This window comes from Pontibacter chitinilyticus (assembly GCF_039748935.1).
GTDB classification, from domain to species: domain Bacteria; phylum Bacteroidota; class Bacteroidia; order Cytophagales; family Hymenobacteraceae; genus Pontibacter; species Pontibacter chitinilyticus.
The window spans coordinates 1-57,671 of sequence record NZ_JBDIZJ010000001.1; the positions used below are offsets into that span (position 1 = coordinate 1).

General features: G+C 50.3%; 46 protein-coding genes (1 of these 46 running past the window's edge). 24 read left to right on the forward strand and 22 right to left on the reverse strand.

Translation table 11 applies throughout. The annotated features are described in order from the left end of the window. Window positions 1–260 precede the first annotated feature (260 nt). The 10 genes from ABDW72_RS00005 to ABDW72_RS00050 all read left to right on the forward strand — a co-directional run bounded on the left by ABDW72_RS00005 (window position 261) and on the right by ABDW72_RS00050 (window position 14,254). Window positions 261–2,264 (forward strand): BatA domain-containing protein, encoded by a 2,004-nt coding sequence (locus ABDW72_RS00005; protein WP_347156376.1) that lies wholly within the window; start codon window positions 261–263, stop codon window positions 2,262–2,264. Between the two features lies 1 nt (window position 2,265). Then, on the forward strand, window positions 2,266–3,537 hold the full coding sequence (locus tag ABDW72_RS00010; RefSeq protein WP_347156377.1) for a dihydroorotase: 1,272 nt from the start codon (window positions 2,266–2,268) through the stop codon (window positions 3,535–3,537). 53 nt (window positions 3,538–3,590) lie between these two features. Continuing rightward, window positions 3,591–4,100: a DUF4199 domain-containing protein gene (locus ABDW72_RS00015; RefSeq protein ID WP_347156378.1), complete on the forward strand. Its 510-nt coding sequence runs from the start codon at window positions 3,591–3,593 to the stop codon at window positions 4,098–4,100. Between the two features lie 28 nt (window positions 4,101–4,128). Beyond that, window positions 4,129–4,647, forward strand: coding sequence for a DUF4199 domain-containing protein (locus tag ABDW72_RS00020; protein ID WP_347156379.1), 519 nt, complete (start codon window positions 4,129–4,131; stop codon window positions 4,645–4,647). Window positions 4,648–4,652: 5 nt separating this feature from the next. Then, window positions 4,653–5,627 (forward strand): glycosyltransferase family 2 protein, encoded by a 975-nt coding sequence (locus ABDW72_RS00025; RefSeq protein WP_347156380.1) that lies wholly within the window; start codon window positions 4,653–4,655, stop codon window positions 5,625–5,627. Continuing rightward, entirely contained in the window at window positions 5,627–6,778 is a 1,152-nt protein-coding gene (locus ABDW72_RS00030) for a glycosyltransferase (RefSeq protein WP_347156381.1), read from the forward strand. Before ABDW72_RS00025 ends, ABDW72_RS00030 begins: the two co-directional genes overlap by 1 nt. Before the next feature lie 220 nt (window positions 6,779–6,998). Continuing rightward, a complete protein-coding gene (locus ABDW72_RS00035; protein ID WP_347156382.1) occupies window positions 6,999–7,727 on the forward strand; it encodes a hypothetical protein in 729 nt (242 codons plus the stop codon). A 106-nt stretch (window positions 7,728–7,833) separates the two neighbouring features. Further along, on the forward strand, window positions 7,834–10,614 hold the full coding sequence (locus ABDW72_RS00040) for a TonB-dependent receptor (RefSeq protein ID WP_347156383.1): 2,781 nt from the start codon (window positions 7,834–7,836) through the stop codon (window positions 10,612–10,614). Between the two features lie 5 nt (window positions 10,615–10,619). Continuing rightward, on the forward strand, window positions 10,620–11,792 hold the full coding sequence (locus tag ABDW72_RS00045) for a DUF4249 domain-containing protein (RefSeq protein ID WP_347156384.1): 1,173 nt from the start codon (window positions 10,620–10,622) through the stop codon (window positions 11,790–11,792). Window positions 11,793–11,821: 29 nt separating this feature from the next. Next, complete coding sequence (locus ABDW72_RS00050; RefSeq protein WP_347156385.1) at window positions 11,822–14,254, forward strand: hypothetical protein; 2,433 nt, start codon at window positions 11,822–11,824, stop codon at window positions 14,252–14,254. A 134-nt stretch (window positions 14,255–14,388) separates the two neighbouring features. On the opposite strand, the gene ABDW72_RS00055 is transcribed toward ABDW72_RS00050, so the two are convergent. Together ABDW72_RS00055 and purB are read right to left on the reverse strand one after the other, a co-directional pair. Further along, window positions 14,389–15,477, reverse strand: coding sequence for a fatty acid desaturase family protein (locus ABDW72_RS00055; RefSeq protein WP_347156386.1), 1,089 nt, complete (start codon window positions 15,475–15,477; stop codon window positions 14,389–14,391). A 185-nt stretch (window positions 15,478–15,662) separates the two neighbouring features. Continuing rightward, window positions 15,663–17,015 (reverse strand): adenylosuccinate lyase, encoded by a 1,353-nt coding sequence (purB, locus tag ABDW72_RS00060; protein WP_347156387.1) that lies wholly within the window; start codon window positions 17,013–17,015, stop codon window positions 15,663–15,665. Between the two features lie 371 nt (window positions 17,016–17,386). Here purB and ABDW72_RS00065 point away from each other — a divergent pair, with 371 nt between their 5' ends. Both ABDW72_RS00065 and ABDW72_RS00070 read left to right on the forward strand, forming a co-directional pair. Further along, entirely contained in the window at window positions 17,387–19,366 is a 1,980-nt protein-coding gene (locus tag ABDW72_RS00065) for a transglycosylase domain-containing protein (RefSeq protein ID WP_347156388.1), read from the forward strand. 87 nt (window positions 19,367–19,453) lie between these two features. After that, window positions 19,454–20,509 (forward strand): bile acid:sodium symporter family protein, encoded by a 1,056-nt coding sequence (locus ABDW72_RS00070; protein WP_347156389.1) that lies wholly within the window; start codon window positions 19,454–19,456, stop codon window positions 20,507–20,509. A gap of 7 nt (window positions 20,510–20,516) precedes the next feature. Here the strand turns inward: ABDW72_RS00070 and ABDW72_RS00075 are convergent, their stop codons facing one another. From ABDW72_RS00075 to ABDW72_RS00095, 5 genes are all read right to left on the reverse strand, one after another. Continuing rightward, window positions 20,517–20,858: a DUF3817 domain-containing protein gene (locus tag ABDW72_RS00075; RefSeq protein ID WP_347156390.1), complete on the reverse strand. Its 342-nt coding sequence runs from the start codon at window positions 20,856–20,858 to the stop codon at window positions 20,517–20,519. A 188-nt stretch (window positions 20,859–21,046) separates the two neighbouring features. Continuing rightward, window positions 21,047–22,162 (reverse strand): chorismate mutase, encoded by a 1,116-nt coding sequence (locus tag ABDW72_RS00080; RefSeq protein ID WP_347156391.1) that lies wholly within the window; start codon window positions 22,160–22,162, stop codon window positions 21,047–21,049. Next, complete coding sequence (locus ABDW72_RS00085; protein WP_347156392.1) at window positions 22,149–23,342, reverse strand: pyridoxal phosphate-dependent aminotransferase; 1,194 nt, start codon at window positions 23,340–23,342, stop codon at window positions 22,149–22,151. The genes ABDW72_RS00080 and ABDW72_RS00085 overlap by 14 nt, the downstream gene beginning before the upstream one ends. Window positions 23,343–23,354: 12 nt before the next feature. Then, window positions 23,355–24,236: a prephenate dehydratase gene (locus ABDW72_RS00090; protein ID WP_347156393.1), complete on the reverse strand. Its 882-nt coding sequence runs from the start codon at window positions 24,234–24,236 to the stop codon at window positions 23,355–23,357. Between the two features lie 285 nt (window positions 24,237–24,521). Then, the gene (locus ABDW72_RS00095) at window positions 24,522–25,043 is read right to left on the reverse strand and encodes a Riean_0653 family protein (protein WP_347156394.1); all 522 of its coding nucleotides are present in this window, start codon (window positions 25,041–25,043) and stop codon (window positions 24,522–24,524) included. Between the two features lie 244 nt (window positions 25,044–25,287). Between ABDW72_RS00095 and ABDW72_RS00100 the strand changes: the two genes are divergently transcribed. Next, complete coding sequence (locus ABDW72_RS00100; protein ID WP_347156395.1) at window positions 25,288–25,419, forward strand: hypothetical protein; 132 nt, start codon at window positions 25,288–25,290, stop codon at window positions 25,417–25,419. 51 nt (window positions 25,420–25,470) lie between these two features. On the opposite strand, the gene ABDW72_RS00105 is transcribed toward ABDW72_RS00100, so the two are convergent. From ABDW72_RS00105 to ABDW72_RS00115, 3 genes are all read right to left on the reverse strand, one after another. Beyond that, window positions 25,471–26,052 (reverse strand): Riean_0653 family protein, encoded by a 582-nt coding sequence (locus ABDW72_RS00105; RefSeq protein ID WP_347156396.1) that lies wholly within the window; start codon window positions 26,050–26,052, stop codon window positions 25,471–25,473. A 575-nt stretch (window positions 26,053–26,627) separates the two neighbouring features. After that, the gene (locus tag ABDW72_RS00110; protein WP_347156397.1) at window positions 26,628–27,740 is read right to left on the reverse strand and encodes a chorismate mutase; all 1,113 of its coding nucleotides are present in this window, start codon (window positions 27,738–27,740) and stop codon (window positions 26,628–26,630) included. 420 nt (window positions 27,741–28,160) lie between these two features. Next, entirely contained in the window at window positions 28,161–29,093 is a 933-nt protein-coding gene (locus ABDW72_RS00115; RefSeq protein WP_347156398.1) for a TerC family protein, read from the reverse strand. Between the two features lie 129 nt (window positions 29,094–29,222). Between ABDW72_RS00115 and ABDW72_RS00120 the strand changes: the two genes are divergently transcribed. After that, window positions 29,223–29,441, forward strand: coding sequence for a hypothetical protein (locus ABDW72_RS00120; RefSeq protein ID WP_347156399.1), 219 nt, complete (start codon window positions 29,223–29,225; stop codon window positions 29,439–29,441). 69 nt (window positions 29,442–29,510) lie between these two features. On the opposite strand, the gene ABDW72_RS00125 is transcribed toward ABDW72_RS00120, so the two are convergent. Together ABDW72_RS00125 and hemG are read right to left on the reverse strand one after the other, a co-directional pair. Next, window positions 29,511–30,245: a polyprenol monophosphomannose synthase gene (locus ABDW72_RS00125; RefSeq protein ID WP_347156400.1), complete on the reverse strand. Its 735-nt coding sequence runs from the start codon at window positions 30,243–30,245 to the stop codon at window positions 29,511–29,513. Window positions 30,246–30,262: 17 nt separating this feature from the next. After that, complete coding sequence (gene hemG / locus ABDW72_RS00130) at window positions 30,263–31,609, reverse strand: protoporphyrinogen oxidase (protein WP_347156401.1); 1,347 nt, start codon at window positions 31,607–31,609, stop codon at window positions 30,263–30,265. Window positions 31,610–32,141: 532 nt separating this feature from the next. Here hemG and ABDW72_RS00135 point away from each other — a divergent pair. The 3 genes from ABDW72_RS00135 (at window position 32,142) to ABDW72_RS00145 (ending at window position 36,447) form a co-directional block, all read left to right on the forward strand. Next, window positions 32,142–34,535: a TonB-dependent siderophore receptor gene (locus ABDW72_RS00135; protein ID WP_347156402.1), complete on the forward strand. Its 2,394-nt coding sequence runs from the start codon at window positions 32,142–32,144 to the stop codon at window positions 34,533–34,535. Between the two features lie 3 nt (window positions 34,536–34,538). Next, the gene (locus ABDW72_RS00140) at window positions 34,539–35,702 is read left to right on the forward strand and encodes a PepSY-associated TM helix domain-containing protein (protein ID WP_347156403.1); all 1,164 of its coding nucleotides are present in this window, start codon (window positions 34,539–34,541) and stop codon (window positions 35,700–35,702) included. 214 nt (window positions 35,703–35,916) lie between these two features. Continuing rightward, window positions 35,917–36,447: a D-glycero-alpha-D-manno-heptose-1,7-bisphosphate 7-phosphatase gene (locus tag ABDW72_RS00145; RefSeq protein ID WP_347156404.1), complete on the forward strand. Its 531-nt coding sequence runs from the start codon at window positions 35,917–35,919 to the stop codon at window positions 36,445–36,447. A gap of 31 nt (window positions 36,448–36,478) precedes the next feature. Here ABDW72_RS00145 and ABDW72_RS00150 read toward each other — a convergent pair whose 3' ends face one another. Beyond that, window positions 36,479–36,643 (reverse strand): hypothetical protein, encoded by a 165-nt coding sequence (locus ABDW72_RS00150; RefSeq protein ID WP_347156405.1) that lies wholly within the window; start codon window positions 36,641–36,643, stop codon window positions 36,479–36,481. Between the two features lie 76 nt (window positions 36,644–36,719). Next, window positions 36,720–38,129, reverse strand: coding sequence for a type III PLP-dependent enzyme domain-containing protein (locus ABDW72_RS00155; RefSeq protein ID WP_347156406.1), 1,410 nt, complete (start codon window positions 38,127–38,129; stop codon window positions 36,720–36,722). 77 nt (window positions 38,130–38,206) lie between these two features. Between ABDW72_RS00155 and rocF the strand changes: the two genes are divergently transcribed. From rocF to ABDW72_RS00175, 4 genes are all read left to right on the forward strand, one after another. Continuing rightward, entirely contained in the window at window positions 38,207–39,178 is a 972-nt protein-coding gene (gene rocF / locus ABDW72_RS00160) for an arginase (protein ID WP_347156407.1), read from the forward strand. Further along, window positions 39,178–40,968 carry an arginine--tRNA ligase gene (gene argS, locus ABDW72_RS00165; RefSeq protein ID WP_347156408.1) on the forward strand — a complete coding sequence of 597 codons (1,791 nt, stop codon included), beginning with the start codon at window positions 39,178–39,180 and terminating at the stop codon, window positions 40,966–40,968. Before rocF ends, argS begins: the two co-directional genes overlap by 1 nt. Before the next feature lie 107 nt (window positions 40,969–41,075). Beyond that, on the forward strand, window positions 41,076–41,696 hold the full coding sequence (locus ABDW72_RS00170; RefSeq protein WP_430438134.1) for a glutathione peroxidase: 621 nt from the start codon (window positions 41,076–41,078) through the stop codon (window positions 41,694–41,696). 24 nt (window positions 41,697–41,720) lie between these two features. Beyond that, window positions 41,721–42,653 (forward strand): 1,4-dihydroxy-2-naphthoate polyprenyltransferase, encoded by a 933-nt coding sequence (locus ABDW72_RS00175; protein ID WP_347156409.1) that lies wholly within the window; start codon window positions 41,721–41,723, stop codon window positions 42,651–42,653. Between the two features lie 155 nt (window positions 42,654–42,808). On the opposite strand, the gene ABDW72_RS00180 is transcribed toward ABDW72_RS00175, so the two are convergent. The 4 genes from ABDW72_RS00180 to ABDW72_RS00195 form a co-directional block, all read right to left on the reverse strand. Next, window positions 42,809–44,740, reverse strand: coding sequence for an AAA family ATPase (locus tag ABDW72_RS00180; protein ID WP_347156410.1), 1,932 nt, complete (start codon window positions 44,738–44,740; stop codon window positions 42,809–42,811). 127 nt (window positions 44,741–44,867) lie between these two features. Then, window positions 44,868–45,473, reverse strand: coding sequence for a bifunctional nicotinamidase/pyrazinamidase (gene pncA / locus ABDW72_RS00185; RefSeq protein WP_347156411.1), 606 nt, complete (start codon window positions 45,471–45,473; stop codon window positions 44,868–44,870). A 325-nt stretch (window positions 45,474–45,798) separates the two neighbouring features. Further along, the gene (locus ABDW72_RS00190) at window positions 45,799–48,231 is read right to left on the reverse strand and encodes a TonB-dependent receptor domain-containing protein (RefSeq protein WP_347156412.1); all 2,433 of its coding nucleotides are present in this window, start codon (window positions 48,229–48,231) and stop codon (window positions 45,799–45,801) included. Between the two features lie 365 nt (window positions 48,232–48,596). Further along, on the reverse strand, window positions 48,597–50,012 hold the full coding sequence (locus tag ABDW72_RS00195; RefSeq protein ID WP_347157064.1) for a DEAD/DEAH box helicase: 1,416 nt from the start codon (window positions 50,010–50,012) through the stop codon (window positions 48,597–48,599). Between the two features lie 714 nt (window positions 50,013–50,726). On the opposite strand from ABDW72_RS00195, the gene ABDW72_RS00200 reads away from it, so the two are divergent. From ABDW72_RS00200 to ABDW72_RS00210, 3 genes are all read left to right on the forward strand, one after another. Then, window positions 50,727–51,485: a YebC/PmpR family DNA-binding transcriptional regulator gene (locus tag ABDW72_RS00200; RefSeq protein WP_347156413.1), complete on the forward strand. Its 759-nt coding sequence runs from the start codon at window positions 50,727–50,729 to the stop codon at window positions 51,483–51,485. 158 nt (window positions 51,486–51,643) lie between these two features. Next, window positions 51,644–52,774 carry a CaiB/BaiF CoA transferase family protein gene (locus tag ABDW72_RS00205; RefSeq protein WP_347156414.1) on the forward strand — a complete coding sequence of 377 codons (1,131 nt, stop codon included), beginning with the start codon at window positions 51,644–51,646 and terminating at the stop codon, window positions 52,772–52,774. A gap of 139 nt (window positions 52,775–52,913) precedes the next feature. After that, window positions 52,914–53,597 carry a hypothetical protein gene (locus tag ABDW72_RS00210; protein WP_347156415.1) on the forward strand — a complete coding sequence of 228 codons (684 nt, stop codon included), beginning with the start codon at window positions 52,914–52,916 and terminating at the stop codon, window positions 53,595–53,597. A 73-nt stretch (window positions 53,598–53,670) separates the two neighbouring features. Here ABDW72_RS00210 and ABDW72_RS00215 read toward each other — a convergent pair whose 3' ends face one another. The 4 genes from ABDW72_RS00215 to ABDW72_RS00230 form a co-directional block, all read right to left on the reverse strand. Then, on the reverse strand, window positions 53,671–54,411 hold the full coding sequence (locus ABDW72_RS00215; RefSeq protein ID WP_347156416.1) for a phenylalanine 4-monooxygenase: 741 nt from the start codon (window positions 54,409–54,411) through the stop codon (window positions 53,671–53,673). Between the two features lie 425 nt (window positions 54,412–54,836). After that, complete coding sequence (locus tag ABDW72_RS00220) at window positions 54,837–56,714, reverse strand: ABC-F family ATP-binding cassette domain-containing protein (RefSeq protein ID WP_347156417.1); 1,878 nt, start codon at window positions 56,712–56,714, stop codon at window positions 54,837–54,839. A 98-nt stretch (window positions 56,715–56,812) separates the two neighbouring features. Further along, complete coding sequence (locus ABDW72_RS00225; protein ID WP_347156418.1) at window positions 56,813–57,202, reverse strand: SPW repeat protein; 390 nt, start codon at window positions 57,200–57,202, stop codon at window positions 56,813–56,815. A gap of 89 nt (window positions 57,203–57,291) precedes the next feature. After that, window positions 57,292–57,671, reverse strand: partial view of an RDD family protein gene (locus ABDW72_RS00230; protein WP_347156419.1) — the 3' portion only. Its footprint extends 127 nt past the window's final position; the window shows 380 of its 507 coding nt (coding positions 128–507); its start codon lies beyond the right edge, outside the window — the gene reads right to left on this strand; it ends in the stop codon at window positions 57,292–57,294.

Below are 57,671 nucleotides of genomic sequence, written 5' to 3' on the forward strand. Positions count from 1 at the left end.
CCCTTCCCTCCAAGAAGCGGTGCTCTGCTCTTTTTTACCCCTAGTCCAAAAAACAACATAGTACTAGCACACTGGCCTGATCTGCAAGTATAAGATCGAACAAAAACCATCGCACAAAAGCTGCTGTGCGTGGGAGAACAAGTTCAAAAAATCATCAATCTACCTCTGTATGGCAACTTGCAGGGCACTTTCATCGAAAGAGTTCAAGCACATCGTACGTGTTCATTGCTTTTTCTCTTTAAGTGCTATAACTTGAGCCTATGACGCTGCTCTACCCCGGTTTCCTGTTTGCCCTTGTTGCTGTTGCAATTCCTATCGTGCTTCACTTGGTTCAGCTACGGCGAGCAAAGCGGATTCTGTTTAGTAATGTCCGGTTTATTCAGGTTTCAAAAGATATTACCGCCAGCCAGCGCAATTTAAAGCAATTGCTGATCCTGTTGTGCCGTATACTCTTTATCGTTTTCCTGGTGCTCGCCTTTGCGCAGCCATTCATACCTGCTACCAACCGGAACGCTCCTTCCGATACAGCACACGTCAGCTTACTGGTGGATAACTCCTTTAGCATGCAGAATACGAGTGCCGAACAGGACGTATCGCTGCTCAATGTAGCAGAGGACCGGGCCAAGAGTGTAGCCGCCTTATTCCCGCCCAATACAGCTTTTTCACTGAGTACTCCTGATCAACTACACACAGGCGTACACCAGCGCGCGGATGCTGTTGGCGCCTTAGATGCTTTGCCTTTTACGGCTATACCTGGGTTTACCAGTAATCAAAATATGCGCAATAGCGGGAGTGTTTATCTGTTTTCAGATTTTCAAAAGAGCACCTTTCAGCCCGAGCTCCTTGCTACGCTGGACAGTACGATTCATGTAAACCTGGTGCCACTACGGGCTGCCCAAATCAGCAATGTAGCGATAGATTCTGTATACCTGGAGGATGAGTTTGTGCGACAGGATGCAGAAAATATTTTGCATGTAAAGGTATTCAACAGTGGCGAAGAACCGGCAAACGAACTGCCTCTGAAGCTTTTTATAGATGGTGTGCAGAAGGCGGCTTTAAGTATATATGTGCCGGCAAAGCAAGCCGCAGAAGCTGTAATCAGTTTCCGGGTGAATGGCCGTCAAACGAAACAAGCTTTTGTCAACATAGAAGATTATCCGGTGGAATTTGATAACACCTACTTCTTCACGCTTCGACCCTCGGCAAACATCACGATTGTAGAACTGGCAGATGCGCAGGGCCAGTCGCTTGCTGACCTGTACAAAAGCGAAGCTGCTTTTACTTTCCGGCAGTACAACAGCAACCAAATTGATTACGGCCGTCTTGGTACAGCAGACGTTTTGCTGCTGAACGGCCTGCAAGCAATAAGCCCGGCACTGGCAGGTACTGTGGCAAATTTTGTAAAGGCCGGAGGCACTGTAGCCATACTTCCGGCTGCCAATGCCGATCAAGGAAGCTACAGCAGCTTGTTTCAAAACCTGAATATCTCAGCCAGTTTTACAGGAGCAACGGCGGGTAGCGCCAAAACAAATGTGCTGGCGCCGCAGCCGGATAATCCGTTTTTCAGAAGCATTTTTTCGACCTACGATCCGAACATGGAAATGCCTGCTTCTGTACGAAGTATGGCCTGGACCAGGGCGTCGGAAGACATTCTAAAGTTTCGGGGAGGAGCAGCTTATCTGTCGCGCTTCGATAGGGGGAATGGTCATGTATACTTGCTGGCTGCACCGCTCGACGAGGCCTATAATGCCTTGGCCAGCCACGCCCTCTTCGTGCCCATCATGTATAAAATAGCCATTGCAGGGTATAAACAGGAACAGGCGCTGGCTTATACGTTCAACAGCCCGACGATTCAGGTGCCCGTGCCGGGGCAGGTGCAGCGCGAAGGAGTGTATACATTACGGAAAGATAGCTTGGAGTACATTCCGGAGCAGCAGGTACGGGGGGGCAAGCTGTTCTTTACAGTGCCGCCGGCTATGGCCGAAGCAGGATTTTATACGCTGCAGCGGCAGGACTCCGTACGCTCCACGCTGGCTTTCAATTATCCCAAAAAAGAGTCTTACCTGGCGCAATACACACCCGACGAACTGCGGGAACTGGTAGGGCAAAAGCACCCGAATATACATGTGTATGATTACGGCGATGCCTTTTCAGCAAAGGCAGCTTTCGAAAAACAATTTTTTGGCGTCAAGCTTTGGAAATATTGCCTAATATTGTGTCTGTTTTTCTTGATAGCTGAAATCGCGCTTATCAGATTCCTTTAACATGAAAATACTTCTCCGGGCAGCAACCATTATCGATCCGCAATCTGCGTTCCATCAGCAGCAACAGCATCTTTTGCTTGAGAATGGCCGCATCACCTACATTGGGCCAGATGAACACGAGGCTGACACCGTTATCGCAGCTGACGGCCTATGCGTATCAGCCGGTTGGGTTGATATGCAGGCCTATGTCGGAGAGCCGGGGCTGGAGTATAAAGAAGACCTGGAAAGCCTGTCGGCAGCGGCAGCGGCAGGGGGCTTTACCGAAGTGCTCTGCCTTCCCAATACCAATCCGGTCGTACAGACAAAGGCAAGTATAAACTTTATCCGGAGCAGAGCGAACCTGCTGCCTGTGACGCTGCACCCTTTAGCCGCTGTAACGATGGAGACGGAGGGCAAAGACCTGACCGAGATGATCGACTTATACCAGGCCGGCGCCATTGGTTTTACGGATGGCATCAAACCACTGCAAGGAGCCGATGTGTTGCTGAAGGCTTTGCAGTACCTGCAGCCGTTTGATGGCCTGCTGCTGAACAGGCCGGAGAATACGCGGCTGACGGAGCATGGGCAGATGCATGAGGGTATAGCCAGCACACAACTGGGAATGAAAGGTATTCCGGCGCTGGCGGAGGAGGTGGCTATTACCCGCGATCTGCAGTTACTGGCTTACACAGGCGGCAAGATCCATTTTTCTCTGCTTTCTACGGCAGCGGCAGTAGAAGCAGTGCGGAAAGCGAAAGCCGCCGGCCTGCATGTAACCTGCGACGTTGCCAGCTACCAGTTGGCCTTTACCGACGAAACCATTCCACCCTTCGATACCAACTATAAAGTGTCGCCACCATTTAGAGGCGCGGCCGATGCGGCAGCTATCCGGCTGGGGCTGCAGGACGGAACCATCGATGCGCTTGTATCAGGGCATATGCCGCAGGATACAGAGTCTAAAAAACTGGAGTTTGACCTGGCGGAGTTCGGCATCATTAACTTAGAAACTGCTTTTGCCGTGGCGAATACCACTCTGGGCGACAGCCTGGATCTGGCGGAGCTTGTGGCAAAGTTCTCAACCAACCCGCGTCGCATTCTAGGGCTGCCGCTGCCGCAACTGGCAAAGGGAGAGGTGGCGAACCTGACCCTTTTCAATCCGACGGAAACCTGGGTGCCCACAGCGGACCAGTTCAAATCTAAATCCGACAACAGCCCGTTCTTCGGGCAGGAATTAAAAGGCAGGGTGTTTGGTATAATTCACAAAGGACAGGTAGTGCTCAATCAATCTTTTTAATATATTTACTTATACAGAGGTACTGGTGCAAGCCAGTGTATGCCTAGCCAGGAATGTTTAACCAAACTATAATTAGAGTAGGAGTACGTTATGGCGTACTTTGTGGGGTCATTTGCTTCGTACTGGTGCTGGTCCTGTATTTTTTCGGTACGGATCCTTTTGGCGACCTGGGGCGGATCAGCTTTATTCCTATCCCTTTGTTTATTTTCTGGGCGATCCGCTATTATAAGAAATATACGAATGGGGAGATGAGCTTTTGGCAAGGACTGCGCGTAGGCTTAGCCGTGTCGTTTTATGCTGCCCTCAGTGCCTCGATGCTAGTTCTGATTCTGGTATACCTGGTAGGGCCGGATTTATTGCAGCAGCATATTGCTACTACGCAGGCACTGCTGGAGCAAACCAGGGAAGAGCAGATAAAAGTGTTGGGCAAAGAGAACTATGAGCGAGGCTACCAGGCAATTGGTGCGATGACGCCTACCATGCTGGCTGCCGACGATTTTTTACGGCGGGTTTTTGCTGGCCTGATCTTCTCGCTGGTGGCAGCTGTATTTTTCCGGAAGTAGTAAACGTTTCACTATAAACAATGGTATCATGACTGAAAATCAACCCTCTGTTACTTCCGTAGGCCTGAAGTATGGCTTAATTACAGCCCTGGTGGGCATTGTGTACTCCCTTATCCTAAACGTGCTTGACCAATCCGCCAACGGCTGGCTGAACTGGGTCATTTACCTGATCCTGCTGGGAGGACTCATATTGGCTATGCGGGAGTTTAAAGCCAGAGACTACGGCTATATGTCGTATGGGCAGGGCCTGGGCATCGGGTCGTTGTTATCCGCCATTTTCGGTCTGCTGACAGGTATCTTTTCCTGGATTTATTCTACTTACATTGACCCGCAGTTCATGGCCAAACTCCAGGAAGTGCAACGCACCAAGATGCTGGAAAAAGGCCTGAGCGATGAACAAATTGATGCAGCCATGGGCATGGCCGCGAAGTTCCAGAACCCGGTAACATTGATCTTCGGATCTATGGCGGTGTTCCTGATCATTGGCTTTATCATGTCGCTCATCGTTGCTGCTATTATCAAAAACAAACGACCTGAGTTTGAATAGACTACATGCAATACCCTTATGATATTTCGGTGGTGATTCCTCTTTTTAATGAGGAGGAATCATTGCCTGAAGTCGTGCGCTGGATCCGACGTGTGATGCATGCGCACGAGTTTTCTTATGAAATAATTTTAGTAGATGATGGCAGCACCGACCGCTCCTGGGAGGTGGTGACAGACCTGAGTGCGCAAGACAATGCCGTGAAAGGCATTAGCTTTAACCGCAACTATGGTAAATCGGCAGCACTGAACGAGGGCTTCCGCCGCTGTTCCGGCGAAGTAGTGATCACGATGGATGCCGACCTGCAGGACAGCCCGGAAGAAATTCCGGCACTGTATGACATGATCAAGAACCAGAAATTCGACTTGGTGAGCGGCTGGAAGAAGAAACGCTTTGATCCTGTGAGTAAAACTGTTCCGACCAAACTCTTTAATGCTGCTACCCGCAAGCTATCGGGCATACAACTGCACGACTTTAACTGTGGCCTGAAGGCATACCGGCAGCTGGTGGTGAAGAGCATAGAGGTACATGGTGAGATGCACCGATACATTCCGGTTATAGCCAAATGGAACGGCTTTACCCGGATCGGGGAGAAAGTGGTGCAGCACCAGGAACGCAAGTATGGCACTACCAAGTTCGGGCTGGAGCGCTTTGTTTACGGCTTCCTCGACCTGCTTTCCATTACTTTTGTCAGCCGTTTTAAAAAGCGCCCGATGCACTTCTTTGGCACACTGGGCACACTCATGTTTGTGGTAGGCCTGGGCATTACTATCTGGCTTATAGCACAGAAAATGCTGCTCCTGTATGCCAACGGCCATCCCCGCGCTATCGTCGATCAGCCTTTGTTTTACCTGTCGCTGGTAGCAGTAGTACTGGGGGTGCAGTTGTTCCTGGCCGGTTTCCTGGCCGAGATGATCTCGCTGGCTTCCAACAAAAAGAACGAGTACCTCATCCGCGGGCGGGCGGGTGCTATTCCGAAATAATGGGCCGGCGCGTAGTGATTGTGGGGCCGGCGTACCCCTTGCGGGGCGGAGGCATGGCTACGTTTAATGAGCGCCTCGCTTATGCTTTCCAGGAAGCAGGCGATGAGGTGGAGATCGTGACGTTTAGCCTGCAGTACCCGGCTTTCCTGTTTCCGGGTAAAAGCCAGTACTCGGAGGAGGCGCCGCCGGAAGGTTTAGCTATCAAAGTACTGATTAACTCGATAAACCCGCTAAACTGGTGGAGAGCCGGCCACTACATCCGTAAAAAAAAGCCGGACCTGGTTATTTTCCGGTACTGGCTGCCTTTTATGGGGCCGGCGCTGGGCACCATGGCCCACCTCATCCGGAGGAACAGGTATAGCCGCGTGCTGGCTATTACGGATAACGTAGTGCCCCACGAGAAGCGCCCTGGCGATGTTCCTTTCACCAAGTATTTTCTGGGTGCCTGCCACGGCTTTATGACCATGTCGCGGGCGGTGCAGCAGGATTTGTGGCATTTTGCTCCGCAGAAGCCCAATGTATACTTGCCGCATCCCCTTTACGATAATTTCGGGCAGCCGGAGAGCAAAGCTGTGGCCTGTGCTGCTCTGGGGCTGGACGATACCAGTAACTACCTCCTTTTCTTTGGTTTTATCCGCGCCTACAAAGGCCTCGACCTGTTGCTGCACGCCCTGGCCGACCCAAGGCTGCAAGAGCGTCCGGATATCAAGCTGATCATTGCCGGCGAGTTTTACGAAGAGGCCACTCCCTATCACCACCTGATAGCACAACTTCAACTACAGAACAGGCTGGTGCTGCGCACAGATTTTATTCCGAATGCCGCCGTTCGCCACTACTTCTGCGCAGCCGACCTGGTGGTGCAGCCTTACCGCCATGCCACGCAGAGCGGCGTCACGCAAATTGCCTACCACTTTGATAAACCCATGGTGGTTACCAACGTGGGCGGCCTGGCCGAACTGGTGCCGGATGGGGAAGTGGGATACGTCGTAACGGTTGAGCCGCAGGCCATTGCCACGGCTATACTTGATTTTTATACTTCGGGCAAAGCGGCAGAATTTTCGCAGAACATCCATACTTACAAAAAACGCTTCAGCTGGCACCACTTTGTGCAGGCCGCGTGGGACCTGGCCGCAAAAGTGTCTCTACGTTAACAGGATTTCTACCTATCCACAACTATTTTTAAAAAGTGAATTCATAGTTGTGTTGTGTTGAAATATTCGTAAAATATTATTGTTTCAGTATTTGTTTTCAGAATGCTTAAACTTTAACTTACCTGAGTTAAATTTTATACTAATTTTAATTAAGCGGCAAGCAATGCAGCCACGGCAAATCAGATTAGCAGTGCTTCTTTTTGCAGTCTTCGCGTGCTGTTTGAGTGTAACGGAATCCTGCCACGCCCAAGCTGCGGCGGCGGATACTGCTTTTCTGTCGCGGGCCCAAACAGCTGCTGAGGCGGCCTACCACCAGGCAGTAGGGGTGCAGACGCACTTGTACAATGGCACAGAATACATCGATTACCGGATGTTTTATCTGGAAGGAAATCAGTTCTTTGCTTCCAACGTGTTTACGCCCGGCGATATTTATTATGATGGAGCCTGGTTCAGGCAAACGCCCCTGCTGTATGATGTAGTGAAAGATGAGGTAGTGACCATCCACAACAGCAGCGGCAAAAAAATAACGCTCATCACAGCTAAAGTCGATACATTTCTGTTGCACGGGCATTTGTTTGTGCGGTATGCTGCCGATAGTACAGCACAGGCATCGTTGCCAAAGGCAGGCTTTTATGATGTGCTGTACAACAAGGATGTCCGGTTTCTGGTGCGGCGCAGCAAAAACATCCAGGAGCGGGCGACGCAGGGCGGTATGGAAGGCGAGTTCAGGAACGGCGATAAGCTATACCTGTGGAAAGACGGAGCTTACTACCAGGTAAGCAGCAAAAAATCAGTGCTAAATGTATTGAAAGATAAGAAGAAGCAGCTCCGGAAATATGCGTCGGCGCACCACCTCAAGTTCGGCAAGCAGCGGGAGGGAACGATACTTGCCTTAACCCAATATTACGACAGCCTATCTGACGGCAGGCCTGCCGATAAAACCAATTGATCTGAACAGGCCCGTTATACTTTCATTGCGGGAACAGCTGCCAGCAGTCACTTCAACCAGTATCTTTTATCTCAAGCCAATCCTTACGCTCTTTGGACCTTACGCTATGACTCACCTGTACCGCATTACGTTATGGCTTCTTCTCGGGGTGGTTTGCTGCGTAACAACCAGCCAGGCGCAGCAAGCCGGGCAGCCGCTGATCAGTGGTAATTTTCAACGGGCAACCTTTGAGGAATTCGCCCGGCAGGTGGAGGCCCAGAGCACGTATCATCTATACTTTGATTCCGCAGCAGTAGATAGCCTGTCCATTACCATGCAGGTACAGCAGCAACCTTTGGCTGCCGTGCTGCAGCAGGTATTTCAAGGCACAACACTTCAGTTTGCCGTGGATGCGCAACAGCGCGTGTTTATCACCAAAGGGCGGCAGCTAAGTATGAATCTGCCGGAGGGCTTCTTTGAACAAAAGCCTGTTGCAGACGCAAAACCGCAGCAAATAGCCGGATCGTTGTTTGAGTCTGGCGAGAAGAGCCGTAAGAAGGCATCTTCCGAGATCAAGCTCTATGAGATCGGCACAAAGAGTGATAACCCGACGGGAAAAGCCAACCTGGCCGGCCACCTGCGGGAAGCGAAGACCGGGGAGCCCATCATCGGGGCATCCGTTTACATTGAATCGCCGGTGATCGGCACCACCTCCGACCAGTATGGCTACTACTCGCTCACCCTGCCCGTTGGCCACCACGAACTGAAAGTAAAAGCGCTGGGGCTGCAGAATACCAAACGCCAAATCATGCTGTATGCCGATGGAACACTGGACATTGAGGTGGCCGAGGACGTACGGACGCTGAAAGAGGTGCTGGTAGAGGCAGAGAAAGACCGGAATGTATCGGGGATGCAGATGGGCATGGAGAAGCTTGATATCCGCACCATTAAGCAGGTACCCACCGCCTTTGGCGAAACAGACATTTTGCGGGTGGTGCTCACTTTGCCGGGGGTAAAGTCTGTGGGCGAGGGCAGCACTGGCATGAACGTGCGCGGCGGCTCCACTGACCAGAACCTGATCCTGTACAACGATGCAACCATCTATAACCCCGCGCACCTGTTCGGCTTCTTTTCGGCCTTCAATCCGGATGTGTTGAAAACAATAGAACTCTACAAAAGCGGTATCCCTGCCCGGTATGGCGGCCGCTTATCTTCGGTGCTGGAGGTGACGGGCCGCGACGGAAACAAAAAAGAGTTTGCCGGCTCTGGCGGCATCGGCCTGCTCACCAGCAGGCTAACGCTGGAAGGCCCTATTCAGAAAGATAAGACCTCGTTCATCATCGGCGGCCGCACTACCTACTCCGACTGGCTGCTGAAGAAGCTGCCAAACAAGTCCTTTAACGAGAGCACGGCCTCTTTCTATGACTTTAACGCCCACATCAGCCATGAGTTGAACGAGAAGAACACACTTTACCTGACAGGCTACCGTAGCAGCGACAAGTTCCGGCTGGGCGCGGATACCCTGTACCAGTTCACCAACCAGACGGCAAGTATAAAATGGAAACACATCTTCCAGAACAAGCTCTACGGCGTCCTCACCGGAGCCTATAGCCATTATGACTACAAGGTGACGAGCGAGAAAAATCCGGTGAACGCCTCGGAACTCACCTTCGGCATCGACCAGAAAAACCTGCAGGCAGATTTCAGCTATTTCCCGAGCTCTAAGCATACCGTTGATTTTGGGGCAAGCACTATCTACTACCATGTAAACCCCGGAAGCCTGCTGCCTAACGGGAGCGAATCACTTATTGCGCCGGATCGGCTGCAACAGGAGCATGCCCTGGAAAGCGCTATTTATGCTTCCGATCGCTTCGACGTAAGCCCACGCTTTTCAATTGCCCTGGGGCTACGCTACTCGTTATTTAATGCGATGGGACCCCGGCAAGTATACGGGTATGCTCCCGGCGCACCGAAGTCGGAGGGTACCATACAGGACACGACGCGCTATGGCGCTGGCGATTCTTTTGCTTCCTATCATGGGCCGGAGTACCGGCTGTCGGCGCGATTAGGGCTAACGGACAACTCTTCGGTGAAGCTTAGCTACAACCGTTTGCGGCAGTACATCCACATGCTTTCTAATACCACGTCGATGTCGCCGACCGATGTCTGGAAGCTGAGCGATGCCAACATCAAACCGCAGCTAGGCGATCAGGTGGCGCTGGGTTATTACCGGAACTTCAGGGCCAACACCATCGAGTTTTCAGTGGAGGGCTATTACAAATGGATGCACGATTTCCTGGACTATAAGAGTGGTGCAACGCTGATCATGAACCATCACATCGAAACAGATGTGGCTGGTGCCGAAGGCAAGGCGTATGGTGTGGAGGTAATGCTGAAAAAGGCAACCGGCAAACTGAATGGTTGGGTGAGCTATACCTATGCCCGTACGCTGGTGCGCGTGGACGACAAAGAAACCGGCGAAAAGATCAACGGCGGCGCTTACTACCCCAGCAACTTCGATAAGCCGCATGATTTTACGCTCATCAGCAACTACCGCTTTAGTCAGCGTTTCAGCACCTCACTGAATTTTACCTACAGCACCGGCCGCCCTATTACGCTGCCGCTGGCCAGGTATTACGCCGGCAACAGCCAGCGCATCTTCTACTCCGATCGCAATGCTTACCGCGTACCGGACTATTATCGCCTGGATTTTGCCATGAACATTGAAGGCAACCATAAGATCAAAAAGCTGGCGCATAGTTCCTGGACGCTAGCCATCTACAACCTGACCGGCCGGCAGAATCCTTACTCCATTTACTTTAAATCAGAAGAGGGCAGGATCAGGGGATACAAGATGTCAATTTTCGGGCGGCCCATTCCTACGGTTACCTATAACTTTAAATTCTAATGCTGATGCCTATCCAACGCTGGAAAAGTATAGTTTATAGTTGCGTATTGCTGCTGCTGGCCGGCTGCGTGGAGCCGTATGCCCCGGATGTAATCGTGGCGCCGAACCAGTTCCTGGTGGTGGATGGCTTCATCAACACCAACGGCATCACAACGATAAAGCTATCGCGCACGCAGAACATATCAGAAGAGCAGCTGCCAACGGCAGAAACAGGCGCTACGATGTTGCTGGAAGAGGAGCAGGGTACCACATACTTCCTGCAGGAGACAACGCCCGGCACTTACACCAGCAGCAATCTTAGCCTGGATGCCGCCCGCAAATACCGCATTACCATTCACACCAGTGCAGGCCAGAACTATGCTTCTGAGTATGTGGCCGTGAAACAAACACCGCCCATTGATAATATCAGCTGGCAGGCGCTGGACAATAAACTGCAGATCTATGTCAACAGCCACGATCCGGAAAACAACACGCACTATTACCGCTGGGAGTATGAAGCAACCTGGGCCTTTACGGCTGCTTTTGGGTCGAATATCAGGTATGATGCAGCAAGCGGAAAGGTGGTGCCGCGCACCCTTCAGGATGAAGACATTTACCATTGCTGGAAAACAGACAAATCAACTGATATCAAACTGGGTGCTACTTCAAATCTCACCAAGGATGTTATTCACGAATACGCGATCCTGACATTACCTTCTACGGCAGAGGAACTGCGCTTTAAGTATAGCGTGCTGGTAAAGCAGTATGCTCTGACGCAGGAAGCCTATCAGTACTGGGAAACACTCCGGAAAAACACTGAGGGCATTGGCACCCTGTTCGATCCGTTGCCTTCGCAGCTCACAGGCAATGTGCACAACCTCTCGGATGCTACCGAACCGGTGATCGGCTACGTAGGCGCTTCTACGGTGAAGGAAAAGCGTATTTTCATTACCCGCAATCAACTGCCTGCAGACTGGCACATCCGTTTTCCTACCTGCCAGCTTGACTCTTTGTTACCCATACCGCCGGAAACCTTTGAGGAACTGGCGGGCCGTTTCAGGAACGGAAACTACTTGCCCGTCAGTGAGATTTACCCGCCCATGGGCTTTCCCACTCCCATTGGCTACACGGCGGCTGCGAAAGAATGCGTGGACTGCCGCACCCGTGGCACTAACGTGAAACCTGATTTCTGGGAGTAATGCGATACCAATGCATGAGAAATAAGCGAATGAAAACCCGACATGTTATGGCTGGCGCTGTGATCAGAAGTGGCTGGAGCATCCTGCTTGGTGTTATACTTGTAATAGTAAGTTCGGGACACGCCCAGGCGCAAAGCGATACGCTGAAGAACATTGTAGAGCACTTTGATGCGTATCGCACCAGGGCCCTGCAGGAAAAGCTATACCTCCACCTCGATCGCCCTTTTTATGTCTGTGGCGAAACCATGTGGTTCAAAGTATACGCCGTGGATGGCACCTTGCACAAGCCGCTGGACATGAGCAAAGTAGCTTATGTGGAAGTGCTGGATGCGGCCCGAAAACCTGTGCTGCAGGGAAAGGTCGCGTTAAAGCAAGGAAAAGGCAACGGCACGTTTGTGTTGCCTGTCACTCTGCCGTCGGGCAGCTATGTCGTGCGGGCTTATACGAACTGGATGAAAAACTTCAGCCCCGATTTATACTTCGAGGAGCCGGTTACACTAGTCAATACTTTTACCAGCCTCGGCCCGGAGCCGAAGCGGGATTCGGCAGCCTATGCCGTACAGTTTTTCCCGGAAGGCGGCAACCTCGTGCAGGGGGTAAACAGCAAGGTGGCTTTCCAGGCTATAAACAAACGAACAGGGAAGGGCATCGCCGTCGAAGGACAGGTCGTAGACCAGCACGGTAATATGGTAGCCACTCTGCAGACGCAGCGGTTCGGGCTCGGACAGTTTACCTTTACACCTGCCTCAGGCGCTACTTATACAGCGCTCATCCAATTGCCCAACGGAAATATACTCCGGCAGAATCTCCCTAACGTATACGATAAGGGGTTTAGCCTGCACCTAGATGACGTAAGTGCCAGCCAGGTAACGCTCACGGTAACGGCTACCGGGCAGCAGGCAGCGCCCGTATACCTGCTGGGACACGCACGTCAGATGATTGCTGTGGCAGAAGCGCAGAATTTACAGAATGGCACAGCTATTTTTCTTATAGATAAAAATAAGCTGGCTGAGGGAATTACCCACTTCACCGTTTTTAATAGCCAGAAGCAGCCGGTGTGTGAACGCTTATACTTTAAGCGGCCTACCCAATTGCTGCAGGTAGAAGCGGTGGTCAACAAAAGCCAGTACAACACCCGCGATAACGTCAGCCTGGAGCTGAAGACGCAGACACCAGCAGGACAGGCCACGCCAGCTGATCTGTCGCTTGCTGTATACCGCCTGGATGCGCTACAGGCAGCAGGAGCAACTGATATTGCCGCTTACCTGTGGCTGAGCTCTGACCTGAAAGGTACCATCGAGCAGCCCGGCTATTACCTCACCGCCACAGGCCCCGAAGCCGCAGCAGCCGCCGAAAACCTGATGCTGACGCATGGCTGGAGCCGTTTCCGCTGGGCGGAAGTCCTGCAGAAGCAAAGCTTGCCCTACACGTTTGTGCCGGAGTATGGCGGCCACTTTATCCGGGCAAGAGTGAAACATGCCGAAACAGGCGGTGGCATGCGCGGCATTGCCATTTACCTGGCATCGCCGGGCAAACACATCCGGCTCTACAATGGCTGGAGCGATGTCAACGGCTATGTGCAGTTCGAGATGAAAGACTTTTATGGTGCCAACGAAATTGTGGTACAGTCTGACTTCAGCAAAGACAGCACCGCGCGATTTGAGGTGCTCAATCCGTTTTCGGAGAAGTATAGCGCTTGGCCCCTGCCAGCCCTGGACCTGCAGGCCAACCTGCAGCCGGAGCTAATACAGCGGCACCTGACAGTGCAGGTACAGGATACTTACTTCGGCAAGTATCAGAACGTGTTCCAATCGCCGGGCATCGACAGCACCGCTTTTTATGGCAAAGCCGACGAAACCTACCTGCTGGATGATTATACCCGCTTTAAGGTGATGGAAGAAGTGATGCGCGAGTATGTGCCGGGGGTGCAGGTGCGGCTGCGCAAAGGCGGCTTCCACTTTATGGTGCGCGATGACATGAACCACACCATCTTTCAGCAGAACCCGATGGTGCTGCTGGATGGCGTTCCTGTGTTCGATATTAATAAGATCATGGCCTTTGACCCGTTGAAAATCCGGAAGCTGGAGGTAATGACCAGGAGGTATTTTAACGGGCCACAGGTATACGAGGGGCTGGTGAGCTACACCACCTATCAGGGCGATCTGGCTGGTTTTCCGCTGGACCCGCATGCGCTGCTTATGGAGTATGAGGGCCTGCAACTGCAGCGGGAGTTTTATGCCCCGGCTTATGATACGCCGCAGCAACGGCAAAGCCGGCTTCCGGACTTACGCAACCTGCTCTACTGGGCACCGGATATCCTAACGAAGGCCGACGGAAAAGCAGCGGTTAACTTTTATACGTCAGACCAGGCCGGCATTTATGTGGTGGTAGTGCAGGGATTAACAGGCAGTGGCCTGACAGGCAGCAAAATGATTACGTTTGAAGTAAAGCAGCCGCTGTAAGCGAAAGTATGCTGCAGGCGCCGTATCCTAGCTACGCAAACTACTGCCGTAGAAGCTTAGCTGTTTAGGATAACAACACGTTTGCAGCTGCTCTGCAAATATAGGCGCGGGTATACTTGCCTCGAGATAAAAGCTCAGGCGGTATTGGCCTCTGCCGCTTTCAGGCTCTTTACGCTGATGCCTCTGGCCGGCATTTTCGTTGCGCGGTGCTTCATTACCTGAATGGCTTCCTCCTCTGATGCAAACGTATGGTTGATGTTTACCAGATGCGCCGCCAGCTTCTTGTAGTTCTTGGTCATCAGGTAGAGCCAGATGTGCAGCCAGTGGATGCCTTCGAACACCAGTGCTTTGTTTGCGGCAAAAACCTCCAGATTTTCCTGGAAATGCACCGGGTACAGGGTCCAGTGCAACGAAGGCTGCAGGTGGTGGTTGATGTGATATCCATCGTTCCAGCACTTGTTATTATACTTGGTATTGATGCACGTAATGCTGTTTTTATAGCAATTGCCCGGCTCGTCGTAGTCTATCAGCGAATGCTGGGCCCAGTTGCCTACCATCATAATAAGGCGCGAGATCAGGAACGGAAGTATAAACACCACCAATGTGGCCTGCCAGTCTACAAAGCACAGCACAACGCAGCAGGCCAGAAAGACCAGCTCGCCCCGAATTACTTTATCGCGCAGCTTCCGGATGTTGCGCACATCAAAATACCGGATCAGGTAAGCAGCACCCAGAAACAGAAAGTTGCCGAAGTATAGCAGAAAGCCGCGCAGGCTGTCGCGCTGGTAAAGCATGGTGCTGCTCAGGTCATCTTCCAGATTGTTCTCGACGTGGTGCATTCCCAGGTGATGGCTGAAGTATGTTTCCGGCGTTTGTCCGAAAAAAGGGCCTACTACCCAAGGCAGGTAATAATTCAAGAAATCATACTTTTGCTTAAAAAAACGGCGGTGGCTGGTGCAGTGCAGCATTAGGCCAAATGAGCCTTTGAAAATGAAATTATTCAGAACAAAATAGGTGATGGCCAGCGCCCACCACAGCCAGTTAGCCAGCGGCAGGTACAGCAGCAGCCCCGCAGGGAGCATAAACAGGGAGATCTGCAGTGTCAGGTACACGAAGGGCAGGTCGCGCTCATCACGGATCAGCTTCAGGAAAAATCTATCAGGCAGGCTGTAGCGGATAGGGCGTACAAAAACCGGGTCGGCAATGGCAGGTAATGGCCTCATAAGCGGGTGCAAATAAGTAGGTGCTAATACATAGAACCAATTACCCAATGTACCTTTTTTCTATCTTTTTTGTTAGCCGATTTTAAATTATCTCTCCTACTTTGCAGTTGCACTGCGCCTTAAAATGCAAGCGCCCCGGCAGAATCTCTGGCGGGGCGCTTGCAGGTGTACTTAATAGCTTATACTTATACCAGCTCCACCCCGGTGTAAGTAAAGGGGGTGATCTGGCGCAGCTCGGCTTTTATGGCCTCCTGCACATCAAGCGTGTCAATGAACGAGCGGATCGCTTGTTCGGTGATCTTTTCATTCTTGCGAGTCAGTGCTTTTAGTGCTTCGTAGGGTTGTGGGTAGCCTTCGCGCCGCAATACTGTCTGAATGCCCTCTGCTACCACGGCCCAGTTGGCTTCCAGGTGCTCGTTTAAAGCGGCTTGGTTCAGCTCTAGTTTGCCAATGCCCCGCTCCAGCGATTTAAGGGCTACCAGTGCGTGTGCCAGCGGTACCCCCACGTTGCGCAATACAGTCGAATCGGTCAGGTCGCGCTGCAGGCGTGAAACGGGCAACTTGGCCGATAGGTGCTCCAGCATAGCATTGGCCAAGCCCAGGTTGCCTTCGGCATTCTCAAAATCAATCGGATTTACCTTGTGCGGCATGGCTGAGGAGCCCACTTCGCCGGCTTTTATCTTCTGCTTAAAATATCCCATCGAAACATACTGCCATACATCGCGCGCGAAGTCGATCAGGATGGTATTCAGGCGCTTCAGTCCGTCGAAGTAAGCGGCCAGGTTATCGTAGTGCTCTATTTGCGTGGTATACTGGCTGCGCTTCAGGCCGAGGCCCTGCTGCACAAAGCTATTGCCAAACTCCGGCCAGTTTATACTTGGGTAAGCTACATGATGGGCATTGAAATTGCCCGTGGCGCCGCCGAATTTAGCGGAAAAGGGCACCTGCACCAGTTGCTGCAATTGTGCGTCCAGGCGCTCGGCAAACACCATGATCTCCTTGCCCAGGCGGGTGGGGGAGGCGGGCTGTCCGTGCGTATGGGCCAGCATCGGTACTTCCTTCCACTGCTGCGCCAGCGTTTGCAAGGTTTGCAGCAGCCGCTCGTAAGCCGGTTGCAACACCTGTTCGTGCGCCTCGCGCATCGAAAGCGGAATAGCCGTGTTGTTTACATCCTGCGAGGTAAGGCCAAAGTGGATGAACTCTTTCTGCTGCCCCAGACCCAATGCCTCAAACTGCTCTTTCAGGAAATACTCAACCGCTTTCACGTCGTGGTTCGTGATCTTCTCGGTTTCCTTGATCGTCAGGGCATCCGCTTCGGAGAAGTGCTGGTAAATGGCACGCAGTTGCGGAAACAGCGCCGGGTCTACGTTCTGCAGCTGGGGCAGGGGCAGCTGGCACAGCGCAATAAAATATTCTACCTCCACCAGCACCCGGTAGCGGATCAGGCCGAACTCAGAAAAATAAGTGGCAAGCTCGGAGGTGCTGCGGCGGTAGCGGCCATCTACCGGCGAAAGGGCCGTAAGTGTCGTCAGGTTCATCGTTAAAGTTAATTCTTTGTCCAAAGATAAGCAGCTTTACGCTGTAAAGCCAAAATGCAGGTAGCTGCCTTCCGCGACCGCTACTTTATACTTTGCCCCGCCACTTTGCTGCTGCGGGTTTATACTTTGGTACGGTTGCTGCTAGTATAGTCGATTGAAATGTAGCGCATTAACATGCCTGTGTAGGAACAGAGAGCTTTGGTGACATCAAAATCATATCTAAACGGGCGTGTGCGCGTATGAGAAATAGCATAGCAGAAACTATATTTAGCTGTTTATGAAGCAGACGCCGGTTTTTATTAGCGGACATCTCTTTCTAGTAACTGAAACTTATTAATGTAAATTCGCACCGGAATATTTTGGATCAGCGTTTGAAAAAGAAAATCCTAATTGGGGCTGGCGTTTTGCTGGTCTTGCTTTTAGTAGCCATTGCGGCGCTCCTGATCTTCAGGAGCAGCCTGTTAAAGTATACACTTCAGAAGGTTGAAGCCAAGGTAGAACGCAAGTACCCTGTAGACCTGAATATTCAGAATGCTTCGTTCGTAAACCTTAATTCGGTACTGATCACCGGCATCTCGCTGGTGCCGCACGGCCGCGATACGCTCTTTACCACAGATAATGTGTATGCAACGGTGAGCCTCCGCTCCATTCTGCGCGGCGGTGTTGTGTTTAAGCGCCTGGAAGTGCGCAACGGCTACCTGACAGCCATAAAGAACGCCAGCGGCGACAACTTCTCTTTTCTGCTGAAGAAGGACAACGCGCAGCCGACGGATACCACTGCCAGTAAATCCCGCAACTATGGCGAGTTGCTGAACCGCCTCATCGAAACAGCTTTTGACAACGTGCCGGACCAGGTAGACTTCAAAAACCTCAACGTATCGTATCACTCTACCCACCGCATCATCGATGTGCACATGCCTTACCTGCAAATGGAGGACGGCCATTTTGATACCCGGCTGGCCATCCAGACAGATTCGCTCGCTAACAACATGCGTATAACGGGCACCATAGATCCCGGAGATTACAACATTGCCGCCAATCTGTATGCCACAAACAAGACTGGCATTCACCTACCCTACGTCAAAAACAAGTTTAACGCGGAGGTAGCGTTTGACACCCTGCACCTGAGCCTGACAGACAAAACCTTTAAGCGCGACCAACTAACGGTGCGGGGCTCGGCAAAGGTAAACGGCCTGCTGCTGAACCATCCCAAACTGGCGGATGAGGATATTCAGGTGCGGAACGGGGCTGTAGATTATGTCGTGACGCTGGGGCCGAACCTATACGTGATCGACAGCCTGACAGAGGTGCGGCTCAACAAGATTACAGCCAATGTATACGCTGCTTACCGCAATGCAGGCCCCAAGATCATCGACCTGAAGGTGCGAACGGATTCTATTCCGGGCACCGCTTTCTTCGATTCGTTGCCCAAAGGACTTTTCGAGAACCTGGAAGGAATCAAAGCAAAGGGTACGCTCAAGTATAAAATGAGCTTCCACCTGAACATGGATAGTGTGAACCAGGTGAAGTTTAACTCCGATATGGACGCCTCCAAAAACTTTAAGATTGTGCATTGGGGCAATACGAACATCGAGAAAATCAATGGCTCGTTTGTGCATACCGTGTATGAGTATGGCAAGCCGGTGCGCACATTTACGGTCGGGCCTTCTAACCCTTTTTATGCGCGTTTGGGTGAGATTTCGCCTTACCTGCGCAATGCCATCATGACCTCAGAAGATGCTTTCTTTTACAAACACAAGGGCTTTCATGAAGAGGCTTTCCGGCAGGCAATCGCGAAGAACATAAAAGAAGGAGAGTTCGCCCGCGGCGGCAGCACGATCTCTATGCAACTGGTTAAAAACGTGTTCCTCACCCGCAAAAAAACGGTAGCCCGCAAAGTGGAAGAGGCGATGATTGTCTGGCTGATCGAAAACCTGGACCTGGTCTCAAAAAACCGCCTGTTTGAAGTATACCTTAACATCATAGAATGGGGGCCAAACGTATATGGCGCCAAAGATGCATCGCGCTTTTACTTTGGCAAACAACCTTCGGAGCTGAACCTGAACGAGGCCATTTTCCTGACCAGCATTATCCCGAGTCCGAAAAATTACCGCTCTTCCTTCGACAGCCATGGCAACTTGCGTAGCTGGAAAAGCGGATATTACCGGCTCATTGGCGGCAACATGCTGCGCAATGGCATGATCTCGCGCGAACAGTATGACAACCTGTACCCGAACGTACAGTTGTACGGACGAGCCCGCGACCTGATCGTGACAGAACCAGATACGACAGCCATCCAGGAAGACAGCGTAAAGCACGAATTGGAAACCATCGACCTGCTGGATTTTTGATCCAAGCGGTAAAGCAAAGTACAATGGCCCCGCAACTATACTTGCGGGGCCATTGTACTTTTATACTTCATCAAATGTGGCATGGGCATGAAAAAAACGCAACAGGATAGCGCAGTAAATAAGGGTGTCGGCTTGCTTCCGCGGGTAGTGGGGCTGGCTGCGCGTGCGGGGCTGGATTGGTTTCTGCTGGCTTTGGCCGGGATGATCCTGCTGGCTTACCTGTGGCCCCAGATCGGCATAGACCGTGAACCGCTCTCCTTGGGTGAAATAGCGAACTATGGCGTGTCCGTGATCTTCTTCTTTTATGGCTTGCGTCTGAGCCCTGCTAAACTTAAAGCGGGCCTGAGCACCTGGCGCCTGCACCTGGTCGTGCAGGTTAGCACTTTTGTCCTTTTCCCGCTACTCATCTTGCCCTTGCACCGTTTTGTGGAGGGCACACCGGAAGCAACCCTGTGGCTGGGCGTGTTTTACCTCTCGGCGCTGCCTTCTACGGTTTCCTCGTCCGTCGTGATGGTGTCCATCGCGGGTGGCAACATGGCAGCGGCTATTTTCAACGCCAGCATCTCTAGCCTGATCGGTATTTTTATCACGCCTCTTTGGATGGGCCTGTTCCTGACGGACAGCGGCGGAGGCTTCGATATCTGGAGCGTAATGGGCAAACTGGTACTGCAGGTGCTATTGCCTGTGGTGCTGGGCATCCTGCTGCACCGCTACTGGGGCGGCTTTGCCGAACGCCATAAAAAGCAGCTCCGTTACTTCGATCAAAGCATCATTCTGCTGATCGTGTATACGTCTTTTTGCGAATCCTTTGCCCGCCATATGTTCAGCGGCTACAGCTTTGCCAATGTGCTGGTGCTGGGGCTATGTATGGCCGGCTTGTTTTTCCTGATGTTCGGTTTGATCTATAGCATCAGCAGGATATTCGGCTTTAACCGCGAAGACCGGATCACCGCTATTTTCTGCGGCTCTAAAAAGTCGCTAGTGCACGGCACCGTCATGTCGAAAGTGCTGTTCCCGAACCCGGATCTGGTAGGTATTATCCTGTTGCCCGTGATGCTTTACCATGCCCTGCAACTGCTGTCGGCCAGCGTAATAGCGCAGGCGTGGGCACGCAGAGCGGGTATTGATGCATCGGCCGAGTAAGCCGCTGTTAGGCGACGCGCTGCTTTCCGGCAGCGATTGTTTTCGCCTCTTCCTCCCGCAGCAGCTTGGCATCAAGTATAAAAGGCCCGAAAGGGAGCACCGAGGCGATCAGCGCTGCAAACACCTTTCCGGCTGACCAGTTTTTAGCCAGAGCTACATTTGCAACAGCAAGTATAAACAGCACGAACAGCAGGCCGTGCGCCCAGCCGGCATACTTCACAAATTCAGGCATGCCTGCGATATACTTCAGCGGCATGGCGACGCCGAGCAGGGCCAGGTACGAGATACCTTCCAGTATACCAATCAGGCGCAGGCGGTAAATAGGAGCGTTGGATGAAACGTTAGACATGATCTTGCAATTATTTGGGGTGACAACATCAGGAAGGATGGAACAGTGCCAAAGCAAGGCGGCTGCCACGAAATTTTTTCATACTACGGCAAGGTCTGCAATGCCCTACTCCTGAATGCCAGAAAAAGAGCAGCTGAGAATCCTCAACTGCTCCTCCTGACAAGTATAAATTAATAAATAGAACGCGTTTACTCAGCTACCTTCAGCGAGGAATCAGAGCTGGCAAAAACTTCGTTTTGCACGCCCAGCGAGTGGCCGTGAATCGCTTCGAAGATCGCTTTTACAAAATCTTCATCCAAGCCTGTTTGCCGGGCTATCTGCAGCCTGTCTTCCAGCACCTGCTTCCAACGGCCCGACTGGTAAATGTCAAGGGCGTTGTTGCGCTTATACTCGCCAATCTGTTTCGATACATCCGAGCGCAGGAAAAGTATGTTGATGAGCTCATGGTCCAGCCGATCAATCAGGGCACGCAGATCCTGCAGCTGTTCTGCATTGGCAACGTGCTCTGTGTCCAGGTCCAGGGCGGTCAGCAGCTTGTCCAGCCCAATCGGCGTTACCTGCTGCGAAGCATCGCTCAGCGCCACGTCCGGGTTAATGTGCGTCTCAATCATCAGGCCATCCACGCCCAGGTGCAGCGCCTGCTGGCTTACCGTCTGCAGCAGGTCGCGGCGACCGGCAATGTGGCTGGGGTCCGTCAGCAGCGGCAGTCCTGGTAGCAGGCGGCGTATCTCCTGAATCGTTTCCCACTTCGGGTGGTTGCGGTAAGGCTTACTATGCGGCATAGAGAATCCCCGGTGTATTAGGCCAAGGTCCGTAATGCCGGCCTGGTTCAACCGCTCGATGGCACCCACCCACAGCTGAATGTCTGGGTTAACAGGATTTTTAACCAGCACCGGTACGTCTACGCCGCGCAATGCATCAGCCACCTCCTGCACCGAGAACGGGTTTACCGTTGTGCGGGCACCTACCCACAGAATGTCTACACCGTATTCCAGCGCTTCTTCTACGTGTTTGGTGTTGGCTACTTCACAGGCAGTCAGCAGGCCGGTTTCCTGTTTTACGGTTTTCAGCCATTCCAGGCCCACAGTGCCCACGCCCTCGAACATGCCCGGGCGCGTACGCGGCTTCCAGATACCTGCTCTGAAAACAGATACACGTTTGTCTTTTTTGAGTTCGTGCGCCGTCTGCAGCATCTGCTCTTCGCTCTCGGCGCTGCAGGGGCCTGCAATTACAGTTGGCAGTGGTCCGCCATTCAGGATCTTGGTTTTAGGGGCCAACTTTATACCGGTGTTATTTGATTCCATGATGAAGTATGATTGATGGTTGATGTTTATTTATATTGTCAATAGCTTTTGTTATTTGTTCGATGGAGGAACAGAGGGATACCCGCAGGTAGCGCTCGCCCTGCGTACCGAATATTTTACCCGGGGTCAGAAAGACGCTGGCTTCATAAAGCAGTTCATCCAAAAAGGCCTCCACGTCAAAGACATGGTCCGGCACCCGCGCCCACACAAACATACCCACAGTGTCTTTCTGATAGGTACATGCCAACGTGTCCAGTAGCTGATAAACAAGTTCTTTGCGCCGCCCGTACTCGGCATTCCGTTGCGCATGCCAGTCGTCGCTGTTGTGCAGCGCAGCCACAGCCGCGAGTTGCACCGCCTGCAGCATTCCCGAATCCATGTTGCTCTTCACTGCCAGTACCGTGTCAAGGTAATCCTGCCGTCCCAGTACCGCGCCCACACGCCAGCCGGCCATGTTATGCGATTTACTTAGCGAGTTCAGCTCCAGGCAGCAGCTTTTGGCATCGGGTATACTTAGTAAACTGAGGGGTTGTGCCGCCGGAAGCACCAAGCTGTAGGGATTGTCGTTCACCAGCAGGAATTTATACTTGCTGGCGAGTTGCACCAGCTCCTGCAGCATAGCAGCAGTTGCCTGTGCCCCGGTGGGCATGTGCGGATAATTAATCCACATCAGCTTGATGCCCTGGCTGGCCAGCTTTTCAAGCTCCGCCATGTCAGGTAGCCAGCCGTTTTCTTCTGAAAGGGTATAGTATACCGGCTCGGCACCTGCCAGCCGTGCCGTGGTAGCATAAGCGGGGTAGCCGGGGTTGGGCAGCAGCACCTTATCACCTGGGTTCAGGAAAGCCATAGAAATGTGAAAGATGCCTTCTTTTGATCCTATCAGCGGCAATACTTCCGTTTCTGCGTGCAGGGCCACCTGAAAAGTAGCGGCATACCAGTCGGCGATGGCTTGGCGGAGCACCGGCAATGAGCGGTATGGCTGGTAGCCATGGCCGGAAGGTTGTGCCGCCGCCGTGGTGAGCGCCTCAATCGTAGCCGGCGAGGGCGCCATATCCGGACTGCCGATGCCAAGGTTGACGATTTGTTTACCCTGCGCGTTAAGAGCGGCTACTTCGGCCAGTTTGCGGGCGAAGTAGTACTCATGCACGTGGCTCAGGCGCTGGGCTTTCGGAATGATCATGACAAGTATAAATTAGAGCTGTTGAAAATGTAAAGCTGCTTTTCGCTGTGACACGAGCAAAGGATGTGGTGAGCTGGGATACCGGCCAAGTACTTTCAGGTTTTGGACAAATGGCCTGATCGCCTCAATGGCTTCCCTTGTCTGGTTCTCGTCCGTGCACTCCAGGTCTACGGCTACATAGTGGCTGGCATGTGCCAGGGGCATGGGCAAAGACTGCAGCAGCGTAATGTGCAGCTGTAGCTGGTTTAGCTGGTTGATAGCAGCGTTAAAAGCGCCATTCGTGAGCGGTAGCTGCAAAATAAGCGATACTTTACTTGTTTCTGCGGTAACGGCAGCGCGTGGCTTACGGGAAAGCAGCAAAAAGCGGGTGCTGTTGTCCGCCCTGTCGGCGATGTTAGCCTGCAGGATCTCCAGGCCGTAAAGCTCGGCTGCTAGTTTGCTGGCGATGGCTGCTACGCCGTATAGCTGTTTTTCCTGTATTTCGCGGGCGCTGTCGGCGGTGTCGGTGCTTTCCTGGGGTTGTAGCTCAGAGTGCTGCGTCAGGAAAGCGGCGCATTGTTGCAAAGCTACCGGGTGCGACATCACCGTGGTGATATCCTGCAGCTGCTGGCCAGGCAGCGCCATCAGGTTCTGCTGAATGGGTAACCAAAGCTCTTCCCACACCTGAAAGTCATACTCCTGCAGCAGGCTATAGTTGGTCAGCAGGCTGCCTACCAGCAAGTTCTCGATCGCCATCACGGCAAAGTCTGCCTTCTGCTGCTGTAGAGAGTCACACAGCTGCCGAAATGTGGCGCAGGGCAGCACCTCTACAGCCTCTCCGAAGAGTTGCCGGGCGGCGGTGTCGTGGAAAGAGGCCGGGCCTCCCTGAATAGCGATTTTGATGGGTATAGACATAGTTAAAAAAAAGCCCCGCTTGCGGCGGGGCTTGTAAAGTGAAAGCTTTATATGGTATCTCAACGCAATAGCTTTACTTCTGGAGCCCCGGATGGGTACCAAAAAAGTAGTAGCTAAAATAAAATGCGTTGTGCTGAATCATGGTTTTGCTGAATGATGTGTTAAACTTAGTACATCAATTTTAAAATTGCAAATTTTAGATGGTTTTATTGCAAAATTTTTGTTGGGAGCTGCTGGAGACACGGCGGCTGTGCTACTTTTAGAAGTTGAAACTTATGGTATAGACTAGTATTCTGAGTAGATAGCATCAAACCTCCCATGCGACACATCCACCACCTCGCCAGTAGCTGGGTTGCGCGCCCTAAAGTAAAATGTTCCGGCTATCGTTTTTTTCACTCTGTCTATTGCTGTTATAGACAGCAGACCTGTATAGGTAGAGTCGGTTAGAAGTTCCTTCCCAGGTTCTGGAGAGTAGTAACCATTATTATTACTCTCGTTTAGAATGTAATCACCAATTTGAATGTTACTATTAGCATTAATAACTCCAAATAAAATAACTGCAGAACTTCTCTTCGCTCTTACCCAAAACTGGTGAGTGTCATCTATCAAATGGAAAGTAAGTTCACTAGTTTTAAAGTCACTGTCTGAAACGGGAACCCATACTTTACCGTTCACACGGGCGCAGAATGGCTCATCTTCGCACATCTTGTCTTTGCTGCATGCCTGCAACCCCAGGAGGAGCAGGCTAAGCGCAGCGGGTAGCAGCCAGCGGAGTAGCATAAATCGGTTGAAAAAGTTCTGTTTCATAAGCTTGACTGGTTAAACTGTTAAAAAGATTGAGAAGTATAAGTATAAATATGCTCCTCCGCCACGAAAGCGCAAACGGTACTCAGTAGCAGCAGCCCGTGCCGGGGCTGCGTCAAGAGCGCCTTTGTTTGGCAACTGTAGCTGCAAATGCGGCCGCAGGTGTAGAAGTATAAATATCAGAAGAAGTCGTGCAGGAAAGTACCTCGCTGGAAGTTGCATAAAAAGTAAACAATCACTTAATGTAATGCAAGCGTTTGCCGAAATATTTTTAGGTAAAATAATCAGCTATACCTGCGCTTTATCCTGTGTAGGTGGTGCCCGCCTGCGCCTGCGCTTTGGAAATAACTCCTCCGAGCAGGAGGATGAGGACGAGTAATCTGTAAGTCTGTTTCATAAGCTTGCTTTTTGTTTTAATCTAATTGTTCATTTAAGGTAATGTAAGCCAGTTGATATCGAAGCGGCCTTCGGTCACTTTGATGACCTGGCCCGAGCCGTCAGTATTTTCGGCCGTGAAGGCGAAGGTGCCCGCGATGATGTGGTTGACCGTGTCCACCCGCGTGAAGTTGACGATGCCGGTGTAGTGCGTGTTGGTGATGTAACTCGCCTTCCCAGGTTTGTACTCAACGTACATAGCATGATTCTTGTAATGCAGCTCATTAGGATAGGGGTTTGTGTCGAAGTCAAAATACTGCGTACCGGTAGTCCTCACGTCTTCCAGCGCTAACTGGATAGAGGTATTGTCTTCTTTATTGATGCGGGTGGCAAAAAGGACAAAGTTTACCTGTGGCTTAAATAAATCACTGTATAACACAGACAGCTTCTTCCCAGAAAAGCTGCCACCTGCATCGGGGATCCAAGCCTTTCCGTTCACCTTGCAGGCGAAGGTGTTGGCCCCTTTGGTAGTGGGCTCGGGCAGCTTCTCCTCACAGGAGGAGAGCAGCAGCAGGCTAAGTCCCACAGGCAGCAGCCAACGGACACAGGCAAATCGGTTAATAATGTTCTGTTTCATAAGCTTGAATGGTTAAATTGTTTAATATAATGAAAAGAATAAGTATAGAAATGCTCCTCCGCCACGAAAGCGGAAACGGCCCAGAGAGCAGCAGCCCGTGCCGGGGCTGCGTCAAGAGCGCCTTTGTTTGGCAACTGTAGCTACAAGTGCGGCCACAGGTAGAAGTAAAGTATGAATATCAGAAGAAAGTATTTGGGAAATGGCTTGGTTGGAAGCTGCATGGAACGTAAATGATCACTATTAATTATAGCAAATAACTTTTTGTGTATTTTTAAAGAAAATATTTTTCCGATACAGGTCTTCCGCTGTCTAAGAAATTACAGCTTTGGCTTTAATTATAAGAGAATTAGGCAAATGTGGTTTTCGAGGAAACAGATCAGGTGCTTTCATCACACCCGCACACATAAACTGCCGTGCTGCAGCAGAAGCAAAAAGGCCCGCCCGGCTTTAAACCGGGCGGGCCTTTTTATACTTTCACAATTCCTGCGGTTTCGCCTGCACAGCACTGCGAATCAACAGAATCCTATAGTTGCGCAAAGCCTTGTGCAGGAAACTGGCTGCATTTATACTTATACTTACGCCACCGCCGATGAGCCCATGCTGTTGTTCTGAGCCTGCACAGTGTGCTGATGAATAGCCCTTGCTACAGATTTCACCAGTTCCTCATCTGATCCTTCCTGACCGGCTTTTTGCAGCCAGTTCTCCAGTTGTTTTTTCCAGCGGGTGCCTTGCAGGTCGGGGGCGGCAAAGCCGAGCCGCTGCTGGCTGATCTTCCTGGTCATATCGGAGCGGCGCAACAACAGCTCCAGCAGCTCGTCGTCCAGGCTGTCCATCTGCTGGCTCAGATCATCCAACTGGTCTACGAGCTGAGCTGTTTCATCCAGCTTCACGGCAGTGCGAATGGCGTTTACGAGCAGCTCCAGTTCCTGCGGCATCAGCTGCTGCTGTGGGTTGCTGAGTGCCTCGCCCGGACTGATGTGCGACTCAAACAGCAAACCGTCGGCACCCAGATCAATAGCCCGCTGGCTCACCGGGTACATCAGGCTGCGCTTGCCTGCAATATGACCGGCATCGCAGAGCACAGGTATGTCCGGTAACAGTTGCTTCAGCTGCTGCATGTAATCCCATCGGGGGTGGCGACGGTACGGGTACTGCTCACTGGCCTGAAAGCCGCGGTGTATGGCTGCCAGATCCGTAATGCCCGCCTGGTGCAGGCGCTCCAAGGTGCCGATCCACAGCTCCAGGTCCGGGTACACGGGGTTGTTAACCAGCACCGGTACAGGGCAGCCTTTAATAGCCGAGGCCACCTCTTCTACCGCAAAAGGGCTCACAACCGTGCGGCCGCTGATGCAGAGGATATCTACCTGGTGGGCCAGTGCTGCCTCTGCCTGGCGGGCGTTGGCTACCTCGCAGGCAGTGCGCAAGCCGGTTTCCTGCTTTACAGTTTTCAGCCATGCGAGCCCCACATCGCCTACCCCTTCAAAGCTGTTGGGGCGCGTACGCGATTTCCAGATGCCGGCTTTAAACACCGATACGCCTTCCACTTTGGTGAGGGCCTGCGCCGTTTTTAACATCTGTTCTTCGCTTTCGGCACTGCATGGGCCAGCAACCAGCACAGGCTTTCCGTCTGCCTGCCTGAAGCTGGATTGAGGTGCTGCGTGTGAGGTGATGGTTTTACTTGCTCTCATGGCTGTTTATGTTTACTTTTTTATGCTCAATTTCTCTAACTGCTATAGCCCTGAAACAAAAGAAGCCCCGCTTTCGGCGGGGCTTCTTCAGGTATTGTATAGCTCTTTTTTCTTAGCGCAATAGATTACCATCGGAGCCCCGGTCAAGGTCCTTGAGTTGGTTTTTGCACACAATTGCGAAAGAATAAGTCATGTTATCTGCTGATTTGATGGCAATATAAATGAATTACTGTATCAAAAGCAAATATTATAAGTTATTTATTAAATTTTAGCAATTGGCTTGAAGCGGGTACAGATTCATGAGCTTGTATGGGAGGTGATAATTGAGACGTTGGCATTATTGATATACTGGCTTAGCTAAAGGCAATTACAGTTTTTCGGCTGTCACGATAGCTATCTGCCGTAAAGCTGAAGGAAAACTTACTTGACCTGCTTGGTTTCTTCCTCTTTCTTGGGGAAGAGCAGCGACAGCATGATAGAAGTAGCCAGGATCGCACCTACAATCGACAGGGCAAAACGCATATCGATCTCATAATATTCGCTGATAAGCAATTTAACACCGATAAAGGTAAGTATAAGCGAGAGGCCATAGTGCAGGTAATGGAACAGCTGCATCACACCGGCAAGCGCAAAGTATAAAGCCCGCAGGCCCAGCAGCGCAAACACGTTGGAGGTATACACAATAAAGGAGTTCTTCGAAATGGCCAGAATTGCCGGAATGGAGTCAGCGGCAAACACTACGTCGGTACTTTCTACCATCAGCAGCACCAGGAAAAGCGTTGTAGCATAGTACTTGCCGTGCTGCTTCAAAAAGAACTTGCCACCCCCCATGCCAGGCAGCAGGCGCAGGTGCCGGCTGGCCCAATTCACAAGGGGGTTCTGGCCGGGGTCTATTTCGCCATCTTGCGAAAAGGCCATTTTGATGCCCGTATATACCAGGAAAAGCCCCAGCAGGTAAATGATAAAATTGAATTTAGCAATCAGGGCTACACCGAGCAAAATGAACGTGGCCCGTAGCACCAGCGCCCCAATAATGCCCCAGAACAAAATCTTGTGCTGGTACATCAGTGGTACTTTAAAGTAGCTGAAAATCAGGATAAACACGAACAGGTTGTCTACACTCAGCGACTTTTCGATAAGGTAAGCTGTGAGAAACTCCAGGGCAGGACCAGGCCCCTCGGTATAGTAGATCAGGGCATTAAAACCCAAGGACAGTGCGATCCAGAAAAGCGTCCAGAGCAGAGCTTGTTTTACCTTTTCTTCCTGCGCCCGCCTATGGAACACAAACAAGTCCAGGCCCAGCAACAGCAAGATAAAGGCATTAAACAAGATCCAGAATATGATATTATCCATAAGAGTATAGCCATGTGGTGCCGCCAGGCGCTACGCAAGCGGAACGCACGCTAGGGGTAAATTTAGCCGCAAAAAGAGACAATCACCTAACTAAACTACAAGTATAATTTAGAAATCAGCTCCCCAACTTTGCCAGCTACTATCCAAAGCAAGTATGTGGTGCGGCCCGGTACCAGAACCAGCAGGCTTGCTTTGGATAGTAGCTATACTTGGCCAAAGAATGCAAGGCTTGGCTACACCGGCGAGGCTGCCCGTCAGCTATACGTATGGGTGAGTTACGGGTATAATGCACAACTTCCGACCAAGGTTGTCGAGCCCCAGACAAGATCAGTGGGCGAGTTTCTGTAGAGGAGCAGCTCGGAGATGCAGCTGGAATTGCTGCGTTGTTGCTGAACAGTGTGCGGGGATACTGGCCGCTTAGTAGCGGTCGAAGTGGCGGAAGAAACTGCTTACTTTCATCTTAAGTACACCTAATACGGCCTCCTTGAAAATACCGGACGACATTTTCGATATGCCTTTGGTGCGATCGGTAAAAATAATAGGCACTTCCTTTATTCTGAAGCCATACTTGTATGTCAGAAACTTCATCTCGATCTGGAAAGCATAGCCCATAAAACGGATCTGGTTGAGCGGAATCGTTTTCAGAACTTTGCGGCGGTAGCACTTAAAACCTGCGGTGGTATCGTGGATGGGCATGCCGGTAATGAGCCGCACATATGCGCTGGCATAGTAAGACATCAGCACGCGGCTCATAGGCCAGTTCACCACATTTACGCCCTGCACATAGCGGCTGCCAATAGCCATATCATACCCATCTATAGCACAGGCTTCATACAGGCGGAGCAGGTCGTCTGGGTTGTGCGAGAAGTCGGCATCCATCTCAAAGATGTACTCGTAGCCATGGCGCAGCGCATACTTAAACCCATGGATGTAAGCGGTGCCCAGGCCCAGTTTGCCGGAGCGGATCTCCAGGTGCAGGCGCGTGGGGTATACCTGCTGCAATGCCTGTACTATTGCCGCTGTGCCATCCGGGGAGGAATCGTCTACGATCAGCAGATCGAAGGAATGGCGCAGTGACATTACTTTCCGTACTATTGCCTCTATGTTCTCCCGTTCGTTGTAAGTCGGGATGATCACCAGCGCATCTTTCATACCTCAAATATAGGTAATCAGCTATTGAGGCTACGTTCTCTGCCGGAATTAATTTTTTGCGCCAGGGCTTTGGCATGGCGGATACAGGCCGACACCGATACGCCTGCCTGCCAGCTGGCGGCTACATACAAGGCCTCCTGTTCCAAGGTTTGGGCCAGTTCGTGTGCATCTTCAATGTATAAATCATACTGCGGCAGCGAGTGGGGCCAAAGGTGCAGGTGCTGGAAAACAGGCGCTCCTACCTGAATGTTGTAGGTGTCGCAGAGCTCCTGATGTACCCGTTGCAGCAGCTCTTCCGGCGCGGTTTGGGCGTGGGCGGCATAGGGTGTGCCACCCACAAAGGTGGTAAACAGCACCTCGTGCGGCCGGCAGCGGCCGGTAAACACTGAGCTTGTCCAGACGGAGCCGGCCGTGAACGGCTGCTCGATCCGGGGGTGAAGCGCTCCGAAGCCGCTGAGGGGATGGCCAACATGCGTGCCCTGGTAAACCGTATGCACCACAGCCACTGGTGGATAGTTGATGTTGTGCAGCGCGGCAGCCAGCCCCGGAAACGTATACTGCAGCAGGTCGGCGGCAGGTTGTGCAGGCAAGGCCAGCACCAGCACGTCATACTCGCGGGTATCGTGATCGCCGGCAGAGGCACAACTCAGCACGTACTTGCCCTGGCTGCGGGTAACCACCTCTACGCGGTGCTCCAGGTGCAGCGAAATGAGCTTTTCAGCGATGGCTTCGGGCAAGGTGCGCAGGCCGTTTACAAAAGAGAAAGTTTCTTGTCGTGCTGCCGGATTGTTTTCCTGCAAAAGGCCATTTAGCACAGAGCCATACCTGTTTTCCAGCTCCTTGAAGTGTGGCAGGGCTTTGTGCAGTAAGAGTGTCTCCGCATCGCCGGCAAAAACGCCTGTTACATAGGGAGCCACGGCATAGTCTACCACCTCACGGCCAAAGCGGCGCTCGAAGAACTGGGCAACGGTTTCATTGTTCACTTCGGCAGGCGGCACTTCCCTTTCCTGCAGTATTCTATACTTTGTTTTCCGGGAGAAGAAGTTGTTTCCGATAAAAGAGATGGGCGAGGAGGGGAGCGGCTGCAGCTTACCGCCACGCAGCATAAAACGGTTGCTGGAAGTAGCAGTGGCAGGTAGTACTTCCTGCACCAGCTTTAGCTCCTGGATCAGTTCGTCTAATTCCGGCGAACCCTGCAGCGCATTCGGGCCCAGTTCCAGTAGATAGTCCTGCACGCGCACTGTTTGGATGTTGCCGCCTACCTGCGCCGAAGCCTCCAGCAGATCGTAGGCAATGCCCAGCTTCTGCAGGTAATAGGCCAGTGCCAATCCCGATATGCCCGCTCCGATAATTGCTACTCTCATACTTTTGTTATCCGCGCCTGTCGGTAACTTTCAGGTGCGCTGCCAAGCTATACTAACGTGACTGTAAAGGGTTATAGTGTTTTGCGAATATTTATACTTTATTTTCTATTTTGTATGATGCCGATATTTCTAATGTGCTAGCAGTTTGAGAAATAGGAGTTTTGAAAATGGTTTTAAGTGGAAATACCGCAGGAAGCTTGTTTCTGCAGGAACATTTATACTTTGTTGATCAGAAAATCTGCAGCCATTTCTAAGGTGATTTATCACATTTTAGTTTTGAGGACGAGCTAAAAGTAAGGAGATCAATTCTGATGCAGCCCTTCAACTTTAAAGTAAAAGCATAGTTGCGGGAACAGCTTATAATCACAAATAATTATTAATCTGTAAGTTATACTTCAGTTATGTTGCAGGAGAACTACTACAGAAGTTAGTTTTATACCTTGTTATTTAGAATTGATTTAAATAAGGCTTGTGCTTTTAGTTATTCGATTCTACTTTTGTTGTGTAGAATCATTCTGAATAAGACATAGCCATGCGCCTTTACACTCCCTATTTTTTAAAAATACCACCAACCTTTGTGATTGCTTTTTGCTTTTTGCTCCTGCATGGCTTCGCTGCTGTGGCACAGAATGGAGCTGTGAAAGGACACATCTCAACCACAGACCATAAGCCCGCCATGGGTGTAACGGTTGCCCTGGAAGGCACAACACTAGGTGCTACAACAGATGCCCAGGGCGATTATATGCTTCACAGAATAAAGCCTGGTACCTACACGCTCAGGGTTCAGATGATTGGCCTGGAGCCAAAGGAGCAACACATTGCTGTTACTGCCGGGCAAGTGGTTACCGCCGATTTTATACTTACCGAAAGTGCCGCCGCCATTCAGGAAGTCGTCATTAACGGGCAGCGCGAAAACTATAAGGTGGATCAGCCGTCGGAGTCGTTGCGCCTGCAAGCAAAACTGTTGGACGTGCCACAAAACATACAGGTGATCACAAATGACGTGCTCAAAGATCAGCGGGTGTTTAACTTGCTGGAAGGCGTAGGACGTAACGTGAGCGGCGTAACCATGCAGGAGCACTGGGGCAATTATACCCGCATGAATATGCGCGGCGCAAGAGTAGCTCCCTTTAGAAATGGCATGAACGTGGAGTCTACCTGGGGGCCGCTTTCTGAAGACATGTCGTTTGTAGAGCGCATCGAGTTTGTGAAAGGCCCGGCTGGATTTATGCTGGCCAATGGCGATCCGGCTGGTTTTTTCAACGTGGTCACCAAAAAGCCAACCGGGGTTACCAGCCAGGAGGTAAACTTTACTTTTGGCAGCTTTAACACCTTACGCGCTACCGCCGACCTCGACGGGCAACTGACCAGCAACGGCAAGTTGCTGTACCGCTTAAACCTGATGGGCCAGAAACAGGATTCATGGAGAGACTACGAGAACAACAAACGCTACGCCATCGCGCCGGTGCTGAAGTATAAATTCAGCGACAGAACATCCTTAACCGCTGCGTATACTTACCAGTTCATGCGCATGTCGGCTATTGGCTCCGCTTACGTGTTCTCGCCGAAGGCTTATGCCGAACTGCCACGTAGCTTCACCATTGCTGACCCCAACCTTGCACCTTCTGACATGAACGACCACAGCGCTTATTTTACTTTTGAACACCAGTTCAGCGATAAATGGAAACTGACGGCGCAGACAGCTTATTTTTACTATAACCAGCAAGGCAACTCTCTTTGGCTGAAGGGGGTGGACGAGAACGGCAACATGCAGCGAACGCTGAGTAGCTGGGATGCGCAGAACAACAGCAAATTCGGACAGCTTTTTGTTAACGGAGAGTTTCGCACAGGCGCAGTCAGGCACCGCATTCTTGGCGGCCTTGACCTAGGCAATAAAAAGTACCTGGCGGACTGGAGCCAGAGCTTTGTGCTGGATGAAGAAATCCCCTTTAACATCTACAAACCGGTTTACGGCGCCATTGCCATCCCCACATTCGATCATTCGGTACCCTTAGAAGACAGGGCCGCAGTCAGTACGCTGGCTCAAAAGTATGGCGCCTTGTATGCGCAGGATGAACTAGGCTTTTTCGGAGATAAGTTACGGCTCACGCTTGCTGCCCGCTACACAAAGGTAGAGACCAACCAGTACAGCAGCATCGTTAAAAACGATCAGTTTACCCCAAGAGTAGGCTTGAGCGTTTCTCCGGATGACCAAACATCCCTTTATGCCCTTTACGACCAGGCTTTTATTCCTCAATTAGGAAAACTATCGGATGGTGGAAAGGTGAAACCTATTACCGGCAATAACATGGAAGTTGGCTTTAAGCGAGACTGGTTTGGCGGACGCTGGAATTCGACTGTTTCGTTGTATCAGATTACAAAAAACAACCAGCTGGTAGGCGACCCGAACGATCCGACAGGAGCTACCTCTTTACAGCTGGGGCAAACACAAACGCAAGGTGTTGAATTTGATGCCCGTGGCGAGATAGTTAGCGGCCTGCAGCTGACACTTAATTATGCCTATACCGATTCCAAGGCAACCGAAACAACCGCCACCTTAGCAGAAGGCCAGAAAGTGCCCGGATTTGCCAAGCACGTTACCAATGCCTGGTTATCTTATAAACTAAATGACGGAATGTTGCAGGGGCTGGGTTTATCGCTAGGTTACCAATGGCAGCTCGGTCGGTACCCCTGGAGTTATGCAGAAGGCGCCACCATGCAGCTGCCTGATTATTTCCGCCTGGACGGTGCAGTTTCTTACCAGATCAACAAAGTAAGCCTTGGTGTGAATGTTAACAACTTATTAAATCAGTACCTGTATTCCGGGTCTGCTTATGACTTTAATTATGATGGCACGCTGGATGGATATTACTGGCAAACGGAATCTCCGCGCAGCTATCGGGTAAGCATTGGATACAGATTTTAAGGAATGTCAGTTAAAAAAGCAATCAACAGAATTCACCTGTGGCTTGGGCTTGCGTCCGGGCTACTGGTGCTTTTCCTGGGCATTACGGGTTGCATACTGGCCTATCAGCGCGAAATTGAAGACCTTACGCAGCCTTACCAGTTCGTTTCTGCACAAGAGGCGGCGCAACTTGCCCCCTCCAGGCTAAAAGCCATTGCCGATCGTGCGTTGCCGGGGAAGCAGGCGCATAGTATCAGTTACGAAAAAGGGAAAGCCTCTAAAGTTGTCTACTTCAGCTTCGCACCGGAATATTACTACATTACTTTCCTGGACCCCTACAATGGCAAGGTGCTGAAGGTAAAGGATATGGACCGCGATTTTTTCAGGATAGTGCTTAACGGGCATTATTATCTCTGGCTGCCTCCTGCTATCGGGCAGCCTATTGTGGCCAGTGCGACGCTCATTTTTGTGCTTTTACTCATCACCGGTCTTGTGTTGTGGTGGCCGAAAAACAAAGCTGCCCGGAAACAACGGTTTAAAATTAAGTGGAATGCTAAATGGCGCCGCACCAACTATGACCTGCACCAGGTGCTGGGCTTTTACATGACCTGGGTGGTTCTGTTTACAGCTATCACAGGGTTGATCATGGGCTTTCAGTGGTTCTCTAAATCGGTATATTGGGCAGCCTCGGGCGGAAAGCAGTATGAAGATTTTTACGAGCCGCCATCTGATACCACTAAGCTCCTGACCAACACGACAATGCCGGCAATGGATCAACTCTGGATAAAGATGCAGCAGAAGCACAGGCTAAACGGCGGAAGCCTGGAAGTACACGTTCCGGAAACCAAAGGAACAAGTATAGAAGTAGCGCTTAACCCCGATACGGAGACCTACTGGCAAACCGATTATCGGTATTTCGATCAGTATACTCTTAAGGAACTGCCTGTAACACATCTGTACGGCAGGTTTACAGCCGCCTCAGCAGCTGATAAGATTATGCGCATGAACTATGACATACACGTGGGCGCTATTGGCGGAATCGTTGGAAAAACCATTGCTTTTTTTGCCAGCCTGCTAGCTGCCAGCATGCCTGTTACCGGGTTTCTGATCTGGTGGGGGCGAAGAAATAAAAAGAAGAAAGGCGCGCTGCCTGAGAAGCACAGACAGTTTGAACCAGCGAACAACTAATAGCTGTGTTTATGCTGCAGAGGTAATTTGCAGTGCCCGTTCTTACATACTGTTGCACTTTTTAGCTCGCCAGGCAGTAAATCATACTTCTTTTTCCGGTTACATTACAAGTATAGCAAGTGGCGAATGCGGCTGTGGTCCTTTAGGACTGGCTTCTCGTTTGAGAAAACTCAAGGATTGGTGTTAATTTAGCACCTTCATTAATTTCTAACGCATGCAAAAGGAAAAATGCGTGTTCCTGGACCGCGACGGTGTGCTGAACCGTGAACTAGGCGACTATGCCTATAAATTAGAACATTTTGAGGTGCTGCCCCGCGTGCCGGAGGCGCTGGCGCTCCTGAAACAAAAAGGCTATTTGCTGATCGTAGTTACAAACCAGGCAGGCATCGCAAAAAAAATATACAGCAAGCAGGATGTGCTAGCCTGCCACGCTAAACTGCAGGAGCATAGCAACGGCTTGATTGATGCCTTATACTTTGCCCCTGGCCATCAGACCATTTCCGCCTCGCTGGCACGCAAGCCGGATAGTTTGCTGCTGGAGAAAGCCATTGCCAGGTTTAACATTGATCGGGCGCAAAGCTGGATGGTAGGCGATTCGGAGCGGGACCTGCAGGCGGCTTCCAGAGTGGGCGTCGCGTCTATACTGGTGGGAGACAAGTATGCGCCGGGCACGCACCGGTTACAAGTAGCAGACCTGTGGGAAGCGGCGCAGCTGATACTGGCAGAAACAAAAAAGCCGGCATAGCGCCGGCTTTTATATGTGGTGCTAAACAGTGTTAGCTATTTGCCTTGTCAATGGTCTTCGTTGCTGTAGCAGCAGCCGGAACTTTTGCTTTCGCCGTGGTGTCGAGCTTTGCATAGTTATATGCTGGGCAGTAGGTTTTACAAGAGGCCATACCTAGTGCCAGGCATACTGCTCCTAAAAAAAAGACTTTCTTCATGATGTAGTAATAATTAGGGGATTTTGCTTCAAAAATAGCATAATTACTTCAGAAGCAAAATATTCCGTCTGAATATTTAACGATTGCTTTCCTGTGTTTCGTATCCCAGTATACGCATCATCGACTCGCTGGATTGCTCCGGCGCAAATTGCCAGGTTTTAATGTTGCCTTCCGCATCCCGGTCAACCAGAATATGCTGCGGCGAAGGAATCAGGCAGTGCTTGATGCCGCCATAGCCGCTCAGCGACTCCTGGTAGGCGCCCGTGTGGAAGAAACCGATGTACAGCGGCTCTTTCTTCGGATACTTCGGCAGAAATACCTGGAAGGAGTGCATCTCTGAGTTGTAGTAATCCTGGCTGTCGCAGGTCATGCCGCCGATCTGGATCTTGCGGTATTCTTTGTCCCAGTGGTTAATGGCCAGCAGGGGCCAACGCTGGTTCAGAGCCCAGGCATCGGGCAGGTTGGTGATAAATGAGCCATCAATCATATACCAGCGCTCCTTATCGTTCTGCAGCTTATCATCCAGAATAGAGTAGATGTTGGCCCCACTCTCACCTACGGTAAAAATGCCGAATTCCGTAAAGATATTTGGCTCCGGCACACCCTCTTCGTTGCAGATGCGCTTGATAGTGCGCAGGATTTCCTGCGTCATGTACTGGTAATCGTAATCTGCCTGAATGGAGGTCTTGATCGGGAAGCCGCCGCCGATATCGATGGTATCCAGTTCAGGGCATACCTTTTTCAGCTGCGCATACTTGTGCACAAAGCGGCTCAGCTCAGACCAATAATAAGAGGTGTCTTTAATGCCCGAGTTAATGAAGTAATGCAGCATCTTCAGCTCAAACTTTGGATCCGGTTTGATCTGCTCTTCGTATAGGTCAAGCACATCGCCATAGCGCACACCCAGGCGTGACGTATAAAACTCAAACTTAGGTTCTTCATCAGAAGCCAGGCGGATACCTACCTTCGTTTTTACGTTTACGTGCTCCTTGTAATAGTTGATCTCTCCCAAATGGTCAAGTATGGGCATGCAGTTTTTGAAGCCGTCGTTGAGCAGTTCGGAGATCCACTGGCGGTAAAGCTCGCGCTTAAATCCGTTGCAAACAATGTACGTATCTTTGGTTATCTTCCCTTTGTTATACAAGGCCCGGATGATGGGAATGTCGTACGAAGAAGAGGTTTCAATGTGGATGTCGTTTTTGAGTGCTTCTTCCAGCACGAAAGAAAACTGGCTTGATTTTGTGCAGTAACAATAAGTATAAGTACCTTTATAATCCAGTTTTTCCATGCCTTCTTTAAAAAGACGCTTGGCTCGCTGAATTTGCGAACTGATTTTAGGTAAGTATGTTAGCTTAAGTGGGGTGCCATATTCTTTGATGATATCCATCAAAGGAATGCCGTTGAACTGGAGCTCATTGTTCTCTACTGTAAACTCGGCAGTAGGAAAATCGAATGTTTGATTTATTAAATCGACGTATTTATCCATTCTAAAAGTCAGGGATTAAGAAAACATGCAATATTGAACGTATTTTACCATCTTTACAAAAAGTTTGTTCGGAAACTATGAAAAAAGTAAAACTGATAGAAGTGCGGTCGGAGCTGGGAGCCGGTACGCGGGGTGCCAATATGGGCATCGACGCGCTTCGGGTGGCTTGCTGGGACAAGGGGTGCGATTATTTTAAACGCTTCAATTCTGTCAGCGTGCCCGACCTTAACTATACATTATTTGATAAAGATGTGTTCCCGAACGCACATCGCATCGACAGCATCCTTACCGTACAGAAGAATATTAGCAATACCGTGGCACAAACCATCGAACTGGGGATGTTTCCGCTGGTATTATCAGGCGATCACTCCAATGCGCACGGAACCATAGCAGGCATCAAGAGCGCTTACCCCGACAAAACATTGGGAGTTATCTGGATCGATGCCCATGCGGATATTCACTCGCCCTATACTTCGCCTTCCGGCAATGTGCACGGCATGCCGTTGGCTATGGCCCTAAACCTGGACAACCTGGATCGGCAGATCAATGACCCGGCGCAGGAAACAGTATTTTTCTGGAATGCGCTGAAGAAGCTGGGCTTCAATGGTCCTAAACTAAAGCCTGAACACCTGATTTACGTGGTCGTGCGCGATACGGAAGAGCCGGAAGATTACCTGCTCAACAAGCATGGCATCAAGAATTATACTTATAAAGAGGTTACAGCTAAAGGCGTGGAGCAGGTGGCCGAAGAGGCCTTGGGGCGCCTGAAGGACTGTGACATCATTTACGTGTCGTTTGACGTGGACAGCCTCGACTCCAAGTTTTCGAAAGGCACAGGCACACCCGTAGAAACAGGTCTCACCGTAGAGGAAGCTAAGGCGCTTTGCTACTACTTGTTGCAGGACGAGCGCATCGTGTGTTATGAGATGACCGAGATCAACCCTACATTAGACACCGAAAACACCATGGCCGAAAATGCTTTCGAAATACTGGAAGCGGCCACAGAAGCAATTTTACATCGCGAAGCAAAAAGCACCATTATACATTAATGCAACTTCAAAACACGCTAAGCCAGCATATCAGCGAGGCCTTACAGGCTCTATTCCAAATTACGGCAGAGGCCTCACAGCTGGCGCTGCAACCTACCCGCAAAGAGTTTGCCGGCTCGTTCACCTTCGTTACCTTTCCTTATACTAAACAGGTGGGCAAAAGCCCCGAGCAGATAGGGCAGGCCTTAGGCGAATACCTGAAAGCGCATGCGCCGGCAGTAAAAGATTTTAACGTCGTAAAAGGCTTCCTGAACCTGGAAGTGAAAGCAGAAGAATGGCTACGCCTTTTCCGCGACATGCTGGAGCAGCCCGAGTATGGACAGGCAGCAGCCAGTGGCCGGAATGTGATGGTGGAATATTCCTCACCCAACACCAACAAACCGCTGCACCTGGGCCACCTGCGCAATAACTTCCTCGGTTACTCGGTATCGGAGATCATGAAAGCCAATGGCCATAATGTGCTAAAAGCAAACCTGGTGAACGACCGGGGTATCCACATCTGCAAATCAATGCTGGCTTATGAGAAGTTTGGCGACAGCGAAACGCCGGAGAGCAGCGACCTGAAAGGCGACCACCTGGTGGGCAAGTACTACGTGCTGTTTGATAAAGCTTACAAAGTGCAGGTAGAGGAGCTAACCTCTGGCGGCATGGACAAGGAGGAGGCAAAGAAAAAAGCTCCGCTGATGTTGGAAGCCCAGGATATGCTGAAAAAGTGGGAGAAAGGCGATTCAGAAGTGGTAGCGCTCTGGAAAAAGATGAACAGCTGGGTATACGCCGGATTCGATGAAACATACCGCACCATCGGCGTTGATTTCGATAAGTTCTATTATGAATCCGGCACCTACATGCTGGGCAAAGAGCTGGTGGAAGAAGGGCTGCAGAAAGAAGTGTTCTTCCGCAAATCTGACGGCTCTGTATGGGTAGACCTGACGGATGAAGGTTTGGACGAGAAGCTGCTGCTGCGGGCCGATGGCACTTCTGTATACATTACGCAGGACCTGGGCACGGCTCAGCTTAAGTATAACGATTTCCCGTATGACGCCTCGCTGTATGTGGTGGCCGATGAGCAGAACTACCATTTCCAGGTGCTAAAAGCGGTGCTGAAAAAGCTTGGAAAACCCTACGCCAATGGCATCTATCATCTGTCGTACGGCATGGTAGACCTGCCCTCCGGCAAAATGAAATCGCGCGAAGGTACCGTAGTAGATGCCGACGAGCTGGTGCAGGAGATGGTGGAAACGGCGCGGCAGCAGACTGAAGAGCTGGGCAAGATAGAAGGGTTTACACCGGAGCAGGCGCAGGAGCTTTACCATACCCTGGCGATGGGCGCGCTCAAATACTTTCTGCTGAAGGTTGATCCTAAAAAGCGAATGCTCTTCAACCCGCAGGAGTCCATCGATTTTCGGGGTAATACTGGTCCGTTTATTCAGTATACACATGCCCGCATCTCGGCCATACTTCGCAAAGCCGGCGAAATGGGGATTGCCGTAGAGGCAGCCTCTTTCAACGACTTTACAAACCTGCACGAAACCGAGCAGGAGGTGATCACCCAACTCAGTAATTACCCGGCTGTAGTAGAGGAAGCAGGCAAACTGTATGCGCCCTCTGTTATTGCCAATTACGCGTATGAACTTGCGAAGGCGTATAACCGTTTTTACCAGGAAGTGTCTATTTTTAACGAAACGGATGCGCAGGCGCGTAGCTTTCGTATAGCCCTTTCGGCAATGGTGGCCCGCTTTGTGCGCCATAGTATGGGCCTGCTCGGTATCGAGGTGCCGGAGCGCATGTAAGTTCATTAAAGAAGTATAAAAATAAATAAGCAGGATTTTTAACAAAAGCGCAGCCAGAACAGTTGTAGCTTTTATAAGGCATTCAGCAATCGACTAACCCCAAAAAAATGACAAAAAAGATTCCTTTCCTGGCACAATTAGTAGCACTTGTTGGTGTGCTGGCCATTTCCGTGGCTTGTCATCAGCCCGCAGATAAGGCTGCTTCTACAACTTCAGAAAACATGGCAACAGCAGCAAACATAACCGACGCAACAAGGCAGCAAAGCGACTTTTATACTTTCAAGATGAATTCGCTGGAGGGCCAGCCGGTAGACTTTTCCAAGTATAAAGGCAAAAAGGTGCTGGTTGTAAATACAGCTTCCAAGTGCGGTTTTACACCCCAGTATGCTGACCTGGAGAAACTCCATGAAACCTATGGCAAAGACGTGGTGATCCTCGGCTTTCCGGCCAATAATTTTGGCGAGCAGGAGCCAGGCACCAACAAAGAGATTGCCACTTTCTGCCAGAAGAACTATGGTGTAAATTTCCAGATGTTTGAGAAAATATCTGTAAAAGGAGACGACAAGAATCCGTTGTATGTATGGCTTCAGAAAAACGCCCCGAACCACGAGGAGCCAACCTGGAACTTCTGTAAGTACCTGATAGATGAGAACGGCAAAGTAGTTGCTTTTTTCCCTTCCAAAGTAAAGCCAATGGATGATGAGATCCTGGCGGCCATTCAGAAGTAAAAACACATAGTTGCAAGTAATACCTTGACACAGATCGATTATTCTACTGCAAATCCAGGCCTGGTAAAGGCCTGGATTTCGGCTTTTAGGCCACGCACGCTGCCGCTGGCCCTTTCCTGCATTGGCATGGGCGGCTTTATGGCAGCGGCAAACGGCGTGTTTAACGGGGCCGTGGTGGGCCTGTGTGTGCTTACCACCCTTTTCCTGCAGATACTCTCTAACCTAGCCAACGACTACGGCGATACCAAACATGGTGCTGACAGCGTGCACCGTGAAGGACCGATGCGGGCGGTGCAGGCGGGCCATATCACCCCGGAGCAGATGAAGAAAGGCATGCTGGTGTTTACACTGCTCTCGCTGGCCTCGGGTTTACTGCTGCTCTGGGTATCGTTTGGGGCCGATGGCATGCTGCTGGCCCTGCTGTTCCTGGCGTTAGGCTTAGCCGCTATCTGGGCAGCCATCAACTATACGGCAGGCAATAACCCGTACGGCTATGCAGGTTTTGGCGACATCTCGGTGTTCGTGTTCTTCGGACTGCTGGGCGTACTGGGCACCTATTTCCTGCAGGCACAGGCGTTGGAGCCGGTGGTAATATTGCCGGCGCTGGTTTGCGGCTTTTTTGCCACGGCGGTGCTCAATGTCAACAACATCCGCGACATAAACTCCGATACGTTGGCCGGCAAGCGTTCGCTGCCGGTGCGGCTTGGCCGTAAGCGCGCCCGCGTGTATCACCTGTTTTTGCTCAGCGGCGGTGTGCTGAGTGCGGTGCTATACGTGCTGCTGCACTTCCAAAGTCCCTGGCAGTTCCTCTTTCTGCTGGCGCTGCCGCTGGTGATTGTTAATGGCATAAATGTGTGGCGCAAACAAACCTCCAAAGAACTCGATCCTTACCTCAAGCAGATGGCCCTGACCACGCTGCTGTTCGTGCTGCTGTTCGGCATTGGGCAGGTGGTGTAGGGGGAAAGGGTAAGCTGAAATGCCGGTATAGCTTGCGGGCATAGATAAGTTCTTTGGGTGGTTGTGTTTTTGGGGAAATGTCTAATGTTTTGGTTATTGCCTAAGGCGGGTATTTAGTCCAATGGTTCAATAGAACTACAAACGCTCAAATAATGTTATGTCAGCCCCACTTTTGGCAATACCGTGTTACCTGCAGTTTTTATTTCTTGGGGAAAATACTTATCCAATGTCGATTTTGCTTCGTCATTACCAAGTAATAATTTAATGCATCTATCGGTAAAATCAGATATTTTCAAGTGTTTACTTGCTATACTCCTAATGCCCTTATTATTTAGAGATACTAATACTTTATCATAGTCGGTCTCATTAACCATATGATTTAATTCATCAATTCGTTTAGAATACCAATCATTTATTGAAACTTTGTCTAAAAATTCTTGGTAGTTACTTTCTAATTGAGCCAGTGCATTTCCCTTTGTAACATCACTATCCGTGAAATAGTAATTTAATTTTGTGCTAACATAATTTGCCGCTTGTACTTCTTTTAATTTATCAAGCTCCTTAATTACATCAAATTTTATTAATTCCACATTTGCCTCATCAACCAAAAGTTGTTTTGCCAATATTTTAAGAAATTCTGAATCTAAAAATAAGTTTTCAACTTCGGCTACCTTAAAAGAGTGAACGTCATCCTCCTTAAGTTTATTCAATCTTGATAAATTGTGATGGTCAGAATCAATGAGACCAAATGATTTAGTGTTTACATTCTTTAATTTATTAAATGCTCTTGTATGGTTTATTACGTCAAAACAACTACCTACAGGCATGATTGTTAATTCAGGGAATAGTATAGAATAGATACGTTCATCAATACTACCTTTAATACCTTCACAGAATAAGATATTTTTCCTGCTTCCCAGTAGTTCTAGCATTAATGTTTCAGGTATTTCGTCTGTGGGAATATCTTCTATTTCCCACTTATCAGGATGCCTAAAAGACTTTATCCATATTTTCTTTGCAGTTGTCCTGCTCGTTGCGAAATCTAAATCGTGAGTCAAATAAATAAAAATGCAGTCCGGTCTTTTAGCTTCTAACAAATCCCAAAGTTTTTTTAGAATCGTCTTATGCAGATACATCTCAGGTTCGTCAACTACAATAAATCCAGCTTTTGGTGCTTGTAAAACTTGTGCAATTAAGTATAACATAACCTTTTCTCCATCACTCATTTGAATGGCCGGATATGACCTTTCATCCGTGGATTTAGCGGTAATGTTAATGCCGTCATCGCAACTTATTGTTCTGTGTTCAATAAGTGAATTCCATATTTGAAAAGTAATGTCAAGATTCGTCAACTCTGGGTTTGCGATAGTTTTGCCCCTGTTAACTGATGCTATGGCATTTTTGCGATAAGAGTTTCCCGCTGAGATATTGTCCGCTAATAAGTTCTTTAGAACAATGCCAAACTCTTGTTGCAAATATCTGAATTCTCCATCCGACTTGTTGGTTTTGTCTCTTAATTGATACTGTTTCAGCTCAGTAGCAGTTTTTGCAGGATTTGCAATTGCGTCAAAATTAGGAACTAGCAGTATTCTTTGTGCTGAAATAACAACACCATTATTTTGGAGATAAGTTTTGAACTTGTTAGACAATGTTGTTTTACCACTACCATTGGCGCCTATTGCAACAACATTCCTATCAAAATATCCAATCTTATTAAAAAAATCAACATTGAATTCTATTTGCTCATAAAGAGAAGAAACATTTAAACTATTTTGCTCTAGACTAGTTTTTATCTGTGATTTCCAATGCTCATTCTGGTGTGCTATAAAAGAAGAGTTTGGCTGTCCCCTGAATGGCAGTGTCGATAATATGCTTTGTATGTTTGACTGAAATTGATTAAGGTAATTAATTTTCAACTCTCCTTGCTTTGCTTTATCTTCTAATTTTGAGGTTAAAGAAATGACCTTGTCGATGTTATCCAAGGTTGATGCGTTACATTCAAGTTCAACAGCACCTTGTCTATGTACATTCAAATCCTTTTTGGCCGTTTCAATAAAAGAGATAAAGCTGTCTATTTCTGCACTCATTATAGTTGTTCTAAAATTGCTGGTAAATAATATATAGCGGCTACTACTCCTGTTTGCAACCCAATACAGCAGATAACCGGAACAGCTATTCAGCTTATCCGCAATATATGCGGAGGTGTTTGCGTGGCTATACTTCGCTGCTCTGCACCACCTTGCCGCCCATACATAGAATGTCCGCTTTTGCCTGCGCAAAGCCCTCTACTGAAATAGGCCTGGAGGCATCTTCTACCAAGTATGTTTCAAAGCCTTCCTGCAGCGCGTCTTTGGCTGTGAAGTAGACGCAGTAGTCGCCGGCGAGGCCCGCCACATATACTTGCTGCACCTGCCGGCCCCGCAGGTAATCCGTCAGACCCGTGGATTTGAGGTGGCCGTTGTCGTAGAAGCCGCTGTAAGAATCTATCTCGGGGTTCATGCCTTTGCGGAAGATCGCTTCCACGCGTTCCATGTCCAGTGCTTCAGAAAAATCGGCTCCGGCGGTTGCTTGTACGCAGTGATCGGGCCAGAGTACCTGTTCCAGTCCCTGCAGTTCCGTCACCTCAAACACGTTTTTCCCCTGGTGTTGTGAGGCAAAACTTTGATGATTTTGCGGGTGCCAGTCCTGGGTAGCTACTACCAGGTCAAACTGCCCCTGCAACTGGTTCAGCACCGGAATTACTTCGTCTCCCTGCGGCACCGCCAATGCTCCGCCGGGTAAAAAATCATTTTGTATATCAATTAACAATAAAGCTCTCATATCAATATGGTAACTAAGTATGGGAACAAAGAAAGGAAGACTTTAGGCGTATAAGCAAATCGAACGGAAAAGTTAAGGTATTATACTTCGTTTAGCGTGTCGGGCTTTCCGCGCAAAATTGAAATGTGACTTCTGAAAAGCTACTCTCCCAGGGTATAGGCTTACTCTATCAATCCGGTAGCTTCAGCATAGAGCTGTTCCTATTTATACTTCAGATAAAATCCAGCTTTATACTTGTGCACATGCGAGAAGAAAGCAACGGCTTGCAGGAACGCAAATTCTACGTTTCTACAAGCCGTTGCTTTCATATACTTTCTATGTCGGTTTAATTGCCGCCAGACTTCTGCTCGCCTCCGCTTCCGCCGCTGCCACCTTGCAGGTCGTCGTTTTTAATGCCGCGCTTGTTTTTCTTGATGCCGCCCTTCAGCTTGCCGAAGCGGTAATTGGCAGAGATGTTAAAGCGGCGGGCAAGATAATAAGACTCCTGTTTCTGATAAAAGCCGTTCTCGCCCGTCACCTCACTGAAGAACCGGCGGTTTTTCTGAAAAGGACTGCTCACTGACAGGCTGATGCTGGCTTTTTGATCTTCCAGGAAGCCTTTGTTGACCGAGAAGCTGTTGAACATGTAACCGGCCGACGTGCCCTGCAGCAGTACCTGCGGCGAGTAGTAGCCCACGTTAGTGCTGGCGCGCCAGTTTTTCTCAAACTTATAGCTGATATAGGTGAACACATTGGCGCTAAAGCCGCTGTTGTTGAAGCGCGCGCTGTGCAGGTCCACGTACCGGAGACCGCCATTCAGGTTGATGTTGAGCTTATTAAAGAGTGTCGTGTTGCCGTTAAGTGAGAAGCCAGTTGTGCTGTTGCGGCCAATGTTGCCAAAGGTAGTGCTGGCTACCGAATCGGCGGGGTTGTACGTGGTCAGCTGCTGAATGGAGCTGTTGGTGAAATTATTGAACAAGCTGACGTTCAACGAAGTGCCCTTTATAAACGTGTTGTAAGAGAGGTCAAATACGTTGTTAGTTGCCGCATTCAACCCGGGGTTGCCGTAGTCAATGTTCTTCGGGTCTACGCGGTTTACATAGGGGTTCAGCAAGTATAAACTAGGCCGCTCAATACGCTGGGTGTACGACAGGCGCACTGTGCTCATCCCTTTCAGCTTGCGCGAGAGAGCGATATTAGGGATCAGGTTGGTATAGTCGCTCTTGGCGATGGTGCCGGACGAGGTGAAATCGGCATCCACGTTGGTCGCCTCCAGGCGGGCACCCAGCTTCAATCCCCAGTCGCCTTTCTTCAGGCTGACCGCGGTATAGGCGGCATTGATGTCCTGGTCATAGGTAAAATTATTGCTCATGGCCGGGTTCAGAATGTAGGTATTCAGCTCCGGGTCGTAGTTCTGATAGTAGTAGTCGCTGTTGTTGGTCCGTAAAATGGATTTGATACCTAATTCGAGGGTATGTTTGCCGAAAGGATGCACGTAATCTGCCTGTATGGTCTGTTCTTTGGCCTGGCCATCGTTGTCGGTCCTGTTCAGGTCGTTGTTGTAGAGGAAATCTGAGAAGCTGCCATTTCTGTTGTTTTCATACTTGTATGACAGGGTAAGTAACTGCTCTTTGTTGCGCTTAAAAGTGTGCTGGTAATCTGCCCCAACCTCCTGGTTGCCCCAGTGATTGGTACCATCGCTGCTTCTGTTATACGTGTTCAGCAGTTGGCCCTCGCTGCCCAGGTTCCGGATGCGCTGCATCAGGCTGTTTTCGCCGTTGCTTCGGTTAATGCTGTAGTTGGCGGTAAACAGGTTCAGGGTATCCAGCTCAAAGCTCAGTTCCCCGCTCAGGTAATGAAAATGGCCTTCGCTCTGGCTGCTGCCGTTCTGCTCCAGAATGTTGCCTCCCTCGTCGCGGCGGTACAGGGAGCTTTCATTGCTGGGCGAGGTATACGTGCTGAGACCACCATAGCCCGAGAAGCCGAACTTGCCCACTACAGCTGTAAAGTAGCCGCCGCCATATACACTTTCCGGTGTGCCGACGCTCAGATTGACAGACCCGTTGTAGCCGTTGGTCGTTTTCTTGTTGGTGATGATGTTGATGATGCCGCCCACGCCCTCGGCCTCATACTTGGAGGGCGGGTTGGTGATCACCTCAATGCTTTTGATGGAGCTGGCGGGCATGCTCTTGAACACATCCTTCGGGCTATTGGCAAACAGCGAAGAAGATTTGCCGTTAACGAGCACTTTATAGCTGCCATTGCCATTCAGTTTGATATTGTCCTCGGCGTCAACTGTTAGTAGCGGCACTTTGCGCAACATATCCAGCGCATTTAGTGTTTTGCTCTCCGGATCAGCATCCACATTGTAACTGATCTTGTCGATGTCCTGCGTTACAAGCATTTTTTCGGCAGTTACTTCTACCTCCTGCAGTTGGCTGGCAGATGCTATGAGCGCTATTTTGCCAAGATCCAGTTGTGGGGCTGCGGCAGAGAAGGCAGGTAGCGTTACGGTTTTGCTTTTGTAACCGACATAGGTCAGCACCACCTGAAGCGGTTTGTCTATAGGCAAACCGCTAAACTCGAAAGAGCCGTTCTCATGGGTGAAGGTACTTTTGATGGCGTCGTCTTTGCCTGCTTGCTGTAATACAACGGTTACATAGCTCAGCGGCGTAGCCGTGGCGGAGTCAATGGCCGTGCCTTTGATAGTGCCGGTTTGCGCCAGGGCAAAGGAGGAAAGGAAGCAGCACAGAAAGGCCGCCAGCAAAGTTTGTTTCATGTAGGTAAAGGTTAAGGCGTAAGTGAAAAATAGATGTAATGCGCTGCTAATCTCAACAGCCTATGCCTTTATTTGCCTGCCTATCTCTACAACTGAAATACGTTACCACGGCGTGGAACGAAGCGCCTGCCTGCGACGAGCTAAATATGACAAGGCTAATATAGTAGATTATTTGGTAATAAAATAGTCCTGTTTTGTTAAAGTTAAGTTAAAATCAAGAAAGGAAGTGTCGGTTGATGTTAAAACGATGATAAGGCTGCGCATCTGTTCCGGCACTACCGCTTTGCTGCTGTCGCCTGCCAGCAATGGCATTAAGCAAAAAGAGCCGCTGTCGGGCGGCTCTTTTTATGACTTAGATATCGTTGCTACTCCTGACCAGCGTCGGAGTTGCGTTGCGGATGCGTTTGCGGGGCAGCGCCCTTCGGGCGGTTATGATCTCTCCGGCGGTTGTTGCGCTTCCGCTTGTTGGCAGCAGGTTGCTGCCCTTCAGTCGCTTGCCTTGGCTCACCTTCTTGCCGGGGCGTGTGGTTTGCTGCCTTAATGGGCCGCTTGTTTCCGTCTGCACCAACTGCTTCCGGTTTAGGGCCTCTGCTCCGGTTGTTGTTACGGTCTCTATTACCGCCGCCCGAGCGACCGCCGCCACCTGAACGACCACCACGGCCACCGCCTCTGCTGTCATCCCGGCGCGTTGGGTCATAGGCAGGCGCAGCGCCAAAACCATCCGGTAATGGTAACTTCGGCAGTTCCCGCTCAATCAGCTGCTCTACCTTGCGCACGCGGTACATATCTTTTTCGTTCACAAACGTAATGGCCACGCCCGTTGACGCAGCACGGGCCGTACGGCCTACACGGTGCACGTAATCTTCGGCATCCTGCGGCATATCAAAGTTTACCACATGGCTCAGGCTGTCAATATCAATGCCCCGCGACATGATGTCGGTGGCTACCAGGATCTGGTATTGCTTGTTCTTAAAACCTTGCAGTGCTTTCTCACGCTCCTCCTGCGTCAGGTCCGATTGGATACCATCGGCTTCAAAGCCCATCTTACGCAGCGAGCGTACGATCTGGCTCACGTTCGATTTGCGTGAAGTAAAGATGATCATGCTTTGCACGTCCTGCTGTTGCAACAGGTGTTCCAGCAGTGGCAGCTTCTGGTTATCATAAGCTAAGTATAAACGCTGGTCAATGCCTTCGGCAGGCTTGGAAATGGCCAGGTTGATCTGGGCCGGGTCCTGCAGAATCTGCTGGGCCAGGTCGCGTATCTTCTTAGGCATGGTAGCCGAGAAAAGCAGCGTCTGGCGTTCTGTCGGAAGCTGGCGCACAATCTTCAGGATGTCATCCATAAAGCCCATGTCCAGCATTTTGTCGGCCTCATCCAGCACCAGGTAGTTCAGCTTATCCAGCTTCACATAACCTAACGCCATATGCGACATCAGGCGGCCCGGCGTCGCGATAATGATATCAGCACCACTGGTCAGGGCACGCTTTTGCTGGTCCCACTCATCGCCTTTGCTGCCGCCATAAATAGCAATAGAGCTGGCCGAAACATAATAGCCAAAGCCCTCCACCTGTTCGTCAATCTGTTTAGCCAGTTCGCGGGTAGGCACCAGCACCAGGGTACTGGTATGATCGTAGTTGCCATGCGAAATCCGGTCGAGCAGGGGCAGCAGGTAGGCAGCTGTTTTCCCTGTTCCGGTCTGGGCGCAGGCAATCATGTCTTTATTATCAAGTATGAGCGGAATAGCCTGCTCTTGCACAGGAGTGGGAGTGCGGTACCCCATCGATTCGATACCCGTCAGTACGTCTTCGTGTAAATTAAAGGAATGAAAATCCAAAGTGATTCAGTTTGGTTACAACAATTAAGAAGCAGCTACTGCTGAAAGCAGGACAGTTCTTTTCTATGTAAAGATACAACAAATATAGTTGGTTTGTGCCATACCTGGTTTATGTCTGCTGGTTGAATTTTATCTATAAAAAATATTACCTGGTACAATAGGTATAAATATTTGTATGCGTATATTTAACGTGCAAAATGCAAGATACGCTGCGAGTTACACTAACACCTGCGAAACGCACCTTAAAGCATGTGAAGTATAAGTATAGTATGATTTACATGTTTATATATTTAATATAGCTTATAAAAAATACTATTTGGGTGTAACCTAAGGTTTGAGGTGGCGTAATGCTACTTAAGCAACCTGCTGATTAACATTAAATAAAATATATTTAATTTTATATATTTGTCATGAAGAAATTTATACAGAACTCGCCTAACTTCTTTTTGTTACTGGCACTTAATATTATCAACGCTATTTTCATGCTGTTGCGTTAAAATTAAGACTTCCTATCACTTACAGATAAGTGTTATCAGGAGCAGCTTTGTCATGCGGCAGGGCTGCTCTTTTTTGTGGCGGTTTTAGGAATTTATACTTTATTTTGTCTTGTTCTTCATGATGAAGTTTGTTCGTCTTTTCCAGAATATAAACTTATAGCCTATGTCAGGACACAGTAAGTGGTCAACTATAAAGCGCAAGAAAGGAGCCCTGGATGCCAAGCGCTCTAAGATATTTACTAAGCTGATCAAGGAGATTACAGTAGCTGTAAAAGAAGGCGGCGGTGCAGACCCCGACGGTAATCCCCGGCTGCGCCTGGCCATCCAGGCGAGCAAAGCTGCGAATATGCCCAAGGACAACATTGAGCGGGCCATCAAAAAAGGCGAGGGCAGCGAAGGCGACTACACCGAAGTGAGCTACGAAGGCTATGCCAGCCATGGGGTGGCGCTCTTTGTAGAAGCCATGACCGACAATATCAACCGGACTTTCCAGAATGTGCGCACCATCTTCAATAAGAATGGCGGCAGCATTGGCACCAATGGGTCGCTGGAGTTTATCTTCGACAGAAAGGGTGTTTTCGTGATAAAGCGCGACGAAAACTTTACCTACGACGAAGATACTTTTATGCTGGAAATGATTGACGGCGGTGCCGAAGAAGTGGAGTTTGAGGAAGATGTGGTGACGGTAACCTGCGCCATGGAGGACTTTGGCTCGATGCAGAAGAAAGTGGAGGAGTTGGGGCTGGAACTAGATAGTGCCGAGCTGCAGCGAATCCCGAAAACAACGGTTGCCGTGGAAGATCCTGAAGCGGTGCGTAAGCTGTTGAAGTTTATAGATGCTTTGGAAGATGACGACGATGTGCAGAAAGTATACCATAACCTGGAGCTGAACGAGGAAGTGCTGGCCGAACTGGAAAGTTAAACTTACAACTTCCTACAAGTATAAAAGGAGCCACGAGCACCGCGCTTGTGGCTCTTTCTTTTTAGCAGGGGCAGCGTAATTGGCTTGTACAGCTGGTGTACAAGTATAAATCTTCTCAGCTGGCAAGCGCCGGTTAAACTATCAAAACAAGTATAACGATGACATCTGAAGCGGTATTTAAAGATTTGTTAGTGCTGGAACTGGCCAGTGTGTTGGCAGGGCCAAGCGTCGGGCAGTTTTTTGCTGAACTGGGAGCAAAGGTCATCAAAGTGGAGAATGCCGCCACTGGAGGAGATGTAACCCGCACCTGGAAACTGAAGTCCGAAAAGGCCGATACTGATGCACCCGCTTACTTTTGTGCCGTGAACTGGGGCAAAACCTCGCTGGCACTCGACCTGACACAAGCGTCGGACTTAACGCACCTGCATACCCTAGTCAGGCAGGCCGATGTGGTGCTGGCCAGTTACAAGCCCGGCGATGCCGAGAAGTTGCAGGTAGATTTTGCTACGCTCCAATGCCTGAACCCGCGTTTAATTTATGGCCACATTACCGGGTATGGCGCCCACGACGACCGTGCTGGGTATGATGCCGTGGTGCAGGCAGAGAGCGGCTTTATGTACCTGAACGGCCCTGCTGATGGCGCTCCCACCAAAATGCCTGTTGCCTTGATCGACGTACTGGCAGCGCATCAGCTGAAGGAGGGCTTGTTAGTAGCTTTGCTGCAGCGGGAGCGGACAGGGGCAGGGCAGTTGGTGCAGGTGTCACTGTTGGCCGCAGCCGTTTCGGCACTGGTAAATCAGGCCACCAGCTACCTGGTAGCTGGGCACAACCCACAACGCATGGGCTCCGAGCACCCCAGCATTGTGCCGTATGGCAGCGTCTATACTTCTAAAGATCAAAAACAACTGGTATTGGCAATAGGCGATGACCGGCAGTTCCGGCGCTTGTGTGCGGTGCTGGATGCTCCACTACTGGCTGATGATACCCGTTTCAGCACCAACTATAACCGGGTGCAGCACCGGAGCGACCTTAACCAACAGTTGCAGCAGCTGATTGCGCAACAGGAACGGGAGCCACTGCTGCAGGCACTACGCCGGCAGCACGTACCTGCCGGCGCCATCAACACGGTTGCAGAGGTGTTTGAGCAGCCGCTGCCCAGGCAACTTTTACTGCATGCGCCTGACGCATTGCCCGGCATCCGCCAGGTGGCATTTCAGATTTCCGGGCAAAACTTGCCAGCGCTTGATCCGCCGCCTCACTACAATAGCGCCCAACCCAACCAGGTATAAACGGCCGTTTATAACCGAACTGTATTCCTGACATTTGCACTTTGCCGCTATAGGTGCTTTAGTATTTATTCGCTTTTGGGTAAACAAAGTCGCCTTATAGCAGGTAAATAAATAGGTTAAGTACCTACTTTTAACAACTATGGAAGACAAATTAGATGATATCATCAATGGATTGTATCAAAAGTCGAAAACCAAACAGGCCATTTACCGGAACACGCTGAATACCTTTCTCCGGATGAAAGAAATTTCGCAGGAACTGGTGGCGGAGCTGACGGAGCGGGTAACCCAGCAGGATGCCAGCGAGGTGGTGATCGAGTACAGAAATGTGCAGGAACATGAGTTCCACATCAAATTTTCAGGTGACCTCCTGGTGTTTGTGATGCACTCCAACATCATTACTTTTCCGGACGACTACGAGATCATGCGCAGTGAGTATATAGAAGAGGACTTTCGGCGCCGCTTTTTTGGACATATCATGGCCTATAATTTCATGGCAGATACGATCAAGTATAACCGCCTCGAAGATCCGGGATACCTGGTAGGGCGGATGCTCATCAACATTGACAATCATTTCTGCATCGAGGGTGTCAAGCAGCTGGATCTGCCTTTTGAGCAGGTATCCGACATCGCCAAGAACAAGATTAGCAATAAGGCCTTACGTGTTATCGTGGAAAGCGCCATGGTAGCCGCCGTAAACAACGACCTGATGGGCCAGGACGTGAGCGACATTGAGCGCACCACCCTCAAACAGAAACTGGAAAACACGCACCTGACCAAACCGCGTAAATTGGGCTTCCAGATTGCACACGAACTGACAAACTAATAAAATTGCCCATTGTTGCCCTGCAAGTATGCTCCGGACCAGGCAATTACCAATGCCTGGCCCGGAGCTGCCACTAGGAAGCCGGCTGCAGTACTTCGCGAAGCCTGTTCACAGCCTTCCGGATGCCGGGTAAGCTATGCCATAGCTCTTCATAACTGCTGATGCAGAAATACTGGCTCTGAAAGGTTTCCTTGATGTAGGACGTTTCCAGTATCTGCGCCACATTAAAATTATACTTTATACTTTGGGGCGCTACAGATAAATTGCTCTCACCAACAGACGAAAGAATACCGGCGCCATAGATGCGTACTTCTTCGTTTCGCCGAAACAGGCCAAACTCAATTGTATACCAGTAAATGCGGGTAAGCCGGTCTATAATGTCCGGGCGATCTACGTGCTCCAGCGCCATCTGCGATAGCTCTGCCAGAAACTGGCAGTATACCGGGATGGTGAGCAGCGGCACATGTCCGAAAACATCGTGGAACATGTCCGGCTCTTCCAGGTAATCCAGCTGGTCCATGCTGCGGATCCACACGGTGGCAGGAAACTTTTTGTCAGCGATTAGGCCAAAGAACAAGGCATCATCTACAATGCCGGGAGCAGCCACTACCTCAAAGCCAGTCAGCGGCTTCAGGCGTGCATTTACCTCGTCGAAGTTGGGGATGCGCTCCGGCTTGAAGTTTACTTTCTGCAAGCCTTCGTAAAACTCAGGAACTGCTTTTTGGGATAAATTTTCGAACTGCCGCTTGTACAGAATCTTCCAAACAGCATGGTTTTCTTCGGTATAGTCGTCGTAGTTTTGAGTCAGGATCATGGTATAAAGTATAATTGGATGTAAAAGAAAAAGCAGGGCTATGCGCCGCTGCTTTGGCAGGTTCACCAGAAGGCGAAGCGTTTTCAGCGCTTCAGAATCAATTTGAAAGTTGTGGTGATTGCCTAGCAGTAGCGGTAGTAGCGATAATAATAGCTGTAATAGCTATAAGCGCTCAGGCAATAAGAATGCAGGGCAGATAGAAGCCGTTTGCCAATGGAGGGTGGCAAAGTATAAGCAGTTGCTATGGCTTGTATCTGTTGCATTTGTAAGTGATGGCAAAATAAGAAACTTTCAGCTATAAACGCAAGACTGGCAAAGGAGTTTGATGAAAATCAGAAATTGACGTTTTTCTGAGGCTATCAAAGTACAGCAGGAATTATACTTGTAGCAGCAGGTGATTTAACCACTGCTACAAGTATAATGTGTTAGATCAGCTCAGACAATTCAAGCCAGCGGAATTCCTTCTCTTCCAGTTCCGCATTGATGCTCTCCAGTTCGGAGGCCCAGGCGGTAAGCTGGGCATGATCGGTGGTGGTGCCGGCTGTCATCGTTTCAGTCAGTGTGCTTTTGCGGCTTTCCAGTTGGGCTATTTCTTTTTCGAGCTGCTCATACTCCTTCTTCTCGGCATAAGTAGCTTTGCGGTTGTCCGTTGACTGCGTTTTGGATGCGACAGGAGCTGCTTCGGCCAGTTGGCGGGCATCTTCCTGCTCTTGTTTCTCCTGCTCTTTCTGCCACTCCCGGTAATCGGTGTAGTTGCCCGGGAAGTTGCGGATTCTGCCCTCGCCCTCAAATACGAACAGGTGCTCCACGAGCCGGTCCATAAAGTAGCGGTCGTGCGATACAATGAGCAGGCAGCCCCCGAAATTCAGCAGGAAGTCTTCTAATATGTTGAGTGTGATAATGTCCAGGTCGTTTGTCGGCTCGTCCAGGATCAGGAAATTGGGATTTTTGATCAGCACGCGTAGCAACTGCAGCCGCCGCTTTTCGCCACCACTTAGCTTGCTTACAAACGTATACTGCTGGGGCGGCGCAAACTGGAAGTGCTGCAGAAACTGGCTGGCTGTGATTACCTCGCCGTTCGCCATCTCCACCACTTCAGCAATTTCCTTCACGATATCAATCACGCGCTGGTCCTCCTTAAACGTCAGTTCATCCTGGGTATAGTAACCGAAGACGGTGGTCTGGCCGGCATCAATGGAGCCGGCATCGGGCTGCAGTTTGCCCGTCAGCATGTTCAGGAAGGTGGACTTGCCGGCTCCGTTCGGGCCAATAATACCGATGCGGTCCTTTTTCTTGAAAACATAGGTGAAATCATTCACAATCTTCTTCTTTCCAAAGGATTTTGAGATCTTCTCCACCTCCATGATCTTCCCGCCCTGGCGTGTAGTTTTCACCGAGAGTTCCAACTGCGGGGCTGCTGTTTTCTTGGCGGCCTTCTCTTTTAATTCCTCAAAGGCATCTACTCTATACTTGGCTTTGGTGCCGCGCGCTTTAGGCTGCCGGCGTATCCAGTCGAGTTCTTTGCGCATCAGGTTGCGCGCTTTCTCTGTTTCGGCCGCCGACGCTTCTTCGCGTTCCGCTTTCTTTTCTACAAAATAGCTGTAGTTTCCTTTGTAAGTATAGAGTTCTCCATTATCAAGCTCGGCCACCTCATTGGCTACTTTGTCCAGGAAATAGCGGTCGTGCGTTACCATCAGCAGCGTTGTGTTCTGAGTGCTCAGCAAGCCTTCCAGCCATTCAATTGTGTCCAGGTCCAGGTGGTTGGTGGGCTCATCCAGTATCAGCATGGTAGGCTCCTCGATCAGCACGCGTGCCATAGCTACGCGCTTGCGCTGGCCACCTGAGAGGTGCTTTAACTGGCTGTCGAGCTGATGAATGCCTAGTTTGGAGAGGATCTGCTTCACCTTTACTTCAAAATCCCAGGCTTGCTTTTCTTCCATGCGCTCCATCAGCAGCTGCATTTTTTCTGCGCTGGTGTTGGGGTTTTCCAGGGCTGCTTCGTAGGTGCGCACCAACTCTACTACCTCGCTCTGCCCTGAAAAGATCGTTTGCTGTACGGTCAGTTCATCATCCATTTCCGGGTTCTGGCCCAGGAAACCGATCGTTACTTCCTTGCGGGTGCTCACGCTGCCCTCATCTGGAGGAAGCGTGCCGGCCAGCACGTTGAGCAGTGTTGTTTTGCCGGAGCCGTTTACGCCGACCAGTGCCACGCGTTGCCCCTGGCTGATTCCGAAGTTCAGGTTCTTAAAAAGCCAGCGGTCGCCGAAACTCTTGGCGATATTTTCTGCGGATAAATAATTCATGCACAAATTTAGCTATTTCTGCGCTTAAGGCGTGCTAAAAAAGCAGGCCGACCTTTTTGGCCAGCCCGTAGTTATTACATGTGAACGGTTCAGCTAAACTATCTTGCTCTTTCGCGCTCCGGGTGTGTGGTACGGTAAGATGTGCTGGGGTAACGGTGGGTGGTTAATGCTGCCAGAATAGAGAAAATCCCTCCAATCAGGTGGGGCACGTATACCTGATCCGCAAAACTAAACATCCAGGGTGTCAGTGCCAGGATCACGCCCAGGCCAAAATCAATCATTAAGTGTGACGGCATTGGTATCATTTTAACGATACCAAGCTCGTAATCGGTACAAACCGCCTGGACCAGCACCAGAATACCAGCAACCACCATGATCCAGGTAGCATAGGGTACACTCGAAAAGTCAAATACCCACGGGGCAATTATAAAGATAACGCCCACCACATAATCTAAGATTCCGTGAAATCTTGTTGGAATAAACCGCATACTTTCCCTCCTTTCTAATTATCAGTCAGGTAGTTTATACGAGAGGAAGGGCGAAGGGCGAAAAAATAAAATGCAATTTTTGGAGCCTTTTACTCGGAGATTACCACGGTACGGGCCATATAATCGTGCAGCATTTGGCTGCGGCGCGTAGTGAGCAGCAGCAGGAAGCCGAAGCAAAGGGTAATAACAGAAGCCACTTTAGAAAAGTAGCGCAAATTAGCCTGAGCAAAGCTAACACGCCGGCCCCGGATATCCGTTACTTTCAGCCCGAGTGTAAACTTGCCAATGGTGGCTTGTTTGGGCGAAGACTCCAGTAAAGTATAGTAGAGCCAATGCAGCACCGGAAAGTAGATGTTATAGAAGAGCGTCTTACCAATTACCATAAGCTCCAGCACATTAAAGTTGTCGTCCTGCAGCATATCTTTCCAGGAGTACAGGTGCGAAGGAGATTCTACCGTGGAATACAGGA

What these genes read in the sequence shown, in the direction of transcription:
- ABDW72_RS00005 (WP_347156376.1), top strand. Translation starts at nt 261, where the DNA reads ATGACGCTGCTCTACCCCGGTTTCCTGTTTGCCCTTGTTGCTGTTGCA.
- ABDW72_RS00010 (WP_347156377.1), top strand. Translation starts at nt 2,266, where the DNA reads ATGAAAATACTTCTCCGGGCAGCAACCATTATCGATCCGCAATCTGCG.
- ABDW72_RS00015 (WP_347156378.1), top strand. Translation starts at nt 3,591, where the DNA reads ATGTTTAACCAAACTATAATTAGAGTAGGAGTACGTTATGGCGTACTT.
- ABDW72_RS00020 (WP_347156379.1), top strand. Translation starts at nt 4,129, where the DNA reads ATGACTGAAAATCAACCCTCTGTTACTTCCGTAGGCCTGAAGTATGGC.
- ABDW72_RS00025 (WP_347156380.1), top strand. Translation starts at nt 4,653, where the DNA reads ATGCAATACCCTTATGATATTTCGGTGGTGATTCCTCTTTTTAATGAG.
- ABDW72_RS00030 (WP_347156381.1), top strand. Translation starts at nt 5,627, where the DNA reads ATGGGCCGGCGCGTAGTGATTGTGGGGCCGGCGTACCCCTTGCGGGGC.
- ABDW72_RS00040 (WP_347156383.1), top strand. Translation starts at nt 7,834, where the DNA reads ATGACTCACCTGTACCGCATTACGTTATGGCTTCTTCTCGGGGTGGTT.
- ABDW72_RS00045 (WP_347156384.1), top strand. Translation starts at nt 10,620, where the DNA reads ATGCCTATCCAACGCTGGAAAAGTATAGTTTATAGTTGCGTATTGCTG.
- ABDW72_RS00050 (WP_347156385.1), top strand. Translation starts at nt 11,822, where the DNA reads ATGAAAACCCGACATGTTATGGCTGGCGCTGTGATCAGAAGTGGCTGG.
- ABDW72_RS00055 (WP_347156386.1), bottom strand. Translation starts at nt 15,477, where the DNA reads ATGAGGCCATTACCTGCCATTGCCGACCCGGTTTTTGTACGCCCTATC.
- purB (WP_347156387.1), bottom strand. Translation starts at nt 17,015, where the DNA reads ATGAACCTGACGACACTTACGGCCCTTTCGCCGGTAGATGGCCGCTAC.
- ABDW72_RS00070 (WP_347156389.1), top strand. Translation starts at nt 19,454, where the DNA reads ATGAAAAAAACGCAACAGGATAGCGCAGTAAATAAGGGTGTCGGCTTG.
- ABDW72_RS00075 (WP_347156390.1), bottom strand. Translation starts at nt 20,858, where the DNA reads ATGTCTAACGTTTCATCCAACGCTCCTATTTACCGCCTGCGCCTGATT.
- ABDW72_RS00080 (WP_347156391.1), bottom strand. Translation starts at nt 22,162, where the DNA reads ATGGAATCAAATAACACCGGTATAAAGTTGGCCCCTAAAACCAAGATC.
- ABDW72_RS00085 (WP_347156392.1), bottom strand. Translation starts at nt 23,342, where the DNA reads ATGATCATTCCGAAAGCCCAGCGCCTGAGCCACGTGCATGAGTACTAC.
- ABDW72_RS00090 (WP_347156393.1), bottom strand. Translation starts at nt 24,236, where the DNA reads ATGTCTATACCCATCAAAATCGCTATTCAGGGAGGCCCGGCCTCTTTC.
- ABDW72_RS00095 (WP_347156394.1), bottom strand. Translation starts at nt 25,043, where the DNA reads ATGAAACAGAACTTTTTCAACCGATTTATGCTACTCCGCTGGCTGCTA.
- ABDW72_RS00100 (WP_347156395.1), top strand. Translation starts at nt 25,288, where the DNA reads ATGCAAGCGTTTGCCGAAATATTTTTAGGTAAAATAATCAGCTATACC.
- ABDW72_RS00105 (WP_347156396.1), bottom strand. Translation starts at nt 26,052, where the DNA reads ATGAAACAGAACATTATTAACCGATTTGCCTGTGTCCGTTGGCTGCTG.
- ABDW72_RS00110 (WP_347156397.1), bottom strand. Translation starts at nt 27,740, where the DNA reads ATGAGAGCAAGTAAAACCATCACCTCACACGCAGCACCTCAATCCAGC.
- ABDW72_RS00115 (WP_347156398.1), bottom strand. Translation starts at nt 29,093, where the DNA reads ATGGATAATATCATATTCTGGATCTTGTTTAATGCCTTTATCTTGCTG.
- ABDW72_RS00125 (WP_347156400.1), bottom strand. Translation starts at nt 30,245, where the DNA reads ATGAAAGATGCGCTGGTGATCATCCCGACTTACAACGAACGGGAGAAC.
- hemG (WP_347156401.1), bottom strand. Translation starts at nt 31,609, where the DNA reads ATGAGAGTAGCAATTATCGGAGCGGGCATATCGGGATTGGCACTGGCC.
- ABDW72_RS00135 (WP_347156402.1), top strand. Translation starts at nt 32,142, where the DNA reads ATGCGCCTTTACACTCCCTATTTTTTAAAAATACCACCAACCTTTGTG.
- ABDW72_RS00140 (WP_347156403.1), top strand. Translation starts at nt 34,539, where the DNA reads ATGTCAGTTAAAAAAGCAATCAACAGAATTCACCTGTGGCTTGGGCTT.
- ABDW72_RS00145 (WP_347156404.1), top strand. Translation starts at nt 35,917, where the DNA reads ATGCAAAAGGAAAAATGCGTGTTCCTGGACCGCGACGGTGTGCTGAAC.
- ABDW72_RS00150 (WP_347156405.1), bottom strand. Translation starts at nt 36,643, where the DNA reads ATGAAGAAAGTCTTTTTTTTAGGAGCAGTATGCCTGGCACTAGGTATG.
- ABDW72_RS00155 (WP_347156406.1), bottom strand. Translation starts at nt 38,129, where the DNA reads ATGGATAAATACGTCGATTTAATAAATCAAACATTCGATTTTCCTACT.
- rocF (WP_347156407.1), top strand. Translation starts at nt 38,207, where the DNA reads ATGAAAAAAGTAAAACTGATAGAAGTGCGGTCGGAGCTGGGAGCCGGT.
- argS (WP_347156408.1), top strand. Translation starts at nt 39,178, where the DNA reads ATGCAACTTCAAAACACGCTAAGCCAGCATATCAGCGAGGCCTTACAG.
- ABDW72_RS00170 (WP_430438134.1), top strand. Translation starts at nt 41,076, where the DNA reads ATGACAAAAAAGATTCCTTTCCTGGCACAATTAGTAGCACTTGTTGGT.
- ABDW72_RS00180 (WP_347156410.1), bottom strand. Translation starts at nt 44,740, where the DNA reads ATGAGTGCAGAAATAGACAGCTTTATCTCTTTTATTGAAACGGCCAAA.
- pncA (WP_347156411.1), bottom strand. Translation starts at nt 45,473, where the DNA reads ATGAGAGCTTTATTGTTAATTGATATACAAAATGATTTTTTACCCGGC.
- ABDW72_RS00190 (WP_347156412.1), bottom strand. Translation starts at nt 48,231, where the DNA reads ATGAAACAAACTTTGCTGGCGGCCTTTCTGTGCTGCTTCCTTTCCTCC.
- ABDW72_RS00195 (WP_347157064.1), bottom strand. Translation starts at nt 50,012, where the DNA reads ATGGGGTACCGCACTCCCACTCCTGTGCAAGAGCAGGCTATTCCGCTC.
- ABDW72_RS00200 (WP_347156413.1), top strand. Translation starts at nt 50,727, where the DNA reads ATGTCAGGACACAGTAAGTGGTCAACTATAAAGCGCAAGAAAGGAGCC.
- ABDW72_RS00205 (WP_347156414.1), top strand. Translation starts at nt 51,644, where the DNA reads ATGACATCTGAAGCGGTATTTAAAGATTTGTTAGTGCTGGAACTGGCC.
- ABDW72_RS00210 (WP_347156415.1), top strand. Translation starts at nt 52,914, where the DNA reads ATGGAAGACAAATTAGATGATATCATCAATGGATTGTATCAAAAGTCG.
- ABDW72_RS00215 (WP_347156416.1), bottom strand. Translation starts at nt 54,411, where the DNA reads ATGATCCTGACTCAAAACTACGACGACTATACCGAAGAAAACCATGCT.
- ABDW72_RS00220 (WP_347156417.1), bottom strand. Translation starts at nt 56,714, where the DNA reads ATGAATTATTTATCCGCAGAAAATATCGCCAAGAGTTTCGGCGACCGC.
- ABDW72_RS00225 (WP_347156418.1), bottom strand. Translation starts at nt 57,202, where the DNA reads ATGCGGTTTATTCCAACAAGATTTCACGGAATCTTAGATTATGTGGTG.